Source organism: Streptomyces sp. NRRL F-6676 (genome assembly GCF_000725625.1).
Taxonomy (GTDB): Bacteria; Actinomycetota; Actinomycetes; order Streptomycetales; family Streptomycetaceae; genus Streptomyces.
The window spans coordinates 57,672-115,342 of sequence record NZ_JOHS01000040.1; the positions used below are offsets into that span (position 1 = coordinate 57,672).

A 57,671-nucleotide genomic window follows, 5' to 3' on the forward strand; every position below is an offset into this window, starting at 1 on the left:
TGAGGCCCGCGTCGGTGGGGGTGTACCGGCTCGCGGCCAGGGTCAGTTCGTGGTCGTAGACGGAGCCGCTGCCCTCGCCGGCCAGGTTGTAGTACGTGTGGTTGGTGAGGTTGACGACGGTGGCCCTGTCGGTCGTGGCCGTGTAGTCGATGCGCCAGTCGCCGTGCCGGTTCAGGGTGTAGGTGACCTGGACCTTCAGCGTGCCGGGGAAGCCCTCCTCGCCGTCGGCGCTGGTGTAGTGCAGGCGCAGTCCGACGTCCGCGCCCCGGGTGAACGGCTCGACGTCCCAGACGCGCTTGTCGAAGCCCTTGGCGCCGCCGTGCAGGGTGTTCTCGCCGTCGTTGACGGAGAGCTGGTACGCGGTGCCGTCGAGGGTGAAGCGCCCCTTGGCGATGCGGTTGCCGTAGCGGCCGATGGTGGCGCCGAAGTACGGGCTGCTCGCCACGTAGTCGCCGAGGTTGTCGAAGCCGAGGGAGACGTTGGCGCGGCGGCCGTGGCGGTCGGGGATCTCCAGCGACTGGACGATGCCGCCGTAGCTGAGGACCTTCATCCTCGTCGCGCCGTTCTCCAGCGACCAGCGGTACACCTTGGTGCCGTCGGCCAGCGTGCCGAAGAGCTCCTTCACGGGCTTCCTGCCTCTCGGGGACGACGGCGCGGACGACGAGGCCCGGGACGAGACCCGGGACGAGGCCGGATCCGCCGTCGAGGCACGGGCGGTGCCGGCGGTCGCGGCGGTGAGGCCCGCGGCCGCGGCGGTCGCGAGGACGGTACGTCTGCTCATGTCCATGTGCGGCTCCTGCCAAAGGAAGCGGGCCCCGCCGTGGTGGCGGGGCCCGAGCGGAGACTTAAGAACCGGACTTGCGCTTGTTCCACACGTCGAAGCCGACCGCCGCCAGCAGTACCAGGCCCTTGATGACCTGCTGCCAGTCGGTGCCGATGCCGACGAGGTTCATACCGTTGTTCAGCACGCCCAGGACCAGGCCACCGATGATCGCGCCGAGGACCGTGCCGACGCCGCCGCTCATCGACGCGCCGCCGATGAACGAGGCCGCGATGGCCTCCAGCTCGAAGTTGAGGCCGGCCTTGGGCGAGGCCGCGCTGAAGCGGGCGGCGAAGACCAGCCCCGCCAGGGCCGCGAGCATGCCCATGTTCAGGAAGACCAGGAAGACGACCTTCTTGTCCTTCACACCCGACAGCTTGGCCGCGGGCAGGTTGCCGCCGATCGCGTAGATGTGCCGGCCGATGATCGCGTTGCGCATCAGATAGCCGAAGCCGACCACCAGCACACCGAGGATGATCAGCACCACCGGGGCGCCCTTGTAGCTGGCGAGCAGCAGCGTGACGACGAGGACGGCGGCGACCAGCGCGACCAGCTTCGTCAGGAACATCTTGGTGGGCAGGACGTCGAGCGCGAACTCCTGCTGCCGCTTGCGGTCGCGGACCTCCTGGTAGACGACGAAGGCGATGATCGCGAGGCCGAGGAGGACCGTCAGGTTGTGGTAGTTGGTGTTCGGCCCGACCTCCGGCAGGAAGCCGTTGGCGGTCTTCTGGAGCCCCTCGGGGAAGGGGCCGAGGGTCTGCCCCTTGAGGACGATCTCGGTCCCACCGCGGAAGATCAGCATCCCGGCGAGGGTGACGATGAACGACGGTATGCCGAGATAGGCGATGAAGAATCCCTGGAACGAGCCCGCGGCGGCGCCCAGGAGCAGGCACAGCACCACGGCCAGCGGCCAGGGCACGTCGTGTCTGACCATGAGCACGGCCGCCGCCGCGCCCACGAACGCCGTCAGTGAGCCGACCGACAGATCGATGTGACCGGCGATGATCACCAGCATCATGCCGATCGCGAGGATCAGGATGTAGCTGTTCTGGAGCACCAGGTTGGAGATGTTGCGCGGCAGCAGCAGGTCGCCGCCGGTCCACGCCTCGAAGAGAATGACGATCAGGCCGAGCGCGATCAGCATGCCGTACTGGCGCATGTTGCGCCGCATGCCGTCCACGAGCAGCTTCAGCAGGCCGTCGCCCGCGCCCGAGCCGCCCTTGCCCGGCGGCGCGGCCGCCGGGGTCTTCGCGGTGACATCCGTGCTCATCGGGTTACCTCTTTGTCCTTCTCGTCCTTCGTCATCCGGCGCATCAGCACTTCCTGGGTGGCCTCGGCCCGCGGGACCTCACCGGTCAGCCGGCCGGCGGCCATGGTGTAGATGCGGTCGCACATGCCGAGCAGCTCGGGCAGCTCGGAGGAGATGAAGACGACCGCCTTGCCCTGGGCCGCCAACTGGTCGATGACCGTGTAGATCTCGTACTTCGCGCCGACGTCGATGCCACGCGTCGGCTCGTCCAGGATCAGCACGTCCGGGCCCGCGAAGATCCACTTGCTGAGGACGACCTTCTGCTGGTTGCCGCCCGACAGCTTGCCCACCGGCTCGAAGACGGTCGGCGCCTTGATGTTCATCGACGTGCGGAAGCCCTCGGAGACCTGGCGCTCCCCGTGCTCGTCCACCAGACCCCGCTTGGAGACCTTCCCGAGGGCGCTGAGCGAGATGTTGCGGTTGATGGTGTCGATGAGGTTGAGGCCGTAGTGCTTGCGGTCCTCGGTGACATAGGCGATGCCGTGCGCGACCGCCTCGGGGACGGTCCTGGTACGGATCTCCTTGCCGTCCTTGAACACCTTGCCCGCCGCGTACCGGCCGTAGCTGCGGCCGAACACGTTCATCGCCAGCTCGGTGCGGCCGGCGCCCATCAGCCCCGCGATGCCGACGATCTCCCCGCGGCGCACATGGATCGACACGTCGTCGACCACCTTGCGCTGCTGGTCGATCGGGTGGTGCACGGTCCAGCCGCGGATCTCGAAGGCGGGTGCGGCCCCCTCCTCCGGCTGGTGCGGGGTGCGCTCGGGGAAGCGGTGGTCGAGGTCGCGGCCGACCATGCCGCTGATGATCCGGTCCTCGGTGGTCTCCGCGGCCTTCACGTCGAGGGTCTCGATGGAGCGCCCGTCGCGCAGGATGGTCACCGAGTCGGCGACCTTGCGGATCTCGTTGAGCTTGTGGGAGATGATGATCGAGGTGATGCCCTGCTTCTTCAACTCCAGGATCAGCTCCAGGAGTTTGCCGCTGTCCTCGTCGTTCAGCGCCGCCGTCGGCTCGTCCAGGATGAGCAGCTTCACCTTCTTGGAGAGCGCCTTGGCGATCTCCACGAGCTGCTGCTTGCCCACGCCGATGTCGGCGACCCGGGTGTTCGGGTGGTCCGACAGGCCGACGCGGCGCAGCAGTTCGGTGCCGTGCTTGAGGGTCTCGCCCCAGCTGATGAACCCGCGGGTGGCGTGCTCGTTGCCGAGGAAGATGTTCTCCGCGAGGGAGAGGTAGGGCACCAGCGCCAGCTCCTGGTGGATGATCACGATGCCGCGCTGCTCGCTCGCCCGGATGTCCTTGAAGTGGCAGACCTCTCCCTCGAAGAGGATCTCGCCCTCGTAGCTTCCGTGCGGGTGGACGCCGGAGAGCACCTTCATGAGGGTGGACTTTCCGGCGCCGTTCTCCCCGCAGATGGCGTGGACCTCACCCGGACGCACCGTCAGGGTGACGTCGGAGAGCGCCTTCACACCGGGAAAGGTCTTGACGATCGAGCGCATTTCCAGGACGGGTCCCGCCATGGTCGTGCCTTTCAATCCGTAGGGATCCCTTGAGGACGGGCGGGTTACTTCAGTTCGTCCGCGGTGTAGTAGCCGCCGCCGACCAGGACCTTCTCGTAGTTGCTCTTGTTGACGCTCACCGGCTGGAGCAGGTAGGCGGGCACGACCTTGACGCCGTTGTTGTACGACTTGGTGTCGTTGACCTCGGGCTTCTTGCCGTGCAGCGAGTCGTCCACCATGTTCGCGGTGACCTTGGCGAGCTTGCGCGAGTCCTTGTAGATGGACATGGACTGCTCGCCGGCGATGATCGACTTCACCGAGGCGATCTCGGCGTCCTGCCCGGTGACGACCGGCAGCGGCTTGTCCTTGGAGCCGTAGTTGTCCGACTTCAGCGAGGACAGGATGCCGATGGAGATGCCGTCGTACGGGGAGAGCACCGCGTCGACCTTACGGTGCTTGTACGAGGAGGTCAGGATGTCGTCCATGCGCTTCTGCGCGGTGCCGCCGTCCCAGCGCAGGGTGGTGACCTGGTTCAGCGCGGTCTGCTTGGACTGGACCACCAGCTGCTTCTTGTCGATGTACGGCTGGAGCACGCTCATCGCGCCGTTGAAGAAGTACCGGGTGTTGTTGTCGTCGTTGGAGCCGGCGAACAGCTCGATGTTGAACGGGCCCTTCTTCGAACCGTCCTTCAGGCCCAGCTTCTCCAGGATGTAGTCGCCCTGGAGCCGGCCGACCTTCTCGTTGTCGAAGGAGGCGTAGTAGTCGACGTTCTTGGTGCCGAGGATGAGCCGGTCGTAGGAGATGACCGGGATGTTCGCGTCGGCGGCCTGCTGGAGCACGTTGTTCAGCGACTTGTTGTCGATCGCCGCGATGACCAGGGCCTTGACGCCCTGCGTGATGAGGTTCTCGATCTGCGAGACCTGCTGGTCCGGGTCGTCCTCGCCGTAGACCAGCTTGGTCTTGTAGCCCTTGGCCTCCATCTCCTTGACGACGTACTTGCCGTCGTAGATCCAGCGCTCGGAGGACTTGGTCGGCATGGCGATGCCGACGGTCCCGCCCTTGCTGTCGGCCTTGTCCTCCTTGCTGCCGCCCTCACTGTTCTGGCCGCACGCGGTCAGGGTCAGGGCGAGGGTGGCGACCGAGGCGATCGCGGCTACTGCGGCTCTGCGAGTGGTCATGTTGAACATCCTTGGCGTCAGGCTCAGTTGGGCGTGGACCGGTCCTCCGGTGCGCGGCGCGTGGAGGGCGGTGCGAGGAAGGATCGAAGGCGAGTGTGTGGGATTCTGCGCGACTGTGTCGTCTTGTGTGAAGAGATTTTTCGGGAACGTTATGCGCCGGTGTCGAACCGTCGCAGCGAACCCGGCATCCGGGACCCCAGCGGGGCCATGTCCGTGTCCGCGCCGTGGCGCGCGAGCAGGTCCAGGGCGAGCCGTCCGCGGCGCACCCGCTCCTTGGCCGTGGCCAGCGTGACCTCCCGCAACTGGTGTCCGTAGGGGTAGATCCCGGGCGCCTTGGACAGCCCGAACTTCAGATAGATCGGGGCGCCCCGGCGGATCAGCTCGGCCACCTCGTACATCCGCACATAGCCGCCCAGATCGTCCGGTGCCTCGATGTACATGTCCATCGGGGCACCCGAGAGGCGGCGGATCTCGGTCAGATGGTCCAGGGTCAGATCGCTGGGCACGTTGACCGAGTCCGCGCCGAGCCGTTCGTACACCGCGAACGAGGCCGGGTTGACGGGGCCGATCAGCGCCGAGACCTTCAGCGTGGTGTCGGCCGGGATGATGCCCTGCGCGCGCGCCCGGTGCAGCGTCCACAGCACGCCCTCGTCGGCCACCAGCAGGCACTTCACGCCGAGTTCGGTGGCGCGGACCGCGTCCTCCAGACAGCCGGCCACCGCGTCGTGGCCCCGGGCGCGCAGCCCGCCGCCGTGCGAGTCGGTGCGCACCGAGCCGCCGATGTCCCAGGTGCCGCGCGGCCCGGTGAACAGGCACAGCTCGATGTCGCGCGCGGCGGTCGCCTCGACCATCTCGGTGATCTCGGCGTCGGTCAGCATCCACACACCGCTGCCCTGGCTGATCCGGTGGATCGGCACGTCGAGCCGGGAGGCCTCCTTCAGGACCACGGCGAGCGCCTCCGGGCCCTCGCAGGAGGGCACCTCGGTGCGCCAGCGGCCGCCGCCGGGGAAGGCGTGCGGGGAGGCGTCGGCGGGGGAGAGGGCGGGCGCGTCCAGGCCGAGCGCGGCGAGCGCCTGCTCACCGGGTCGTCGGGCCGCCGTAGGGGAAGCGTCGGTCACGAGGTGTCCTTCATGTGCGTCATGTGCGTCATGTGCGTGCGTCTGGAGCCGTGGGGCCGGGGCCGGTACTGCCGTTGTTCGGTATGTCGGACGTAGTTCGCGGAGGGCGGTAGGGGTGGGCGGTGGAGATGGCGGTGGTGGCCATGGGGCGCGGGGTGGTGGGTCGTGCGCCGGTACGGGGCCGTCAGGTGCTCCGTACCGGCGCACGGTTCGGGTCGCGGCCCTACGGCCGCAACAGCACCTTGCCCACCTTCGGGTCCCCGGACCCCACCAATTCGATGGCGCGGGCGAATTCGTCGAGCGGCAGCTCGTGCGAGACCAGCGGCAGCGGGTCGAGCAGCCCCGCCCCGAAGACCCGCACCGTGTGCGCCCACGCCTCCGGCGGCGCCCCGAACACGGTGTGCACCTCCAGTTGGCGTACGACGAGATCGGTCGGGTCCAGCCCGTCGGCACCCGGCGCCGGGATGCCGGTGAGCACCAGCCGCCCGCCGCGCCGCAGCAGTCCGGCGGCGGTGCGCGCGGCGTCGGCGGACCCGGCGGTCTCGACGACCACGTCGAAGTCGTCCGGGAGCGCCTCGTCCTTCGTACGGAAGTCGGTGGCGCCGAACTCCCGGGAGAGCGACTCGCGGTCGCGGCGGGTGCCCACCACGAGCAGCTCCCCGGGCGAGCTCGCCCGCAGGAACTGCACCGCGAACATGCCGAGCGTGCCGGTGCCGACCACCGCGACCCGCTCGCCCGGCCGTGCCTGCGCCTTGAGCGCGGCGGCGGCGACACAGGCGGCGGGTTCGAGCAACGCGGCGGCCGTCAGCCCGGCGTCGTCCGGCAGGACGTGCAGCAGCCGGGCCGGCAGGGTCAGGGTGGCGGCCATCGCGCCGGGCTGCGTGAACCCGGTCTCCTCGTAGCCGGCGGTGCACAGCGTGGTCTCGCCCGCGTGACAGCGGTCGCACACCTGGCAGTTGCGGAACCCCTCGCCGACGACCTTGCGGCCCACGAGGGACTCCGGCACCCCGGCGCCGACCGCCGCGACGGTGCCGGACCACTCGTGGCCCGGGGTGAGCGGATACCGCACGTACCCCTCGGGCCGGTTGCCCTGGTACACCTCGCGGTCGCTGCCGCAGATCCCGACGGCGTGGACGGCGACCAGGGCCTCGCCGGGCCCGGGGTCCCGCGGGGTGTGCGGGACGAGGCGGTGGGCGCCGGGGGCTTCCACGAGGACGGCGGTACGGCTGCCGCCAGAGTGGTGGCCGGTGGTTCCGGCGGCTTCGGCGGCCCCGGCCCCGGGGCCCGGGCCGGTGGCTTCGGTGCTCATTGGTTCGCCTTGGGGGCGCGCTTCTCCCAGCCCTCGGCCCACAGGTCGAACCGGGCCTGCTGCTGCGGGAATTCGGCCGCCGCGTCGACGTCCAGCTCGACGCCGAGCCCGGGCGCGTCGGAGACGTGGAAGCAGCCGTCCTCCGGGTCCACCTGCGGGGCGCCCTTGACCACCTTCTTGATCTCCGCGTCGGCGAAGTCGTTGAAGTGCTCCAGGATCTTGAAGTTCGGGGAGGTGAAGCCCACTTGGAGGGAGGCGGCGGTGAGCACGGAGCCGCCGACGTTGTGCGGGGCGACGAGCATGTAGTGCGTCTCGGCGGTGGCGGCGAGCTTGCGGGTCTCCCAGATGCCGCCGATGTGGCCGACGTCGGGCTGGAGGATGTCGACGGCCTGGCTGTCGAACAGCTCGCGGAACTCGATCCGGTCGTGGATGCGCTCACCGGTGGCGAGGGGGATGTCGACCTTGGCGGCGACCTTCTCCAGCGCCTTGAGGTTCTCCGGCGGCACCGGCTCCTCCAGCCAGGCCGGCTTGAACGGTGCCATCTCCTTGGCGAGGCGGACGGCGGTGGCGGGGGAGAACCGCCCGTGCATCTCCAGCATCAGCTCGGCGTCGGGCCCGATGGCGTCGCGCACGGCCTCGATGAGCGAGACGGCGTAGTTGGTCTGCTCCTGGTCCAGCTCGAAGTGCCCGGTACCGAACGGGTCGATCTTCAGCGCGCGGTAACCGCGCTCCATGACCCCCTGCGCGGCCTTGTGGTACGCCTCCGGGGTGCGCTCGGTGGTGTACCAGCCGTTGGCGTACGCCTTGACCTTGTCGGTCACCTTTCCGCCGAGCAGCTGCCAGACGGGGACGCCGAGGGCCTTGCCCTTGATGTCCCAGCACGCCATCTCGACGACCGCGATGCCGGACATCACGATCTCGCCCGCGCGGCCGTAGTCGCCGTACTTCATGCGGCGCACGAGGTCCTCGACAGCGAACGGGTCGGAACCGAGAATGTGGTTGGCCTCGGCCTCCTTGAGGTAGCCGAGGAGGGCGTCGGTGTGCCCCAGCATCCGGGTCTCGCCGACTCCGGTGATCCCTTCGTCGGTGTGCACCTGGACGTAGGTCAGGTTGCGCCACGGCGTCCCGACCACGTGTGTGCTGATTCCGGTGATGCGCACGGTGTCGCCTCTCGCTCTGGTTGCCGCTTCGTGCTCTGTTCGATATTTCGTCACTCGTTCGAAATGCTGGCGTGACAGTAAGAGGTGGTGGGAGGAGTGTCAATGGGTCGCGCACGAAGCCGGTGGGCGGAATCTCCTGGTAACTGATCGTTCCCCACACAACTTTCACAGCAGTCACTGGCAAGCAGGGTGGGGGGAACCTAGTCTTCCGGCGACATGGACTACTGCACCCCCTGCCGAAGACACCTCAACGGAGCCCTCGCGTGCCCGGGTTGCGGGACGCCGGTGGGGTGGCTGGAGGGGGAAGCGGGGAACGGGGCGGAGCCCCCGCAGGGGCCCGGGGCGGAGCCCTTCGCGGGCTCGCCCCACGCTTCCGCCGGCGAAGCCTCCCCCGGGGCGGAGCCCCCTTCCGGCGGGGTCGAAGGGGCGGAGCCTCTCGCGGGCTCGCCCCACGCTTCCGTCGGCGAAGCCTTCCCCGGGGCGGAGCGCCCTTCCGGCGGGGTCGAAGGGGCGGAGCCTCCTGGGGGCTCGTCTCGCACTCCTGCCGGCGAAGCCTCGGCCGGGGCGGAGCCCGTGGCTCGGCGGGGGCGCAGCCGCCGTGCCTCTCGGGGGTCCAGGGGGCAGAGCCCCCTCGGGGGCGGGGGCGAGAGCCCCTTGGCCGGGGAGGGGGGCGGAGCCCCTCACACGGGGGCGCAGGGGGCGGAGCCCCCGCAGGGGTCCGGGGCGGAGCCCCGGGAGGACCCACCTCCTGTTCGCGAAGCCCCCGTCGGGGCGGAGCCCCATCCCGACGGGGTCGAAGGGGCGGAGCCCCTTGAGGACGGGAAGGGTAGGGGCGGCGGGGGCGAAGAAACCCCCGAGGAACCCCCCGGCCGCCGCGACCGCCGCGCCGCGTCCCACCGCCGCCGACGTCGCCGCGTCCTCCTCGTCGGCGCCGGCCTCCTCCTCGCCGCCGGCGGCCTGAGCCTCGCCGAACTCGGCACCGAGTCCCCGGGCTCCACGCCGGAGACCGCCGCGACGGGTGATCCGGCGAGCGACGACGCCGGGTCGTCGCCCGAGCGGTCCGGCGCGCCGGGAACGTCCGGTTCCGCGGAGCGCGGCGACGGGACGGCGAGCGCGACCCCGGACGCCTCCGCGTCGGGGTCCGCGTCCGCGTCGGCGTCACGCTCCGCGAAGGACGAGGAGAAGGGGGCGACGGCGAGCGCGTCCGAGACGGCGGGCGGGGCGGCACCGGGGGCGACGAAGGGGTCGTCGGAGACGGCGTCGCCGGGTGGCGGCGGCGGAGGCGGGGGTGGGGACGCGGGGAGCCCCACGTCCGAGGAGCCGGGGTCGACGACTCCGTCGTCGGAGCCGTCGCCGTCGGACACGTGTGATCGTTTCCTGTGGTGGTGCACGTAGGGGGTTCTCGCCCCCGCCGCCCCTCCCCTTCCCGTCCCTTCAAGGGGCTCCGCCCCTTGGACCCCGGCGCGGGAACTCGGGTGGGTGGGGTTCGTCGGCGGGTGCGGGTGCGGGTGCGGGTGCGGGTGCAGGTGCAGGTGCAGGTGCGGGTGCGGGTGCGTCGTGGCTGGTCGCGCGGTTCCTCGCGCCCCTTACGGGGCGCAGCCCCTGCCTTGGTCGCGCCCGCGCGGCGGAGCCGCACATCGGACACAGCCCCGCGCCCCTTACGGGGCCCCTATCGGGGCGCTCAGCCCGCGTCGTCCTCCTCCGGGAGCATCCGGCGGAGCAGGTCCCGCAGGGACACCCGTTCCGCGTCCGTGAGGGCGGCCAGGGGTTCGCGGGCGAAGTGGAGGGAGTCGCGCAGGCCGCGGGCGACCCGGCGGCCCTCCTCCGTCGCCGCCGCCAGCTTCACCCGCCGGTCGTCGGGGTCCGGCCGGCGCTCGACGAGGCCCCGGCTCTCCAGCCGGTCCACGATCCCCGTCACGTTCGACGGCTCGCACTTCAGCTTCCGCGCCAGCCGCCGCATCGGCAACGGCTCCAGCGACAGCAGACTCAGCAGCCGCGCCTGCGCACCCGTGAGCGCGTGCTCCGCGGCCGCCTCCTCGTACTCCTCGTGGTACCGCGCGACCACCGTGCCGATCAGATCGACGACCTCCAGCGTCAGCGCGTCCACACGGGGGCTCTTGTGTGCAGCCATGCCCCCGAGGGTACCCGGTTACTTGACATCCTGAAATATTGAGCCCCATTGTTGTTTCAGATGCTGAATTAAATTCAGCCGTCGCGCAAGCAAACTCAGGAGAGGGCGCCACCCCCATGACCGACCACGCATCGCTTCCCGCCACCGGCCGCGAATGGCAGCTGCTCAGCCGTCCCGTCGGCTGGCCGAAGCCCGAGGACTTCGCCTTCGTCGAGGCGGAGGTCGGCCGGCCGGGCGAGGGCCAGGTCCTGGTGCGCAACCGCTACCTCTCCGTGGACCCGTACATGCGCGGCCGGATGAGCGCCGCCAAGTCCTACGTCGCCCCGTTCGAGCTCGGCAAGGCCATGCAGGGCGGCGCCGTCGGCGAGGTGCTCGCCTCGAACGCCGAGGGCATCGCCGTCGGCGACCACGTCCTGCACTTCTTCGGCTGGCGCGAGTACGCCGTCGCGGACGCGAAGCACGTCGTCAAGGTCGACTCCGACGCCGCCCCGCTCTCCGCCTACCTCGGCGTGCTCGGCATGACCGGCCTCACCGCCTACGCCGGCCTGCTGCGCACCGCCTCCTTCAAGGAGGGCGACGCCGTCTTCGTCTCCGGCGCGGCCGGCGCCGTCGGCAGCCAGGTGGGCCAGATCGCCAAGCTCAAGGGCGCCTCCCGCGTCATCGGCTCCGCCGGCACCGACGAGAAGGTGCGGCTCCTGCTCGACGAGTACGGCTTCGACGCCGCCTTCAACTACAAGGAGGCCCCGGTCGCCGAACAGCTCCGCGCGGCCGCCCCGGACGGCATCGACGTCTACTTCGACAACGTCGGCGGCGACCACCTGGAGGCCGCCCTCGGCCGCCTCAACCGTGACGGCCGCATCGCGGTCTGCGGCATGATCTCGGTCTACAACAACACCGAGCCCGCCCCCGGCCCGCGCAACCTCTCCCGCCTCATCCAGACCCGCGGCCGCATCGAGGGCTTCCTGGTCGGAGACCACTACGACCTCCAGCCCCAGTTCGTCCAGGAGATCGGCCCCTGGGTCCGCGACGGCCGCCTCAAGTACCGCGAGACGGTGGTCGAGGGCATCGAGAACACCCTCGACGCCTTCCTCGGCGTCCTCCAGGGCGCCAACACGGGCAAGATGATCGTCCAGCTCTGACGAGACGAGGCCCGCGCCCCGTAGGGGGGCACAGCCCCAGCGGCCCCGCCCCGCTATCGTGCAGCCCATGCACGATCTGACCGCAGGATTCCGGCACTTGCTGGCCGGCCACCGCTGGGTGGCCCGGCACGGCCGGGCGTACGGCCTCGGCCTGCTGCCCGGCCTGATCACCCTGCTCCTCTACCTGGCCGCGCTCGTCGCCCTCGCCCTGTGGGGCGACGACTTTGTGGCCTGGGCGACGCCCTTCGCCGACGACTGGTCGAGCCCCTGGCTCGGCCTGTTCCGCGGGTTCCTCACCGCCGTGCTGTTCGCCCTCGCGCTGCTGCTGGCGGTCGTCACGTTCACCGCCGTCACGCTCCTGGTCGGCCAGCCCTTCTACGAGAACCTCTCGGAGCGGGTCGACCGTGACGTCTCCCCGGACGGCACCGCCCCCGAGTCCGGGCTGTCGCTGGCCCGGGAGCTGTGGATATCGGCGCGGGACGGGCTGCGCATCGTGGTGCGGGCCGGGGTGTGGGGCGTGCTGCTGTTCGCCTGCGGGTTCCTGCCGTTCGTCGGGCAGACCCTCGTGCCGGTGATCGGCTTCTTCGTCACCGGGTTCTTCCTCACCGAGGAGCTCACCGCCGTCGCACTCCAGCGCCGCGGCGTCCAGCTGCGCGAACGGCTCGCCCTGCTCCGCTCCCGCAAGATGCTGGTGTGGGGGTTCGGGACCCCGCTGGGCCTGGCGTTCCTGGTGCCGCTCGTCGCGGTGTTCCTGATGCCGGGCGCGGTCGCGGGCGCCACGCTGATGGCCCGCGAACTCCTCGGCGAGGAGACCCGGGACCCCGACGGCAACCCTGGCGGCGACCCCGGCGGAACCCCCTACGGCGACCCGGAGTTCACCCCGGTCGACTGAGGCGTCCTCAGCCCGCCCCGGTGCCGTCCTCCGCCTCCGGGGCGCCGCCCGGCCCCGCGTCCAGCAACGCCACGAAGTCCCGGAACGCCGCCGGCATGTCCACCGCATCCGGGTCGAGCAGCCACTGGAACTGCAATCCGTCCATGACCGCCACTAGCAGCGGTGCCACCCGCTCGGGGGGCAGTCCGCCGGGCAGCCGCTCGCCGTACTCCGCGCGCAGGACCGACGCCATGCTCGCGCGGACCTCCTCGTACCGCCCGGTGAAGAAGTCCCGCGCCGGGTGCCCCTCGGTGACGCTCTCGCCGAGCAGCGCGGAGAACGTCTGGACGACCCCCGGCCGCATCGCGTTGTACTCGACCAGCGAACCGAGCAGATCGAGCCGCCACCGCTGACCGGGCACCGCGTCCCACTGGTCGCGCTCCTTGAGGACGGCCACGAGCAGCGCGTTCTTGGTGGGGAAGTAGTGCAGCACCCCCTGCTGGGTCAGCCCCACCCGCTCCGCCACCGCGGCCATGCTCGCCCCCCGGTAACCGCGCTCGGCGATCACTTCGAGGGCCGCCCGGACGATCTCCGCGCGCCGCTCCTCGCTCCTGGCCCTGCTCGTCATGGCGCCACCGTACGGGATCCGTGTCCACTGCATATCGCGAAAAGATAACGAAAGTTACCGCATTACAGGTTCCGGGTGCAGCATGGGGGCGTCGAAGCGGCTTTCTACGAGGAGGTGCGGCCGTGGCCGGAACAGCGGACAAGGCGGGCAGGGCGGGCAGGGCGACGGACAAGGTGACGGACAGGGTGACGGGCGAAACGGGTGACCAGGCCCGCGAACAGGCCGTCGAGGCCGCCCTCGCCCGCCTCACGCTCGACGACAAGGCGCGGCTGCTCGCCGGCCAGGACCGCTGGACGCTGCCCGCGCTGCCGGAGATCGGCCTCGCCTCCCTCGTAATGTCCGACGGCCCGATCGGCGTCCGCGGCGTCCGCTGGACCGCCGACGACCCCTCCGTCGCGCTGCCCTCCCCGACCGCGCTCGCCGCCACCTGGGACCCCGAACTCGCCCACCGCGCCGGTGCGTTGCTCGCCCAGGAGGCCCGCCGCAAGGGCGTCCACGTCCTGCTCGCGCCCACCGTCAATCTGCACCGCTCCCCGCTCGGCGGCCGCCACTTCGAGGCGTACAGCGAGGACCCTTACCTCACCGGCCGCATCGGCACCGGGTACGTCGCCGGGGTGCAGTCCGGCGGCGTCGGCACCACCGTGAAGCACTTCGTGGCCAACGACGCCGAGACCGACCGCTTCACCGTCGACAACCTGGTGGGCGAACGCGCCCTGCGCGAGCTGTACCTGGCGCCCTTCGAGGCGATCGTCGCCGGCGCCCGCCCGTGGGGCGTCATGACCGCCTACAACTCCGTCAACGGCACCACGATGACCGAGCACGGGCCGCTCGTGAACGGTGTCCTGCGCGGCGAGTGGGGCTTCGACGGCATCAACGTCTCCGACTGGTCGGCCGCCCGCGACACCGTCGCTGCCATCGAGGGCGGCCTCGACATCGCCATGCCCGGCCCTGGCACCGTCTACGGCGAGGCCCTCGCCCAGGCGGTACGGGACGGCAGGGTCGAGGAGGCCACGCTCGACGCGGCCGTGCGCAACGTGCTGCGCCTCGCCGCCCGGGTCGGCATCCTGGACGGCGCCGAGCCCGTCGTCGCGGAGCCGCCCGCGGGCCTCGACGGCCAGGCGCTCGCCCACGAGATCGCCCGCCGCTCCTTCGTCCTGGTGCGCAACGAGGGCGCGGCACTCCCGCTGCGCCCCGGCGCGACCGTGGCCCTCATCGGCGCCGCCGCCCGCGACGCCCGCGTCCTCGGCGGCGGCTCCGCGACCGTCTTCCCCGACCGGATCGTCTCCCCGCTCGACGGCCTTACCGCCGCCCTGCCCGAGGGCAGCGTGACGTACGCCCTGGGCGCCGACCCCAACGAGGAACTCTCCATCGCCGACCGCGGGTTCACCCTGCGCGCGGTCTGCCGCGACGCCGCCGGCACGGTCCTCGGCACCGGCTCCGCGCCCAACGGCGACATCAAGTGGACGGACGTCGACCTGCCCGAGGGCGTCACTCACGACAACCTCCACTCCGTCGAACTGGCCGGCACCTTCACCCCGCGCGAGTCCGGCACGCACACGTTCGGCATCAAGGGCCTGGGCGCGTTCACCCTCGCCGTCGCCGGCACGACGTACTTCGACGGCGTCCAGCGGGCCGCGAAGGAGGACCCCTTCGCCGCGTTCTTCGGCGCCCCCGAGCCGCACGCACAGGTGGAGCTGACGGCCGGCGAGAGCATTGAGGTCTCCCTGACGCATGCCGTCGTCGCCCCCGAGGACACGGCCGCCACGTCGATCCTCTTCGCCCTCGCCCACCAGGAACCGCAGCGCGACCCCGACGAACTGATCGCCGAAGCCGCGGCGGCGGCGCGGGGCGCGGACACGGCGGTCGTCGTGGTCGCCACCACCGACCGCGTCGAGTCCGAGGGCTTCGACCGCACCGACCTGCGGCTGCCCGGCCGCCAGGACGACCTGGTCCGCGCGGTCGCCGCCGCCAACCCGAACACCGTGGTCGTCGTCAACTCCGGGTCCCCGGTGGAGCTGCCGTGGCGGGACGAGGTCGCCGCGGTGCTGCTCAGCTGGTTCCCCGGGCAGGAGGGCGGAGCCGCCCTCGCCGACGTGCTCACCGGCGCGGCGGAGCCGGGCGGGCGGCTCCCCACGACGTGGGGCTCGCTGGCCGACGCGCCCGTCACGCGGGTGGTGCCGGAGGACGGGCAACTCCCTTACAGCGAAGGCGTGTTCATCGGCTACCGGGCCTGGGAGAAGGAGGGCCGGACGCCGGTGTACGCGTTCGGACACGGGCTCGGCTACACGGACTGGGCGTACGAATCCGTCGAGGCGGAGGGCACGACGGTGCGGGTCCGGCTGCGCAACACGGGTGAGCGGGCAGGCCACGAGGTCGTCCAGCTCTACGTCGCCCCGGCCGGCCCGGACGCCGCCGCCGGACCCGAGCGACCGGCACGCCGGCTCGCCGGTTTCGCGGGGGTTTCAGCCGAACCGGGGGAGAGGGTGGAAGCCGTAGTGACGCTCCCGACGCGGGCGTTCGAGGTGTGGGACGAGACGGCGGGGGCCTGGGCACGTGTGAAGGGTTCGTACGAAATTGCCGCCGGGCGCTCGATCGCGGACCGCCGCGTGACGACGAGGCTTACGGTCTGAGGCAGGGCGCGCCCCTTCCTGAACAGCCCCGGTCCGGCACCTGACACCCGGACCGGGGCTCAGCCCTCTGCTATGCACCCAACCGGTCACGGCTTGACCAACCCGCCCTACCCCGGAACTCGCCCAAGCCCTGGCGCCCGCTCCGTGAGGCTGCGCAGTGGGCGGACCCGACGGGGGTTCTCACAATGGTCCCAGGTACTCGTGTCGCTCGTCGCCGGGCATAACATGTATGCCCCCACGGCGAATCTGCCACTCAATCAATCCCTCAACCTCGTGCGTGAGCATGAAGAGGCCCTGCACGTCTGAGTCCTCCACATCTGCGGGTGGAAGAGCGGCCATCTCCGTCAATTGGTCACGAAGCCACAGAACGTCTCCTTCTTGAATATCTCCTCCATAGAAAACGTACGACGTCCAGTTGAATGGATGGTTAGGGAACCCCCATCCACCTGAATAGTGATCATCGGCGTGATTCGCGATCACTTCTTTCATCGCGGAGAGCTGAGACCTATCGCACTCCAGCCACCCTCGTACTGACACGTACAGTGTCATACTTCCGCCGCTCCTCGCCTCACTCGCGCCCTACGGGACAACTAGCGGTTCAGTGTCGATCACTGCCGGCATCTGGTAGCGCTGAGTATATCTCCTGATGGCACCAACCACCCCTGCTCCTGGTGGACCATCGAATTGGAAGTAGGGAACCCGCCCTGTAGCCGTGGCCATCTGGAAAGTAGCGGCAGCCTGCTTCCTGAATTTTTTCCCGAGGATGAAATTAGCGGGTTTCGCCTGAGCTACGTATGTGTCACTCACGGCGTCGAATTCTCGACCTTCCGGGTCATTCTCGAATTTTACCCGTGATTCTCCGCCGAGGCGCTCGGCCAGGGCATCCGCCGATGCATCGGGCTTGTTGACTTTTACCAGATCGCCCATTCCGCCGTTCATCGATGATCCGGAAGACGATGAGCCAGACGCATCGGCTGATGCTTCGGAGAACGCCTTTCCCAGCAGACCGGCACCGTTTTGGGCAGCCGTGTAACCGGTGACAGTGAGGCCGGCGCCGCCTGCAATGGAAGGGGCTCCTGCTATGCAAAGGACGCCTGTCCCGCATTCGACGAATCCGGAGGCGCTAAGCAGGAGGCCTCCGGCTCCAGTGCCTGTGCCGACAGTGAACTGGAACAGCCCGTTCCAGAAGTTCGGATCATGGGCCAGGGTGTTTCCGTAGTGCAGGACGGGCGCAACCGTTTCTTTACCCCAGTCGACGAAGTCGTCCCACCAGCTGCTGCCGCCGCTGCTTGTTGAGTTGCTGCTGCTTCCACTGTTGTAGGTGCCGCTGTTGTCGCTGCTACCGCCCGTGCCGCCTCTGCCGGCGGTCTCCTTGTTGGAGTCCGCTGGATCGCCATGGAATGTGCCCGGGTCTTTGTTCAGGGGGTTCTGGCCGAATCCGCCGCAGATGTCCTTCGTGCAGAGTCCCGTGGGGTCGCTGTAAGTGATGGGGTTGTGGGCGCTGTAGGCATAGCCGCCGATGGTTTGGGGCTTGTCCAGCTCGAGGACGGGGTCGACGCTGATGAAGCGGCCTGTGGTGGGGTCGTAGTCGCGGGCGCCGATGTGGGTGAGGTCGGTGGTGGGGTCGATGTCGCCGCCTACGAAGCCTTTCTGGCCGGGCCAGAAGGTGGGGGCGGTGCCGCGGGGGGCTCCGTAGGGGAGGGTTTTGCGGCGGTTGAAGGCGAGGGTGGTGGCGGAGATGGACAGGGTGTTGGTGCCGTGCGGGTCGGCGACGAGGATGCGGACTCTTCCGTCGCTGCTGGTGCGTACGGCTGAGCCGCCGGGCACGGTGTAGTAGCGGGTCCCGGCCAGGGCGCTGGTGGATTTGGTGAGGACGAGTTCTTGTCCGCCGGGCAGGTAGAGAGTGGTGGCGGTGGGTTCCCGCTTGAGGAGGCGGGTGCCGTCGGCGTCGTAGAGGAATCTTGTGGTGGCGCCGGAGACGGTGGAGGCGGCGAGCTTGCCTTCCTCGTTCCAGGTGAGCTCCTGGGCGGGGCCGCTGGCGGGGGTCTTCTTGGTCAGGTTGCCGGTCGTGTCGTACTGATAGGCGTCGGCGCCGGCTGCTCCTCCTGTGGCGGTGACGGTGCGGACGGCGTGGGGCTGCGCGGCGCCGGTGGTGGTGGGGTAGCTGTAGGTGCGGGTGGTGTCGGCGGTGACGGGACCTGCCATGTGCTCGGTTTCCGTGGCGCGGTCGCCGCTGCCGGTGAAGGTCCAGCTGGTCCAGTAGGGGTCGGTGGTGCCGAGAGCGGGGGCACCGGTGCCGTTGACCGATGTGGTGGTGCAGCCGTCGCCCGTGGTCCAGGCATCGCTCAGGCGGCGGGCCCAGTCGTAGGTGAAGCACTGATCGTCGACGACGGTGCCGTCGTTCTGGTCGTCGCGGATCCGGGTGATGTTTCCGACGGTGTCGTAGGAATACTTGATGTTGGAGAGGGTTTTCGGGCCGGCGGCCTGGCGGTCGGTGATCGAGGTGGCCAGGCGTCGGGTGATGGTCTCGTAGCTGAGGGTCTGGGTGACGAGGGTGCCGGCGTTGCCGAGCTGGGCCTGGGCGAGTTCACCGAAGGGGGTGTAGGTGGCGCCGCGCAGGTAGGCCTGGTTCAGGGTGCCCTCGACGATGGAGAGCTGGTCCTGCACGTAGTGATCGGTGACTTCTTCCGCGGGCAGGGCGGTGGTGGCGTTGGTGTTGGTGGTGCTGTAGGCAGTGGTGCTGGGCAGGTTGTTGACGGGGGTGGCGGTGGTGGCGACGGTGTAGGTGCCGGCGAGTTTTTCCTCTCCGGTCACCGAGGGCACTGTCACCTTGGTGCCGGTTGAGTTGCCTGCGGCGTCGTAGCCGGTCACTTCCGTCTTGTAGGCGGCGGCTGGGGTGACGGAGGTGTCGTAGCGGGTGGAGGTGGCGGGCAGCCCCTTGCCTCCGGTGGCGGTGTCGTACGTCCAGTCGGCGAGCTTGGTGCCGGTGGTGGAGCCGATCCGCAGGCTGGTCTTGCGGCCGAGTTCGTCGTAGGTGGTGGCCAGGGTGGTGTTCCGGGCGTCGGTGGTCGTGGCGATGCGGCCGTCCTTGCCGTAGACCGTGGTGTTGGCTCCCTTGTCCGGGTCGCTGGACGCTGTCTGGCGTCCGCGCAGGTCGTAGGTGTAGGTCCAGGTGTTGCGGCCGGATGCGTCCGTGACCTTGGTGAGGTTGCCGACCGGGTCGTAGGCGTAATGGGTCGCTTCGTAGTGGTCGGCCGGGGCACTGATGACCGGGGTGCGGTCCTTGTATTCGCGTCGTTCGATCGTGCGGCCGCGGATGTCGCTGATGGCGAGTTCAGCCGTTCCGCCGTCCGGGGGCAGCGTGGCCGTCCAGATGTCGCCGTAGGTGGTGGTGGTGCGCCACTTCTCCACGTTCAGCGACAGGGTCAGGGCGGCGGTGGGGCGGCCCCGGCCGTCGTACTCGGTGACCGTCGATGCGGGAATCTGGTTCGGCGTGACGGTGAGCAGCGTGGTGGAGACCGGCTGGTCGTTGTAGAACGGTGCGTCGGTCTGGAAGGCGCGGCCGTGCGTGTCGTAGAAGGTGTCGGTGATGGTGCGTCCGGTCACGCCTACGGCGTCGGTCTGGGTTTGACGCTCGCGCAGGAGGGAGTCGTAGAGGGTGACGGAGGTACCCCAGGTGCCGTCTTCGCGGCGCTGCTTGGTCGTGACGGTTGACGGCGCGGTGGCAGAGACGTTGTAGGTGAAGGTGGCGTTGGGGTCGTCGGTGGTGGCCCGGCCGGTGCTCCATGCCTTGGTCAGGCGGCCCAGGCTGTCGTATTCACTCGTCGCCGTGCGTCCGTTGGCATCCGTGGTCGCAAGGGCCAGGCCGCGCAGCCCGTCGAAGCTGGTGGTGGTCGTCTGGCCCTTGGGGTTGGTGACGGTGACAGTGGTCGGCTGTGCCCCGGTGGCCGGCTTGTAGGTGGTGGTGGTCGTCTGTCCGTCCTGGCCCTTGCTGCTGGTCACGCGCCCGTACCGGTCGTACGAGGCCTGGTTGGTGGTGTCCCAGGTCAGAGCTCCGTCGTCGCCGAGTTTCGACGCCTGTTCGGTCTTGGTGACAGTGACCTGGCCAGGCTTGGGCGCGGTGCCCAGCGACTGGCCGTCGTAGAAGGTCCGGGTGGCGCTGGTGACGGATGTGTTTCCGGTCTCGCCCTCGCAGCGCGGAGAGCTGAGTGCGACCACTTCGCTTGGGTAGGCGATCAGCCAGTTGCTCTTGTCGGGGGTGACGTAGGTGGTGCGGCTGCACACGGGCTTGACGCCGTGATCGGTGTCTCCGTTGTCGCCCTCGGAGGTGACCAGGCCGTAGACCGGGTCGTAAGTGCGGGAGGTGGTCAGCGTGCGCCACGTCGCGCCGTCGTCGAGGAGCGTGGAAGCCTTCTCGGTGACCGTCCCGGACAGATGGGCGACGACGTCGGGGAGTTTGGGTCCGGCGGTTCCCGACTTGTCGGGGTCGGTGATCCCGGTGATGTGCTGGGTGGCGGTGGCGTCGGATTCCCAGGGGGTGTAGGTGGTCTTGGCGACAACCTTGCCGCCGGTGCCGTCCTTGTCGTAGGTGCGGGTCTCAGCGGTCCGGCCGGAGAAGTCGTTACGGTCGGTGATGCCGTTGACCTTGGGCACGTCCCTGGAGCTGCCGTCGGACAGAGTGTCGCCGGCCATGCCGAGGAAGTACGTGCTCTCGGTCTTGGTGCGGTTGGTAGTGCCGGTCAGGGTACGCACCGTGCCGTAGCCGCGGAAGTCGTTCCAGCTGCGCTGCTTGTCGAGCGTGAACTCGTTCGTGTCGCGTCGCCAGTTCGGGCCGTCGGCGTACTGGTAGGTCGTGGTCTTCGACGCCGAGCCGGTGCCGGCGGTGGTGTCGTCCTCCACCACCTGGGTCACCACGTACTTGTGGAACCAGTCCTTGACCGGGTCGACTGCGCCGTCCGGCGTCCACCAGGACGGGTAACAGCGCTTGGTGTTCTTGTCCGGTGCGGGCAGGTCGCCGGTGGTGCACTCTGCGGGGCTGTAGGTGACCAGCGTGTCGGCGCCGGTCTCGCTGGTGATCCGGGTGATGCGGTACTTGTTCAGCGGGGGGCGGCCCTCGGCGGAATCGACCCGGTTCGGCATCAGCGTGCCGCCGGTGGTGATCTTCGTCGGCGACTTGATGTCGGGCAGCGCACCGGCTTTGGCGGTGTGCTGGATCGAGGCAAGCCACAGCGCGGGCGTCGAGACGTCTCCAGTGCCGGGGTATTGGTGCGTCAGGGTCCAGGTGTCGACCGGCTGCATCGTGCTGCCCTGCAGGGCGAAGGTGTTGACCGTCGTCAGGCGCTTGCGCGACCAGAACGACGGGGACGCTTCCAGGCATTGCTTGTCGGCTGTGCAGTCCAGGTCCACCGGCACGTCCGGCCAGCTGGTGGCGTGGTCCTCGTCGAAGGTGCAGTTGGACAGGCACCGGTCCGCCACGCCGAACTTCACCTGACCCGCCGGGTTGGTGGTGGTGAGCGCTTCACCGGCACGCAGGCCGTAGTCGATACGGGTCAGGTAGCCGCCGCGGATATAGGAGACGGGGTCGTCGATCTTGTTGTTCTGCGCGTAGTGGCCGGTCTCCTTGGTGTAGTACAGGGCCATGGCGTCGTTGTGCGGGTCCATGACGTAGTCGAGGTTCCAGCGCCAGCCCTGGGTCTGCACCGAGGAGGCGAAGTCCGTGTCGTGGCCGGGTTCACCGCTGTGGTTGCCGTAGACCGGAACGGTGAAGACGGAGTTCGTCTCGTTCTTGCCGCTGCTCCACCCGGGCAGGCGGTTCTTCCCGAACCAGTACTGGGTGCCGTCGACGGTGGTGAGCTTCCAGTACTCGTGGTCCTGGTCGCCGTTCACATCGTCCGGGGCACTGCCCTTGATCAGCTCGACGCGTGAGCCGTCGTCTTCAGCCGGCTTCCACAGACTCTTCCCGGAGTCCCACACCAGAGGAGTGGACCGGCCGTTCAGCGACAGGGTTGCGTTCTGGGACTTCCAACACAGATCGCCAACCTTCTCGGTGTTGTTGCCACCCTGCTTGTCGTTCTCACACGGGGCATAGGTGCGCTCGATGTAGCCGGGCGAGTACTCCCAGCCCTCACCGATCCACGAGGTCTGATTGTTGGTGGAGGACGTCCGCCCGTCCACTGCCGAGGAGTTGTAGGACAGCCCCACTGTGGGCTGCAGACCGCCCGGCACCGACGGCACCGCGAAGGGAACACTCCAGCCGAACCCGCCGGAGTTCCCGCCTGCAGACCACGACCCGGACGGGGCCAGCGACGTCGCCTTGAACGAGCCCTCCTCACCAGACGCACCGGCTTCGGCGGCCAGAACCACCATGCTCTGCGCGGACGTCTTACCGGCTGCCGGCGCAGACGAGCCGGACGCGCCCTGGGCGGGGGGAAGCGCCACAGTCGCGGTCAGGGTGTGAGCCTCTGTGTCGTTGTCCGTCGCCAGCGGCACGCCCTGGCGGCACTTGGCAGTCTCCGGCGTGGTCAGGGCGCAGGCGGGAAGCCGCACCAGATGCAGACGCGAGGCCCATTCGGCGCCGTACGCCGAGTCGATGCCCGCGTAGTCCACCTGAACATCGGCCGCCCCAGCCGTAGAGGTGTCAGTGGACTGAAGCGACAGCAGCAGGCCCTCGATCCCGGCCCGTTGCGTGGCTTCGTGGTCGGCAACCGTCACGTGCACGCGGTTGGGACCGGCGACAGCAGCGGCACGGAATGCACCCTTGCCGCCCAGGGCGGGACGGGAGGGCCTGCCGACGCGCACTGGGAGCGACCCGGCCTGCACCCGGCGGGCACGGCGCTTCGCGTCCGCACCCGCAGCGGCGGCCGGCAGGGAGACGTCTGCTTTTCCTCCGGTCGGCCACGTCGGTTTCCCGGGAGGGTGCCAGATGTTCAGGTCGGACTGCGAACGCACTGCCGCGTGATGGGAGACCAGGTCCTTGCCCGGTACTGATGTGGGTTTTGGCACCGGACGCGGCGAGAACTTGGCAGCGGGTGCGGCCCAGCCAGGCGCTTCGAGCAGGGTCAGACACAAAACCACGGAGAGCAGGCCCACCAGAGTGGTGACCAGGTGACGCACCCGCAATGACCGATGAGCCGAAAACGGCATGCCCGAACTGCGGCGTAACGCCATGGAAATCCCCACCCCTAGGCCTGATCACTAAAAAGATCAGATACAGGAAAGCCGAATGGATGCCCCATGCACAAGAGGGCAGCCGAAGTCTCTGGAATTCCATCGGTCCGCCCTGCCGAGCAAAACGATCTTCATGAGGTCATCATGATGAAACACGCCTCAACCTGCAACAATGAAGATCAAGGCGGAGTAATCTTCACAAAGAGGAGAAATGTGGAGGATCTGTGATTACGTGTGCGGTAGTCGCCGTAAATCAAGCGTTGCGTAGGTTTAAGGCCGTGACTTGGCGATTTAATCTGCAGGTTCCACGTACTCTCCGAGGCGTGCTTCCTGAAAGGACCCCGATGAAATATCCTCAGCGCGCACGTGGCAGAAAAAGACGTGCGGCAGCGGCTCTCCTTGCCCTCGCCTTCCCGGCGGCAGGCGTCAGCGTGCAGACCTTTCCCGCCGCAGCCGCGGCTCCCGCCGTGACAGAAGACGGTTCACCCTTAACGCCTCTGACCAGCTCCGAGAACAAGGCGTCTGCCCTGGCCGCGAAGACCGGGCACCCCGTCGAGGTCCTGGACCGGCGTGAGGAAGACGCCGAGACCTTCGCCAACCCCGACGGCACCACCACACGCCGCCAGTACTCCACTCCCACATGGTCCCGATACGAGGGTGTGTGGAAGAAAGCCGACGCCACCATGGTGCAGCGTCCTGACGGCTCGGTCGGCCCGGCCTCACCGACCTTCGGTATCACCTTCTCCGGCGGCGGCACCACCCCGCTGGCCACCATGACCAAGGACGACAAGCAACTGTCCCTGTCCTGGCCCACCGCCCTGCCGCAGCCCGTCCTGGAGGGCAACACCGCCCTGTACAAGGCGGTCCTGCCGGACGTCGACCTCAAGATCAGCGCCGAGGTCGACGGGTTCGCGGAAGACCTGATCATCAACACCCCGCAAGCCGCAGCTGATCCAGCCGTGCATAGCATCAAACTCGGTGTCGCCACCGTGGGAGTCACTCTCACCGAAGATGCTTCCGACAACCTGACCGCCACCGACGCGGACGGCAACGTCGTCTTCAGCGCCCCGCGCCCCAAGATGTGGGAGCAGCCGGCCGCCACCGCGACAGCGTCCAAGAGGTCCCTCACCGCATCAGGAGACACGGAGGACCAGCCCAGCACAGGGCCCGTGGGCGTCGAGGTCTCCGGCAACACACTCACCCTGACCCCGGATCCCACCCTGCTGGCCACCGCCGACCAGTTCCCGCTCGTGGTGGACCCTCCCTTTTCCGGCGGGAAACGCGAGAAGTGGGCCGTCGTCTACTCCGCCACCCCCAACGCCGACTACCCCAATGGCTCCGGCTGGAACTCCGACAATCCCAAGGACGAACCCCGAGTCGGCTTCAACGGCACCGGCAAAACCCGCTCCTTCTTCGCGATGAACACCGACGGCCTGGCAGGCGCGGACATCCTCAAGTCCACTTTCGCCGCCGTCGAAACCTACTCCTGGGGATGTGACGCCTCAGCTGCCGGGGCAACCGAGCTGTGGTCCACCGGCGGTATCGGCACCACTCCCACCTGGAACAACCAGCCGAGCTGGGCGGACAGGCTCGACTCGGCCTCCTACGCCCACGGCAATCCCACCTACTGCCCGGGCTCTCTCGGTCACGACTACCACTCCACAGCACTCACCAACTACGTACAGAAGGCGGCCGACAACGGCTGGGGCACCCTCGTCTTCGGCCTGCGGGCCGACAGCAGTCACGAAGGCGATCACGATAGCTTCAAGCGGTTCACCAACAACCCGGCCCTGGAAGTCACCTACAACTACAAGCCCACCGTCAACGACCACGACGCCTACGAAGGCTCGTGGAGTCCTGGCGGAGACGGCAACAAACCCGTCTCCTGCAACGGTCTGATCGGTAACAGCGGCATCGCGCTCACCGCCAAACTCGGCGACAAGGACGGCGGAAAGGTCACCGGTGAGTTCTCCGTGACCAACTCCGCCGGCACCACGGTCGCTTCCCCCACAGACAGGGTCTCCACCGGTCAGGTCGCCTCCGTCACCGTGGCAGCGAGCAAGCTCCCCAATGGGTCGTACACCTGGAAGGTCCGTGCCAAGGACGAGGAGAACACCTACAGCGCTTACACCGCGTCGTGTAGTTTCTCCGTCGACCGCGTCGGCCCTGCCGAGACCGTCAAGGTCACCAACACCGACGGCTCAGCAGCCAACCAAGCCACCGACATCTACACTGCCCGCGAACCCGTCCAGCTGCAGTTCTCCAATACCGCCAACGACCTGGCCGGTTTCTGCTGGACCACTGACCAGTACGTGTCCATTTCCAGCGCCCGATGCTCGAACGGCAACTGGGTGAGCGTCAGCGCCGATCAGCACAGCGCACGTGTCACCGTGACCCCCAGTGGCACGCCGAACAGCACCTTGCACGTACTCGCCTTCGACAAGGCCGGCAACCACTCCCCCTACGACACGGACACCGACGCCGTCATTCTCAGCACGGCCCCTTCCGACTTCGTCTACGCCCCCGGCAAGGACCCCGGCGCCGGCCTGGCACGGACAGACCTTGCCGGTGACATCACTGGCGACGGCTACACCGACATGGTCGCCGTTGACAACACCGGCAAGCTGCGCCTCTACGCGGGCGACGGCACCGGCAAAGTCTCCGCCGCCGAAACCGTCGGGACGGGTGGCTGGGGCGGCGCCCTCATCGCACACCGCGGCGACCTCCGCGGCTTCACCAGCCCCGGTGCCGCCATCGACGGGTACGAGGACTTCGTCGTCCGCCTCAGCAACAACAAGCTCTACGTCTACGGAGGCGACGGACAGGGCCGACCCGCCTACGACACCCGGACCGAGCTCGAACACACAAATGTCGACGACGCCACCGACTGGAGCCGCGTCCGGCAGCTCATCGCCCCCGGGGACATCGACAAGAACACAGCTGAGGGCCACGCCGCAGGCAACGACCTCATCACCATCGAATGCACCACAGCCGCCTGCACCAACGCCAAGCTGTACCTGTACACCGGCAACACCGTCGCCGGCGGAGGACAAGACCAAACCGAACCGTTCGACCTGAACAACCGCACAGTCATCGGCAACGGCGGCTGGAAGGACTACACCAACCTCGCCATCGGTGACCAAAACGGCGATGGTGTCCAAGACATCCTCGCCCGCGACCCCAGCACCGGCGAGTTGTTTCTCTACCCTGGCCGCCTCACCAACGGCACCTTCTCCCTCGGCTCACGCACCCTTTACGGAACAGCGGGCTGGGACCAGCGCCCCCACCTCGCTTCTCCCGGCAACGTGCAGGGAACCGTTACCACCGCCACCTACAGTGATCCCGACGCCGGCACCGACACCACCTACCACCAGTTCCAGCCCACCACGGGCGAAACCTACGGCGATTTCTGGGCCACCACACCCGCCGACACCGGCTACACCGTCAACTACACCGATGCCGGCGGCGCAGACCAGACCACCACATGCCCAAGCGGCTGCCTTCTCTTCTATCCTGGCGGCCCCACCACCCACCGCAAACCGCAACTCGTAGGCGCCAGCGGTTGGGACACCACCATCACCAACATCTCCTGACCGCGCTGCGCACAGGGGCGGCGGATGCCGGCCGAAGGGGAGGCGTTCACCGCCACCTGTGGAGCGCGAGCGACCTCCCCCGCCGGCCAACGCCCCCTACCGCGTAGCGAACCCGTACGCCGTCTCCGAGCGGTACGTCTGGCCCGCGTCCAGGCGGGTGCTGGGGAACTCCGGTCGGTTCGGGGAGTCCGGGTAGTGCTGGGTCTCCAGCGCGACGCCGTCGCCGGCCACGAACGGCGCCGGCAGATGGTCGCCGGTGTACACCTGCACCCCCGGCTCCGTCGTCGCCACCGTCAGTACCCGCCCCGACGCCGGGTCGTACAGCTCGGCCACCGGCTCCGCCACCCCCGTCACGCCCTTGTCGAGCACGAGGTTGTGGTCGTACCCGGTGCCCACCTTCCGCGCCGTCCGGAAGTCGAACCGCGTCCCGTCCACCGCCGCCTCCTCCCCCGTGGGGATGAGGTCAGCGTCCACCGGCGTGTACCGCCCCGCGGCGAGCGACAGCTCGTGCCCCGCCGCGCCACCCGTGCCGGGCGCGGCCCCCGCCAGGTTCCAGTAACTGTGATTCGTCAGGTTCACCACGGTCGCCGCGTCCGTCACCGCCTCGTACGCGATCCGCAGCGTCCCGTCCGCGTCCAGCGTGTACGCCGCGGACACCTCCAGACGGCCCGGGAACCCCTCCTCGCCGTCCGCCGAGACCCGGGACAGCCGTACGCCGTGCTCGATCTCCTCGACGGCCCACACGCGCTTGTCGAAGCCGTGCTCGCCGCCGTGCAGGGAGTTCGGCGCGTTGTTGGCGGCGAGCGTGTACGTCCGGCCGTCGAGCGTGAAGCGGGCGCCGCCGATCCGGTTGGCGTACCGCCCGACCAGGGCCCCGAAGTACGGCGCGGGACAGCCGAGGTAACCGTCGAGGGAGTCGAAACCCAGCACCACGTTGGCGGTGCGCCCCTCGCGGTCCGGGACCTCGACGGACTGCACGATCCCCCCGTACGACAGCACCCGCACCCGTACCCCGGCCCGTTCGAGCGTGCAGCGGTGCACCTCGGTGCCGTCCGGAAGCGTGCCGAAAAGTTGATTCATGGGGAAAGGCTAGGGCCTGTCGTTTGGATCAGGCCGCAGGAGGGTGACGGTGTCGACTCAACCGCCGGTGAGCGGGGTCTGGTGCGTGCAGCTGCAAGGCGGAGGAGGGAGTCGATGCGGTGGGGGTCCCCCCTGCTCGAACGAAGTTGAGAGCTTGGGGGAGGCCCTAGGTCACGGGCTTCTTCGCGGTGATGGTGCGGTAGGCGATCTGGGCGAGTCGGGCCTGCCCGTCGCGGCTGGGGTGGAACCAGTCCCAGTGGCTCAGCTGGGCCGGGCCGAAGCGGTAGTCGTGGACCGCGTTGCCGTCGAACCGGCAGCGGGCGTCCTCGGCGCAGACCTCCTTCAGCACCTTGTTGTACGCCTCCACCCGCTTCTGCACGGCGTCGCGGCGCAGCGTCGCCTTCGTGTCCAGCGCGTCGGCGTCGCCGAGCATGGAGGGGCAGATCCCCAGCTTCCAGATCTGTTTGCCGAGCGCGCTGGTGCGGCCCTGCGCCCACAGCCGCTTGAGGTTGGGCACGCTCGCCACGTACACCTGACTCTTCGGCAGCTTCGCGCGCAGGGTGGCGAGCGCGTCCTTGAACTCGGCGCGGAAGTCGGCCACCGGGGTCATCTGCCTCGTGCTGTCCCGGCAGGCGTCGTTGGCGCCGGCCATCACCGTGACCAGCTCGGGCCTGCGGCGTACGGCCTTGGCCATCTGGGCCGGCACGTCGGCCATCCGGGCGCCGGTCACCGCGTAGTTCCAGCTGTGCGTGGCGGCGTCGGCCTTGCCGAGGAGCCGTACCGCGAGGCTGTCGACGGAGGCGTCGCTGCCGGTGGCCCAGGAGACGGCGGGGCAGTCCGAGAGCACGTTGCAGGCGTCGAAGCCGCGGGTGATGGAGTCGCCGACGGCCGCGATCGAGTCGGGGCTCGTGTCCCAGACGGGGGCGGAGCGGCTGGTGGCGGCGGAGTGCGGGGTGCCGCCGCCGGAGTCGCAGCCGGCCGCGCCCAGTACGAGGGCGGCGGCCACCGCGGCCGCGGCCCGCATCCGGCGGTTCTGGCCGCGCGGCGCCTGGTTCCCCATCCCCTGGTTCCCCTCCTGATCGGAAACTGATCGCGAATGTGTGGCCTCTGTGGTGAACGTGACCGTCCGGTGATCCGTATGCAGAAGACGGGCGTGTTGGCGGCCACGGTCGCTCAGTGCCGCGTCCCGATGGGTGAAACCTCGGGGTTCACGCGCACTGGGACCGACGGTACGTCACACTCCCGGCACCGTCGCACGGTAGCCTCGCCACGTGGCCGCCCCCGCCACCGTCGTTCCGTAAAGTTACACAATGCGCCGCTCTGCCCGGAGGTTCAGGTGACGACACGTGGAGTCCTGTACGTGCACTCCGCGCCCCGCGCACTGTGCCCGCACGTCGAGTGGGCGATCGCCGGCGTGCTCGGGACCCGGGTGAGTCTGGACTGGATCCGCCAGCCGGCCTCGCCGGGGACGTGGCGGTCGGAGTTCTCCTGGCGCGGTGAGGCCGGGATCGCCTCCAAGCTCGCGTCGGCGCTGCGGGGGTGGCAGCTGCTGCGGTTCGAGGTGACGGCCGAGCCGTGCGCCGCCGCGGAGGGGGAGCGGTACAGCTGTACGCCGGAGCTCGGGATCTTCCATGCGGTCACCGGGATGCACGGGGACATCCTGATCCCGGAGGACCGGTTGCGGGCGGCGCTGGTGCGGGCCCAGCGGGGGGAGACGGAGCTGGAAGGCGAGCTGGCGAAGCTTCTCGGCAAGCCGTGGGACGACGAGCTGGAACCGTTCCGCTACGCGGGCGAGGGCGCGCCGGTGCGGTGGCTCCACCAGGTCGTCTGAGCTGCGGTCCGGTTGCGCACCGGGGGTGCGCCCGGGATTTTCTCGCCCCCGCCGCCCTTGCCCTTCCCGTCCCTTCAACGGGCTCCGCCCCTTGGACCCCGGGGTGCGATTTCGGCTGACGGCCGGTGGGGGTGCGCCGCGCAGTTCCCCGCGCCCCTGAGAGACCGGGTGCGCCCGGGGCTTTTCAGGGGCGCGGGGAACCGCGCGATCAGCCACGACGCGCCCGCAGTCGCCACACGATCCGCTCGGCCGCTCGGCCGCTCGGTCGCTCGATCCGCTCGGCCCGGGTTCCAGGGCGCCCCGCCCACGGCAAAGGCTCCCACCCCCTCGGGGGTGAGAGCCCTGAGCCGGCGGGGCAGTCGGACCGTCAGATCGACCTGAACGCCAGCACCACGTTGTGGCCGCCGAAGCCGAAGGAGTCGTTGAGGGCGGCGATGCGGCCCTCGACGGGGAGTTTGCGGGCCTCGCCGCGGACCACGTCCGCGTTGGCCTCCGCCTCCGGGTCCAGGTTCTCGACGTTGATCGTCGGCGGCGCCACCCGGTGGTACAGGGCGAGCACCGTCGCGACCGACTCGACGCCGCCCGCGCCGCCGAGCAGATGGCCGGTCATCGACTTCGTACCGGAGACCGCGATGTGGTCGGCGTCGTCGCCGAACACCTTTCGCAGCGCCTTCAGCTCGGCGATGTCACCGGCCGGCGTCGACGTCGCGTGCGCGTTGACGTGCACGATCTCCGCCGGGTCCAGGTCCGTGCGGTCCAGCAGGTTCTGGAGGGCGTACGAGATGCCCCGCCCCTCCGGCTCCGGCTGCACGATGTCGTGGCTGTCGGCGGAGATGCCCTGGCCGACCGCCTCCGCGTAGACGCGGGCGCCGCGCGCGGCGGCGTGCTCGGCGGACTCCAGGACGATCACGCCCGCACCCTCGCCGAGGACGAAGCCGTCCCGGCCGGTGTCGAAGGGGCGCGAGGCGCCCTGCGGGTCGTCGTTGTTCTTGGACATCGCCATCATGTTGCCGAACGCGGCGATCGGCAGCGGGTGGACGGCCGCCTCCGTACCCCCGGCGACGACCACGTCGGCCCGCCCGGTACGGATCATCTCGATGCCGTAGCCGATGGCCTCCGCGCCCGAGGCGCAGGCCGAGACGGGGGTGTGCACGCCCGCGCGGGCGCCCACGGCGAGCCCCACGTTGGCCGAAGGACCGTTCGGCATCAGCATCGGCACGGTGTGCGGGGAGACCCGGCGTACGCCCTTCTCCTTCAGCACGTCGTACTGGTCGAGCAGGGTGGTCACGCCGCCGATGCCGGAGGCGATGACCGTGCCCAGGCGGTCGGGGTCGACGGCGGGGTCCTCGCCGGCCTTGCCGGTGAACCCGGCGTCCGCCCATGCCTCCTTGGCCGCGATCAGCGCGAACTGCGCCGAGCGGTCCAGGCGGCGGGCCTGCGGCCGCGGGATCGACTCGGAGGGCTCCACGGCGATCTGCGCGGCGATGCGGACCGCCTGGTCGGCGGCCCAGTCCTGCTCCAGAGGACCCACGCCGGAGCGTCCGGCGACCAGGCCCTCCCAGGTGGAAGTCGCGTCGCCACCCAGCGGTGTGGTTGCGCCGATACCGGTGACGACCACAGTGCGATTGGTCGAGCTCACGGGGATTCTTTCTCCAACGTTACGAGGATGAAGCGGCGCCACCGCCGGGTGGCGGGGCAGTGGGGCCGTGTGCGGCGGCCGCCGCCGGCGGCGCCGGCAGGGTCCGCCGGACGGCCCCGGCCCAGGTGATCGGCGGATCAGGCCTGGTGCTTGAGGATGTACTCGGTGGCGTCGCCGACCGTCTTGAGGTTCTTGACGTCGTCGTCGGGGATCTTGACGTCGAAGCGCTCCTCGGCGGCGACGACGACCTCGACCATGGAGAGGGAGTCGACGTCCAGGTCGTCGGTGAAGGACTTCTCCAGCTTCACGTCCTCGACCGGGATGCCGGCGATCTCGTTCACGATCTCCGCGAGACCCGCGACGATCTCTTCCTGCGTGGCGGCCATGTTGGCGCTCCTTCGGTGTGTATCCAGAGGGTGTGGCGTGGGCCGGAGAATTCCGGCCGGTGCGCTGGGGGTGCCCGACACATGCCCGCGGCGTCGCGACGCCCGGCACGCACGCTCGCCGCGTCGCCGAACCGCCCACGTGGCTCCGCCACGAGGGCGCTCCGGCGCCTTGCGATCGCACGCGCCGAACGCCGCTCCTTCTCCCGCGCTCATGTGCCCGACATCCCCTAGGGGAGGGTAACGACCGTGGCGGCGTAGACGAGACCCGCCCCGAATCCGATGACGAGCGCGGTGTCGCCGCTCTTCGCCTCGCCGGTCGCCAGGAGCCGCTCCATCGCGAGCGGGATCGAGGCGGCCGAGGTGTTGCCGGTGGTGCGGATGTCCCGGGCGACCGTGACGTGCTCCGGCAGTTTGAGGGTCTTCACCATCGAGTCAATGATCCGCACATTGGCCTGGTGCGGGATGAAGACGTCCAGTTCGTCCGGGCTGATCCCGGCCGCGTCCAGCGCCTGCTGAGCGACCTTCGCCATCTCGAACACGGCCCAGCGGAACACCGCCTGGCCCTCCTGGGTGATCGCCGGGAACTTGATGTTCCCCGCGCTGTCCAGCGGGAGTCGCGAGACGTCGCCGACGTGGAAGTCGTTCCACGGCACGGTCTGCCGGATCGTCTCGGCCTTGTCGCCCTCCGAGCCCCACACGGTCGGGCCGATGCCCGGCTCCTGCGCGGGGCCGACGACGACCGCGCCGGCGCCGTCACCGAACAGGAAGGCCGTCGAGCGGTCCTCCAGGTCGGTCAGGTCGCTCAGCCGCTCCACGCCGATGACCAGCGCGTACTCCGCGGAACCGTCGACGATCATGCCCTTGGCCAGGGTGAGCCCGTAGCCGAAGCCCGCGCAGCCCGCCGAGATGTCGAACGCGGCGGCCTTGTCGGTGCCCAGTTTGTCCGCGATCTCGGTGGCGATCGCCGGGGTCTGGCTGAAGTGCGAGACGGTGGAGACGACGACGGCGCCGATCTGCTCCGCGGCGATCCCCGCGTCCGCGATCGCCTTGCCGGCCGCCTCGATCGACATGGCGGCGACGGTCTCCTCGTCGTTCGCCCAGTGCCGGGTCTCGATGCCGGAGCGGGAGCGGATCCACTCGTCGGAGGAGTCGATCTTCTCCAGGATCACCTCGTTGGGCACCACGCGTACGGGGCGGTAGCCGCCGACGCCGAGAATACGGGCGTGCGGGGCGCCCTTGGCGGGCTTGATCTTCGACATGGGGCTCCTTGTCAGGCGCCCGCCGCGTCGGCGGCAGGGGTCGCCGCCTCGGCGACGAGCTCACGGGCGGCGGCGAGGTCGTCGGGGGTCTTCAGCGCCAGCGTCTTGACGCCGGGCAGCGCGCGCTTGGCCAGACCGGTCAGGGTGCCGCCGGGGCACACCTCGAGCAGCGCGGTCGCGCCCAGCGCCTGGAACGTCTCCATGCACAGGTCCCAGCGCACCGGGTTGGCCACCTGGCCGACCAGCCGCTGAAGCACCTCGGTGCCGGCCGTGACGGTACGGCCGTCCTTGTTGGACACGTACGGGACGGCCGGGTCCGCGGGGGCCAGCTCGCCGGCGGCCTTCGCCAGCGCCTCGACCGCGGGGGCCATGTGGTGCGTGTGGAAGGCGCCCGCGACCTTCAGCGGGACGACCCGGCGCACGCCCTCCGGCTTGTCCCCGGCCAGCGCCTCCAACTGCTCCAGCGTGCCGGCGGCGACGATCTGGCCCGCGCCGTTGACGTTGGCCGGGGTCAGCCCCAGCTTCTCCAGGTGCGGGATCGTGGTCTCCGGGTCACCGCCGAGCAGCGCCGACATCCCGGTCGGGGTGACGGCCGAGGCCTCGGCCATGGCCAGGCCACGGGTGCGCACCAGCTTCAGCGCGGCGGTGTCGTCGAGGACACCGGCGAGCACGGCGGCCGTGATCTCGCCGACGCTGTGGCCCGCGACCGCACCGGGCGCGAGGACGGCGACGTCGCCGAGGGCGGACGCCGACAGCAGGCCCGCGGCCACCAGCAGCGGCTGCGCCACCGCGGTGTCGCGGATCGCGTCCGCGTCGGCCTCGGTGCCGTAGTGGACGAGGTCGAGCCCGATGGCGTCCGACCACGCGGCAACACGGTCGGCGGCACCGGGGAGTTCGAGCCAGGGGGTCAGGAAGCCGGGCGTCTGGGCGCCCTGGCCGGGAGCGACGAGTACGAGCACTCTCACACTCTCTCTTGTGGACGGCCACGACCGCCCGTGGGGACAAGGACGAAGAACAGCAGGGGGATTTGTGGACCCCCCACAAAAAGCCTAGATCTGGGGATCTCCATCGACCAGACGCCCCAGGATCAGCGCGATCCGCAAGGTGAAAGCGGAGCGTACATCAGAGGGTGACCACCCGGTGACGTCTGTCACACGTCGGAGCCGGTAGCGCACGGTGTTGGGGTGAACGAACAGCATCCGGGCGGCGCCTTCGAGACTGGACGCCTGTTCCAGATAGACACTGAGCGTCTCCAGGAGCGCGGAGCCAGCCTCCTCCAGCGGTCTGTAGATCTCCTCCACCAACTGCTCGCGCGCGGAGGGGTCCCCGGCCATCGCGCGCTCCGGCAGGAGATCGTCGGCGAGCACCGGGCGCGGGGCGTCCTGCCAGGCCGAACACGCTTTCAGTCCGGCCGCGGCGGCCTGCGCGGAGCGGGTCGCGGCGAGCAGGTCAGGCACGATCGGACCGGCCACCACGGGGCCCGCGGCGAACGGCCCGATCAGTGACTTGGCGACCTGCAACGGGTCGCTGTTGCCCCCGGCGATCACCACCAGCCGGTCCCCGAGCACCCCGGTGAGCACCTGCACCTTGGCGTGCCGCGCCGCCCGCCGGATCGCCTCGACCGTCAGCTCGCTGTCCCCGTCGGGCGCGGTCCCCAGCACCACGCACACATGGTCCGGCGAGTTCCAGCCGAGGGCGGCGGCCCGGCTGACGGCGCCCTCGTCGGCCTCCCCGCTCAGCACGGCGTTCACGACGAGCGACTCCAGCCGGGCGTCCCAGGCGCCGCGCGCCTCCGCGGCCTGCGCGTACACCTGCGCCGTGGCGAAGGCGATCTCGCGGGCGTAGACGAGCAGCGCCTCGCGCAGCACGGACTCGTCGCCGGGGGCCGCCACCTCGTCGATGGCGGACTCCATCACCTCGATCGTGGTCCGCACCATCTCCACGGTCTGCCGCAGCGTGATCGCCCGGGTCAGCTCCCGGGGCGCGGTGCCGAACACGTCCGTGGAGATCGCCTGCGGGGTCTCCGGGTGCCGGAACCACTCGGTGAACGCGGCGATACCGGCCTGCGCGACCAGCCCGATCCACGACCGGTTCTCGGCGGGCATCGCCCGGTACCAGGGCAGCGTCTCGTCCATCCGCGCGATCGCCTGCGCGGCGAGCCGCCCGGAGGACTTCTCCAGCCGCCGCAGCGTCGCGACATGCGAAGGAGGAGAGGACGCGGAGGGACCGGCGGAGCCGGCTTCGGGTTCGGACACGGAACAAGACTGCCTTATCGGGCCGCCAGGCCGCGGCGCCGGGGTCACCCCCCGGAGGGGGCGCCCCCAAAGGGCGCGGGGAACTGCCCGACCGGCCACGGGGGCGGGAGGGGCAGGGGCGGCGGGGGCGAGCGGAACATGCCAAGCCCCGCAGGGCTACCGTTGGCCCCGTGATGGACGTACGCCGCGCCGACACCCGCTACCCCGGCGGAGCCGAACCCACCGGAATAACGACCCGCCACGCCTTCTCCTTCGGCCCCCACTACGACCCCGACAACCTCCGCTTCGGCCCCCTCATCGCCTGCAACGAGGAACACCTCGCCCCCGGCGCCGGCTTCGACGAACACCCCCACAGCCACACCGAGATCGTCACCTGGGTCGTCGAGGGCGAACTCACCCACCGCGACGACGCCGGCCACGCCACCGTCGTCCGCCCCGGCGACGTCCAGCACCTCAGCGCCGCCTCCGGCGTCCGCCACGTCGAACGCAACGACGGCGACGAGCCCCTCACCTTCCTCCAGATGTGGCTGGCCCCCCGCGACCCCGGCGGCACCCCCTCCTACGCGGTCGTCCCCGGCATCGCGGACTCCACCCCGTACGCCCTCCCCGCCGCCGGCGCCATGCTCCACGTCCGCCGCCTCACCCCCGGCGCCCGCACGGCCGTCCCCGAGGCCCCGTACGTCTACGTCCACGTCGTCCGCGGCGAGATCACCCTGGACGGCGAGCACCTGCACCCGGGCGACGCCGCCCGCCTCACCCACCCCGAGGACATGGCGGCGGTGGCGGAGACCCGGGCGGAGTTCCTGCTCTGGGAGATGGCCTGAAGCGGCCGCGAAGGAGACGGTGCCGCCGGCCCGGTGAGGCGGCCCGGGGTGCCTCACGCCGGCCCGACGACCTTCTTGCGCATGTGCCCGTAGACCACCGAGGTCCGTACGTCGGCCAGTTCCGGACGCTTCGTCAGCTTGTCCAGGACCACCGCGTGCAGATGGTCGGTGTCGCGCACGGCGACGTGCACGAGGAAGTCGTCGTTCCCGGTGAGGACGAAGAGCGAGATCACCTCGGGCATCCGCTCCAGGAACGCCTGGAACGCCTCGATCACCGCACGCGTCGGCGGCCGGACCCGCACGGCGATCACGGCCTGCAACCCGCGGCCGATCGCCGCGAGGTCGGCCTCCGCGTGGAACCCCGTCAGGATGCCGCGCTCGCGCAGCGACCTGATCCGCTCCAGACACGTGGACGGGGCGATGCCGAGGGCCTGGGCCATGTCCCGGTTGGTGCGCCGACCGTCCTCCTGGAGCATGCGCACCAGTGCCGAATCTAGTTCGTCCATGCGTGCCTCACTCTGCCGATTACCGAAGATAATTCGGATGGTAGTCGTTCCTTGCGATGACGTTGTTAGCCTTTTCGAGCATTGTCTGATGTTCGTTCGGAAGCGCCCGCTCAACGGCGGGACCCGTGCGGCGGCAGGGAAGAGGGGGCGACTCCGGATGCGTGAGCGAGGAGCCGGTGTGTGGGCGGTGGTCGCGGTGGTGGCGGCCGCGCTGTTCTGGAGCAGTTCGTACGCGGTGACCAAACGGGTCCTGGACGACGTCGGGCCGCTGAGCATCGGCGCGCTGCGGTTCACCATGGCCGCGTTACTCCTGGGTCTGGTGATACGGCTGAACCGGCACCGCCCGGCCCGGCCGGACGCCCGGCAGCGGCGGCAGCTCTATGTGAGCGGCTTCCTCGGCATCACCGTCTACTTCGTCCTGGAGAACATCGGCGTCGACATGTCGACGGCGTCCGACGCGTCGCTGATCGTCGCCACCTACCCGCTGATGACGATGCTGCTGGAACTGCTCACCCTGCGCGACCGGATGCCATGGACGCGGGTGTCGGGCGTGCTGCTGGCCACGGTCGGCGCGGTCCTCGTGGTCCGCAGCGGCGCGGAGACCGGCGGCAGTTCGCGGTGGGTGGGCGACGTCCTGCTGCTCCTCGGCGGGCTGGCCTGGGCCGGCTACAACATCCTCGGCAAGCGCGCGAGCGCCGGCCAGAACGCCATGAGCGTCACGTACTACCAGACCCTGGCGGGCGCGGCGGGCTTCCTCCTCGCCTCGCTGCTGGAGGCGGGCGACTGGCAGGTCCCGGACGCGACCGCCTCGTCGCTCATCGTCTACCTGGCCGTGGCCTGCTCGGTCGGCGGCTTCCTGCTCTACAACTACGGCCTGCGCAGGATGGCGTCGAGCGTCGCGGTGAACATCCTCAACCTGGTCCCGGTCTTCGGCGTCGCCGGCGCGGTGGTCCTCAACGGCGAGTCCCTCCACCCGGTCCAGGCGCTGGGCGGCGTCGTCATCATCGCGGGGGTGGCGCTGGGCATGGCCGAACGGGGCCGGGGAGCACCGGTGGAGCCGGAACCGGCCTCCGCCACGCCCGTCGCGGCGCCCGCACCGGCACCGGCCGAGCCCCGGCCGCGGTGACCGGCGGAATCAGGTGACCGCCAGGCTCAGGGGTACTGCACGTCACCTTTGGTGATCGCCACGGACCACGGGAGCATGGCCTGCGGGCGGATGAAGTTCCTGAGCAGCATGTCGGCCAGCTCGTCGCCCGACATGCTCTTCAGCCTGTTCACCAGTGCGTCGTGCCCGCCCTGGCGTTCGATACGGCTGATCTCCAGTACGCCGCGGAGCGCGAGCCCCGGAATCACGTGCGGACCGACCAGAACGTTGCTGGTGACGGTCTCCTTGTACTTCCTCACCGCGTCCGCCGCCTCGGCCTCCTCGCGGCTCCGCAGGTCGGCGCCCCGCGTGTAGTGCATCGTCCCGTTCACGTCGAGACCGTCTTCTTCGTGAGAGCCGAAACCGCCGTCCTCGTCCGAGTCGGAGCCGCTCTCTTCGATCGTGACAGGATGGAAGCGCCGCACCTCTCTACTGTGCCTGGCGCCTGTTTCGAGATTGCTCCTGGCGCTCTCGGTGAGCCTCCGATATTCTTCTGCGACACCCTCCTGCGCGAATGTCTGTTTTATTTCTTTGATGAGGCCGGCCAGTTCGAGCACCTTTTCCTTCTTGGCAGGATCGGGAGATTCATGCAGGTTCTTGGCGAGCGTCTGAGCTTTTTCGTTGAGCGCGGGGAATCGTCTCCAGAGTGCCTTGATTCTTTTTCCGGCCTGGTCCGCCTTTCCTTCCGGTGAATGTTTTTTCTTGCGTTCGTCCCTCCTGTACGCAAGCAGGTCACCTTCCGGGGTGGAACGAAGCGTCGGGTACTCAGCGTCATCGAAATCGTTGAGCATCACCCATCCGCCGCTCTCCGCGACGCGGCTCAGCGGCACGACGACCCGGGCCGGCCCGCTGTCGTCGCCTCCGGAAAACCTGGTCTCCCGGAACGGAGCTCCCGCCTTGTCGATGAAGAAGAAGACGAACCTGTCGTTCGCCAAGTCATTCTCGTCGACATCCTGGGCGTTGTGGTGGATGTCCTGGTCGGGATTGTCGTACATCAACTTCAATCGGGAAGCGAGCTCGCCGGAACCCGATGCGCCCACGGCTTTCTCCGCCCGCCGCCGCGAGGTGTAGTGGTGAAGTTCGCGGGTGGCCAGAGCGGCTTCGAGTTTCGCTCTCACCGCATCCCGCCAGCCATGGACGGGCGCCACCTGCTGGTACATGGAGGCGATGTTGTGGCGGGACATCGTTCCGAAGAAAGCGCGCCCCGGAGGGGCGGCGGGGCTCCCGTCCTTCCTCAGCTGCTGCCAGAGCTCACCTTCGTTCGACATGTAGTGGTAGGCCTCGAACTCGTCCTGCATGACCGCCCACTGCGTCAGCTCGGGGAGGTGCCGACGAATGTATTCCTGTGCCTCTTCCTCGGGGGAATGCATGTCGTATTCTGATTCGTCGGAGGTCGAATCGTAGTCCGGATCGTATGCCGCGGCGGCTTGGAACGAGCCGGTCCCCGGCGCACCGGTGGCCGGGGCGCGCTGCACCGACGTGACGTCGTAGGCCTCCCCCCGCGCGCTGTCGTCGTGGCTATGCCCTCCGCCCACGTCGCCCACCCGTGGGTGGCCCGTCCGACGGAGCATCTGCACGACTGCCGCGTTTCCGGCGGTCGCCTGCAAACCGGCCATTCCCTGGGCGCGCCCTTTCGAAGCCCCGGGACGGGCGCCCCCGGCCCCGCTCTTCCGCCCCGCGGAGAACTGACCTTCCTTGCCTTCCTCGCGTACGCCCACTGCTTCCCCTCCCCGTCAGGCGTGGTGTTCCTCGTCTCACCTCAAGCCGCCGGCGCAGCACGGACAAGAGCCTCCGGGACAGGCATCCGGGCAACCCAGGCCTCACGCCCGCGCCTCCGGCCCTGGACGTGTGAGGCCCCCGTCAACGTGAGGGATACTGCACGTCGCCGCGTGTGACCGCCACGGACCATGGGAGCATTGCCTGCGGGCGTATGAAATCCCTGAGAAGTATGTCGGCCAGCTCGTCGCCCGACTTGCTCTTCAGTTTCCTTACCAGGGCGTCGTTTCCGCCTTGGCGTTCGATGCGGGAGATCTCCAGTACGCCACGCAGCGCGAGCCCCGGAATGACATGCGATCCGGCCAGGATGTTGCCGCTGAGGAGTTCGTTGTACCGCTTCACCTCGTCGGCCGCCTCGGCGTGCCGGTGTTCCGCGTGGTGCCCGCCCGTCGTGTACCGCGTGGTCCCCGACTTCAGTGTGGATCTCAGCGAGGTGTTCATATGCGGATCGAAGCGGCGCACCTGATTACTGAATCGCATACTCTTTTCGAACTGGGTCGTGACTTCGCTGGACAGCATACGAACCCGGTCGGTCAGGCCCGCACGCGCGAACTGTTCGTTCGCCTCCTTGCGGAGCTCCGCCATACCGACGATGTTCTGCACGTCGGAGGGACTGAGGGAATCCGTGGAGCCCTGGGCCGTCGCGGAGAGCAACTTGGCGAGTTCCTCGATGCGGTCGTCGAGGTCGGGGAAGTCGTCCCATATGTCCCTGAGCGCGATCCGGGCGAAGAGCAGCTTCTCCTCCGGGGCCTGGGCCACCTGCCCCTTGTAGTCGTCCCTCCGGTAGGAGAGAAGGTTTCCCTCGTCGTCGGAGCGAAGTGTCGGGTACTCCAGTTCCTTGAAGTCGTTGAGCATGATCCACCCGCTCTCCGCGAGATGGCTCAACGGCAGGGCGATGCGTGCCGCCCGGCGCTTGTCCTCGACGAACCTCGTGTCCCGGAACGGAGCGTTCTTCTTGTCGATGAAGAAGAAGACGAACGCATCGTTCGCGAGGTCCTGCTTGTCGAAGTCCATCGCGTGGTCGCCGGTGAAGGAGGGGTCTTCGGCCAGCAGGTGCTTTCTTGACTTGAGTGCGCCGGAGCCGGACTGGCCGAGCATGCCCTGCACTTTCTCTTGCGACGTGTAGTGATGGAGCATGCGGGTGGCCAGGGCGGCTTCGAGTTTCCCCCGTACCGTGCTCTGCCATCCCTCGTCGGATCCCACTTCGTTCCGCATCGAGGTGATGTTCGTGTCGGACATCGACGCGACATACGCCTCGCCCTGCGGATTTCCGGGCTGTGGCCGGTGCTGCCACAGACGCCCGGTGTCCTTCATGTGGTGGAAGACGGCGGAGTGGTCGGCATTCTTCACCCAGTTTCCCAGGCTGGGAACGTTCCGCCGAATGTAGTCCTGCGCGAGGGAGTGCCGCAGGGCCAGGTGGAATTCATGCATCTGAAACGGGTTGGCCCGCGGGACGCCGGTGACCGGGGTGGTGGGCGCGGCAGCAGGGACCCGTTGCACCGGCACGTCACCGTGGCCGCGGAGCAGCTGGACGACCGCCGCGTTTCCGGCGGTGGCTTGCAGCTCGGCCATTTCCCTGCCCTGGTCCGACAAGGGCGCCGGACGCCGGTGCCCGGAGGCGTTCCTTCGGTCTGCGGGGGGCCGGTTGCCCTTGTCGTCCTCCCGATGCGGGCGCATGGTGTCCTCTTCCTGACCAAGGCGGTGTCCTTGTCCATTCAAGGCGCCGTCGCGCGACGGGCAAGAGGCTCGAGGGCAAGAGGGTGGGCCATTGGCGCAGAGGCGGGACCGTCGGTGTCAGGGGTACTGCACGTCGCCGCGCGTGATCGCCACGGACCACGGGATCATGGCCTGGGGGCGGATGAAGTCCTTTAGCAGCACGTTGGCCAGCTCGTCGCCCGACATGTTCTTCAACCTGTTCACCAGTGCGTCGTGCCCGCCCTGGCGTTCGATACGGGAGATCTCCAACACACCGCGGAGCGCCAGTCCTTTGATGGCGTGAGGGCCGGCCAGGGTGTTGTTGTGGAGATACTCCGTGTACTCCTGCACTTCCTTTGCCGCCCTGGCGTCCGCCGCTTTCCGGTGACCGGCTCCTTTCATGTATCGCATCGACCCGTGTTCCGGCACCCTGTCCCCGTCCTGGAGCACGTCGAAGCGTCGCACCTGGCTGTTGAATCGCGCGCCCCGCTCCAGATGACCCCTGGCGTCGGCGACGACCCTCCGATAGCCGTCGGCCACTCCCGCCTTTGTGAAATCCTCCTTTATGTCTTTGAGGAGATCGGCCAGCGCCAGAATCCCTTCCCTGTCGGACGGATCGGGGTTTTCGGACAGCGTCGTGGTGAGGATTTTGGCTCTCCGGTCGAGTTCGCGAAAATGTCGCCAGAACTTTTTGATCTTGTCGCGGCCTTCTTGCGCCTTTCCTTCTGGGGAGTGGAATTTGTCTGACGATTCGTCGTCCCTCCGGTAGGACAGCAGCTCCCCCTCCGCGTTGGAGCGAAGTGTCGGGTGCTCGATCTCGATGAAATCGTTGAGCATGATCCAGCCGCTCTCCGTGATTCGGCTCAGCGGCAGGGCGATCCGTGCGGGCCCGCTGGCGTCACCCTCGGTAAACCTTGTTTTTCGGAATGGAGCATCGGCTTCGCTGATGAAGAAGAAGACGAACGCGTCGTTCGCGAGAAATTCCTCATCTTTGTCTTGCGTATTGTGCTCGATGTTCTTTCCGGGGTTGTCATCCAACAACTTGACCTTGGAATCGATATGGCCGGAACCCGATGTTCCCAGGGCCTTTTCCGCTCGCTGCCGCGTGGTGTAGTGATGAAGTTGGCGCGTACTCAATGCGGCTTCGAGTTTCGCTCTCACCGCGTCCTGCCATCCTTCGTCGGGCGCGATCTCCTGTTCCATGGAGGTGATGTTCTTCTGCGACCTCGACGCAATGAAAGCGCGCCCGGGAGGGGCGCCGGAGTCCAACTCCGGCCCCCAGAGGGCGCCCTTCTCCGTCATGTAATCGTAAGGACTGGATTCATCCATCTCCCGCGCCCAGTTCGCCAGGTCGGGAACATGTTCTTCGATGTACTTCTGGGCCGCGACCGCATCGTCGTCGAGTTCCCAATCGGAATCGGTGTCCGAGGTCGTCGGCGCGGGTGCGGGGCCGCCGGCGCGTTGCACCGAACGAATCATCTGGACGACCGCCGCGTTTCCGGCGGTCGCCTGCAAGCCGGCCATCCCCCGGTCTTGAGCCTTTACACCAGAATTACCGGCCCTGCTCTTCCTGCCCGCGGAGGACTGGAATCTCTTCTCTTCCTCGCGTATGCCCATCGCTTGCCCTCCCGGCCGACGTGGTGTCCCTTGTCTCACCTCAAGATGTCGGTGCATCGAGGGCAAGGGCCGCGAGGGCAGACGTGCGGGCAGTTGCCCCGTGCGGCTACCGAACCCGTCGACGAACGCCCGCCAGGCACGTGCGCCGACGGTGACGAGCGGAACGGAGGCCCTGACCGCCGTTGCGGATACCGGCTCCGTGTGTACGCGGGTCGGGATGACCGAGACACAGGAGGACGGCTGGTACGCGGCTTGCTGCGACTCGGCGAAGCCGCCGGTGTACGGGGGCGTTTCCCCCGGGCTGATCACGTCGGTTACTCCCCGCCCTCGCCCTCCGCGGGCTGTCGCACAGCCCGGGGTTCCCCGCGCGCGGGTGCCCGTCGGCAGCATCGGCGGCGAGGGTGAATGCCCCGCTCGCGCGGCCGGTCGCCCACGACCGTGACGGTGAGCGAGCCGATCGGCGTCTCGGGCCCGGCGCCGAAGCCACGGTGGTGAATCGACCGGGCCGGGCAGCTTTCGGCGGGCATGTTCCCTGTCTCGGGCACGACCACCCCCGCATATCTGCCACAGTGGGAGCAGAGCCCCGACCGGCTCCTGGACGAGACGCGCCGTACCCAGTCAGGACAAGACGACGCCGAGGAGTGTGGTCGTCGTGGCGTGGGTCGTGCTCGTGGTGTCCGGGGTGCTGGAGGCGGTGTGGGCCACCGCGCTGGACAAGTCCGACGGGCTCAGCCGGCTGGTGCCGAGTGTCTTCTTCTTCGCGGGGCTCGGGCTGAGCATGACCGGGCTCGCGTACGCGTTGCGGACCGTGCCCGTGGGGACCGGGTACGCGGTCTGGGTCGGGATCGGGGCGGTGCTCACCGCGACGTACGCCATGGTCTTCGGCGGTGAGTCCGCCACCCCGCTCAAGCTGCTGCTCCTCGCCGGCATCGTGGGCTGCGTGGCCGGGTTGAAGATCGTGCACTGACCGGTCCCGGCGGAGGGCGTCAGCCCCGCAGTTCCTCCAGTACCGCCTCCGTGAACGGCGGCCACGCCTCGGTCGCCCACGGGCCGAACGCGCGGTCCGTCAGGGCCACGCACGCCGCGCCCGCCGCCGGGTCGATCCACAGGAACGTGCCCGACTGGCCGAAGTGGCCGAACGTACGGGGCGAGGAGGACGCGCCCGTCCAGTGCGGGGACTTGCCGTCGCGGATCTCGAAGCCGAGGCCCCAGTCGTTGGGGTTCTGGTGGCCGTACCCCGGCAGGACGCCCTTCGTGCCGGGGTACTGGACCGTCATCGCCTCCGCCACCGTGCGCGGGTCGAGAAGGCGGGGCGACTGCACCTCCGCCGCGAAGCGGACCAGGTCGGCGACGGTCGACACGCCGTCCTTCGCGGGGGAGCCGGCCAGCGTCGTCGACGTCATGCCCAGCGGTTCCAGCACCGCCTGGCGCGCGTACTCCGCGAACGGCATGTCCGCCGCCTTCGCCACGTGGTCGCCCAGCGCCTCGAAGCCCGCGTTGGAGTACAGCCGGCGCTCGCCGGGGGCCGATGTGACGCGTGGCTCGTCGAAGGCCAGGCCCGAGGTGTGGGCGAGGAGATGGCGGACGGTCGCGCCGGGCGGGCCCGCCGGTTCGTCCAGCTCGACCGCGCCCTCCTCGTACGCGACGAGCACCGCGTACGCCGCGAGCGGCTTGGTCACCGACGCCAGCGGGAAGCGGTGGCCGGCCGGGCCGTGCGTGCCGAGCACGGTGCCGTCCGCGCGGACGACGGCCGCCGCCGCGGTCGGCACCGGCCAGTTGTCGATCAGCGTCAGGCTGCGCAGGGAGCTGTGCGAAGACATGCCTACGAGACTATGCGGGCCGCCCGCGCGGCCGTACCGAGGGGCCGGGGCCTCAGAGCTGGAGGCGCATGCTCGGGTCCGGCTTGCGGACGAAGCCGAGGGAGGCGTACAGCGGCTCGGCCGCCGCCGACGCGTTCAGGTCCACCTGCCCGGTGCCCTGTTCCCGGAACCAGTCCAGGAGCGCTTCCATGCACGCCCGCGCGTATCCGCGCCGACGGGCGCCGGGGTCGGTGGCCACGCTGAAGACGTGGCCGACCCGGCCGTGCGGATTGCCCGCCCGGCCTATCCGGTACTCCAGTGTTCCGACGACGAGGGCGGCCAGCATTCCCGGCCGCTCCGGATCCGGGTGGTCGACGACGAACGCGGCGAGGCCGCCGTCGGGGTCGGCCAGACGGGCGCGCAGGGTCGGCAGGGACTCGGTGTGCCAGTCCGTGGGCGGCTTCTCACGGCCGGTGGGGAACACGGAGTCGAGCATGACCTGGCGCAGACGCAGGACTTCCTCCGCGTCCTCGGGTGCGGCACGGCGTACGAGGCTCATGCGGCGCACGGTAGCCGGGCGGGCGGGGACGCGTCTCCGGGTTTTCGGGCGCCCTGCCGGGCCTCGCACGGCGTCGTCCGTCCGCGTCCGCGGTGACTTGCCTGGAGTGCACTCCAACGTTCTAGCGTGGGGGTCATGACGGTGATGGAGACCACCCCTGCCACCAGCCCCAGGACCGACAGCTGCGCCGCCCCGCCGCATCCGCACCGGCGGCCCGACGGGCAGGACCAGTACACGATCAGCGAGGTCGTGGCCGTCACGGGGCTGTCGGCGCACACCCTGCGCTGGTACGAGCGGATCGGGCTGATGCCGCACGTGGACCGGTCGCACACCGGGCAGCGCCGGTACAGCAACCGCGACCTGGACTGGCTGGCGTTCGTCGGCAAGCTCCGGCTCACGGGGATGCCGGTGGCCGACATGGTGCGGTACGCCGAGCTCGTGCGCGAGGGCGACCACACGTTCGGGGAGCGGTACGGGCTGCTGGAGTCGACGCGGAGGGATGTGCTGACGCGGATCGAGGAACTCCGGGACACGCTCGCCGTACTGGACCACAAGCTGGCGTTCTACGCGGAGCGGGGCGGGGACGGGGCCGCCTGAGAGCGCGGCCCCCTACAACTCCGCCAGCAGCTCCGTCTTCTTCGCCGTGAATTCCTCGTCCGTGACGAGGCCCGCCTCGTGGAGTTCGCCGAGGTGGCGGATGCGGTCGGCGATGTCGGCCGGGTCGCGGCGGGGGGCGGTGGCGAGGGCCGGCGCCGGGCCGGTGGCGCGGACCGCCGCCAGGACCGCCGCCGCGAACGGCAGCGACTCGTGCACCGGGCCGTACCCCAGGCCGAAGACGACGGCCGCCGGGTCCTGGTCCGGCTGGGCGGCCGCGGACTGCCCGGCCTCCCCGCGCGGCAGCAGCCGCAGATGCCCCTCCAGCACCTCCGGCGAGCGCCACTCCACCCCGCTCAGCGAGCCCACCGGATAACGCTGGTCGCCCGCCTTCCACTTCGCGGAGGACGCGCCCGTCCAGGACCAGCGGAACGACACCGTCGTCCCGTCGAACGACGCCTTCCCGTCGTACGCCTTGAACTGCCGGGGCCCCTCCGGCGGTGCCACGAGGTACGCCTCGGCCGGTGCCGCGCGCTCCTCGGGGTCGTCCGGGAGCAGGGCCCGTATCTCGTCCGCGTAGTACTCGGCGAGCGTCTCGCGGTCGGCGGGGAGCACCAGCCGGTAGGGGTCGCACCCCTCCTTGAGCTGGCCCGCGGCCGCGTCCATCAGTGGATCCGCCCCGGGCCTGGGCACCACGCGCAGCACCACCGTGCCGCGCCGGCCCGGTGCCAGCGTCACCCCCGCGATCGCTTCCAGGGGGACCTCGCGCGCGCCGAGCGCCTGGAACAGCTTCGGCGTACGAATCCCCCGTTCGAAGCGGATGCGCACGGAGTCGGACTCGAATTCCCACGTGGCGTGAGCTCCGGCCAGTACGTCACCCATGCGGCTCATCGTATGCGGCATGTGTCCCTCCGTCGCCACCCCGGGCAGACCGCAATTCCTGCGTCTCTACGCGCGTCCGGCCGTCGTCGTGCCGGACAGACCCGCCCGGCACCCGTCGTTGTCCTGGGCGCACGCCACCGTGTCGTACGCCCCCACGCCGATGCCGGCGAAGTTCCGCAGGCTGTCGGTGCCCGGGACGAAGTACCCGGTGTGTCCCTCCGCGTCCCGTGCCGAGAGCACCCGGGCGCCGAAGCCCCGGGAGACCGGGTCGGCGCCGTGGCCGAGGCCGCCGACCTCCAGGTACGGCACGTCCTGGATCCAGTCGTCGGCGTCCCGCATCGCCCAGACGCGGGCCGAGGTGTCGAGCCCGGCGGCCGTCTGGGTGCGCATGCCGGGGCTGCCGGCCACCGCGATGTCCGAGACCCGCGCGGGCAGATGGCGGGCGGCGACCCCGCACAGCACCGAGCCGTAGCTGTGGCAGTACAGCGCGACGGGGGCACGGCCGGGCAGCGCCCGCAGCAGGGCGTTGAGCCGGACCGCGCCGTCCTCGGCGCGCATCGCGGTGGCCGCCTCGATGCCGAGCCCGGCGGGCGCGGTGTAGTCGGCCCAGGCGATCACCGCCGTGCGCGTCCCGCCGTCCGCCGCGCGCTCCGCCCGGTACAGCGACTTCGCCATGCCGACGGGGGCGGTGTATCTGCGGTCGCTGCGCTGGAAGGTGAGCAGATCGGTGTCGACGCCGGGGACGACGAGGGAGATCCGGTCGGCGCGGCCCAGGTCGCCGAAGACCTCCGCGATCCGGCCCGAGCCCGCGGGGTCGAACGCGAGGATCTGCCGGCCGGGCCGCAGCAGCGACTCGAACCGGTGCATGAGGCGGCGCGCCTCCTGATGGCCGACGGCCGACAGCCGGACGTCGTGCGTCCGTCTGCGTTCGAGGTCACGCTGACGGGCGAGCGCGATCCGGTTGGCCTCGTACCGCAGTCCGACCGGCGCCCCGTTCATGTTGCCCACCGCGAGCGGATAGCGGTGGACGAGCCGGGAGCGCTGGCGGGTGTCGAGGGAGGCGAAGAACCGGGCCAGCCGCGCGGGCGCCGCGTCGGGGTCCGGCAGCCGGTGCCCGGCCAGGCGGCCGTGCTCCCAGGCGGAGCGCGAGGACTGGAGTGCCGTGGTGCCGCGGTGGCCGCGGACCGCGGTCCAGCCGGTGGTCGCCAGCATCACGAACACCACGGCCAGCGCGAGGCTCGCACGCCAGACGTTGAGTTGGGGGGAGGTGTCGAAGGAAGTCACTGGGAGGACACACTAGGAGAACGGGACGGTCTCACGTCGGCCTAGTGACGCGTCTCACGTTTCCTGTGGGAAAACTGTGGCATACACGCGTTCGGTGACCGGCCGTCAGTCCCCGCGGCGAGGCCGGAGGCGGATGGCTTCGCCCCCGTCACCAACTGCGGGCGAGCGCCGGACCGATCGCGTCGAGGTGGCGCACGGTCAGCTCCCGCATCGCCGCCACGCTGATGTCGCCGCCGGTGGACCACATCCGTTCGGTGACCCTCATCACACCGCCGAAGAGCGCGACCGCGACCCGGGGGCGGGGATCGGCGTCCGGATCGATGCCCTCGCGGGCGGCGATGATCCGGGCGATCTGCTCCTCCCACTCCGCCGACCGCCGCAGATGGATCGCGAGCAGCGCCGGCGTCTCCCCGATCAGCTGGTACGTGCGCAGGTGCAGTCCGACGGGGACGAGTTCCTCGATCGCCTCCCCGATGCGGTCCCAGCCGGTCAGCACCGCCTGCCGCAGTGCCTCCAGCGGCGCCTCCCCGGCCGGGCGCCGGCGGATCTCCGCGACGAAGTGCGACTCGACGACGTCCTGCACGAAGAAGACGACGTCCTCCTTGCCCGCGAAGTAGCGGAAGAAGGTCCGCTGCGAGACGTCGACGGCCTCGGCGATCTCGTCGACGGTCGTGTGCTCGTAGCCCTGGGTGGTGAACAGTTCCAGCCCCCGGCGCAGCAGCGTGTCGCGCGTGCGCTGCTTCTTCCGTTCGCGCAGCCCGGGCCGGGATGCCGTGTCCATGACGGTCGTGGTTCCTTTCTTCGTCCCAGGTCAGGGTAGTCGCGCCCGGGGCGACACCTGCCGGCCACCGGATTGTCAGTCACCGGCATCTGAATCGGTTTGTCGTTTGTCAGTGGCTGTCACTAGCCTCGACGGCATGACTAGTCAGTCCACCGTCGACGCGAAGGGGCCCGGCGACAACGGCCCGGACTCGCCGTCCGACTCCGCTCCCGCCACTACCGGCCTGCGCGGCCGCCCGTGGCTCACCCTGATATCCGTCGCGATCGGCGTGATGATGGTCGCCCTCGACGGCACCATCGTGGCCATCGCCAACCCCGCGATCGCCAGGGACCTCGACGCCAGCCTGGCCGACGTCCAGTGGATCACCAACGCCTACTTCCTCGCCCTCGCCGTCTCGCTGATCACCGCGGGCAAGCTCGGCGACCGGTTCGGACACCGGCAGACGTTCCTGATCGGCGTGGTCGGCTTCGCCGCCGCCTCCGGCGCGATCGGGCTGTCCAGCAGCATCGCCTTCGTGATCGTCTTCCGGGTCTGCCAGGGCCTGTTCGGCGCGCTGCTGATGCCGGCCGCGCTCGGTCTGCTGCGCGCCACCTTCCCGGCCGAGAAGCTGAACATGGCCATCGGCATCTGGGGCATGGTCATCGGCGCCTCCACCGCGGGCGGCCCGATCCTCGGCGGTGTGCTGGTCGAGCACGTCAGCTGGCAGTCGGTCTTCTTCATCAACGTGCCGGTCGGCGCCGTCGCGCTCGTCCTCGGCCTGCTGATCCTCACCGACCACCGCGCGAAGAACGCCCCGCGCTCCTTCGACGTCCTCGGCATCGTGCTGCTGTCCGCCGCGATGTTCTGCCTGGTCTGGGCGCTCATCAAGGCCCCCACCTGGGGCTGGGGCGACGGCCTGACATGGACGTTCATCGCCGCCTCGCTGCTCGGCTTCGCCCTGTTCGCCTTCTGGGAGACCAAGGTCAAGGAGCCGCTGATCCCGCTGGCGATGTTCCGCTCGGTGCCGCTGTCGGCGGGTGTGGTGCTGATGGTGCTGATGGCCATCGCGTTCCTCGGCGGCCTGTTCTTCGTCACCTTCTATCTTCAGAACGTGCACGGCATGAGCCCGGTCGACGCCGGTACGCATCTGCTGCCGCTCACCGGAATGATGATCGTCGGCTCGCCGCTGGCCGGCGCGATGATCACCAAGGTCGGGCCGCGCATCCCGTTGGCCGGCGGCATGGCGTGCACCGCGATCGCCATGTTCGGCATGTCGCGGCTCGACGCGAACAGCGGCAGCGCCGTCATGTCGCTGTGGTTCGCGCTGCTCGGCCTGGGGCTCGCGCCGGTCATGGTCGGCGCCACCGAGGTCATCGTGGGCAACGCCCCGCTGGAGCTGTCCGGGGTGGCCGGCGGGCTCCAGCAGGCCGCGATGCAGATCGGCGGCAGCCTCGGCACCGCCGTGCTGGGCGCCGTGATGGCCTCCAAGGTCGACAACACGTTCGCGGACAACTGGGCCGACGCCAAGCTGCCGCCGCTCACGCCCGAGCAGCTCGACCAGGCGTCGGGGGCCGTGCAGCAGGGCATCGCGCCGGTGCAGCCGGGCACCCCGGCGGGGATCGCCGCGAAGATCACCGACGTCGCGCACGACACGTTCATCTCCGGCATGAGCCTGGCCTGCCTGGTCGCCGCGGGGGTCGCGGCGGTGGCGGTGCTGGTGGCGCTCCTCACGAAGCGGGGGGACAACGCGGAGGCGGGGGCGGGGGGTGCGCACATCTGACGGGCCGGCCGGCCGGGGGGACCGGCCGGTGCCGGTGTGAGCGCGCCAGTGTGTGCGCGCCGGTGTGTGCGTCCCGGTGTGTGCGCCGCCGCGGTTCGCCTATCCGGGTGAGGGGGGTGTCGTTCCCTGGCCGGTGGGGCGGGGCGCGCGTCACAGTGGGTCAAGTCCTCCGTACGGCCTATGCGTGGCCGGTGGATCGGGGGGCGTCGCGGTCCGCGGCCGCGCTGTCGGAGGGGGACGGCGCGGCCGCCCGGCCGGGAACCCGTGGTGTGGCGGGGGATTGTCCACCGAATCGGGGGTACCCGCATGTCAGGCCCGAACTGACGGACTAGTTCTGGGAGTTGATATGGCGGGCTTCGGACACAGTTCGCGTACGCACCCCCGCTCACGGGGCCGGATGGGGTCTCGGAGTGGGCCGGATCGCGCGACGCTCGGCATCGTCGGACTGATCTGTGCGATCGCCGGATTCTTTGTGCTGGGGATCGTTCTCGGCCCGGTGGCCGTGGTCTGCGGCTGGCTCGCCATGGGGCGGAGCTGGGCGGGGTCACGGTCGGTGCCGGCGCTTGTCGCCCTTGTGCTGGGCGCGATTGACACGCTGCTCGCGGTCGTTTGGATCGTAGGGGCGGCGGGGCCGGGGGGCGGGCTGTTCTGACCCCCGGGCGAGAGGAAAGAGGGCCCTCGGCGACGGCGCGCCGGGGGCCCTGCCTTTGCCCTCCGGGCGGTGCGGAGTCCGGGGGTTCCCCGGGGGTTTTTCGCCCCCGCCGCCCCTACCCATTCCCGTCCCTCAACAAGGGGCTCCGCCCCTTGGACCCCGGGGGCGCCCAGGAGCTCGGGAGGGACGGGTTCGTGGGCGGGTGCGGGTGGGTGGGGCCTTCTCGCGCAGTTCCCCGCGCCCCTGAAAGCCGGGGGCGCCCCCTGCTTCCAAGGGGCGCGGGGAACTGCGCGACAAGCCACGACGCACCGTCAGCCGCCGAACAACCCAGGCCACCCGAGCTCTCCCGCGCTCTTCGAGGGGCGCGGGGAACTGCGCGAGCGGCCGCGGTGTGCCGGCAGCGGCTGGCGGACCCTGGCCACCCGCGCTCTCTCGCGCTCTTTGAGGGGCGCGGGGAACTGCGCGAGCGGCCGCGGTGTGCCGGCCGCCGCCGGCGGACCCTGGCCACTCGCGCTCTCTCGCGCTCTTTGAGAGGCGCCGGTAGCCGTCGACCGACCCCGGGGCACCCGGACCGGGGTGAAGGGCGGAGCCCTACGCGTCGCCCCCGGCCGCGCCGGGGTCGGCCGCGGAGGCGTCCAGCAGCTGGTAGCGGTCGATCGCCTGCTTCAGGGCCGAGCGGTCCACCCGCCCCTGCTTCGACAGTTCCGTCAGGACCGCCAGGACGACCGACTGCGCGTCGATGTGGAAGAAGCGGCGCGCCGCCCCCCGCGTGTCCGCGAAGCCGAACCCGTCCGCGCCCAGCGACGCGTACGCCCCCGGCACCCACCGCGCGATCTGGTCCGGAACCGACCGCATCCAGTCGGAGACGGCCACGAACGGCCCCTCCGCCCCGCTCAGCTTCCGCGTCACCCAGGGCACCCGCTGCTCCTCCTCCGGATGCAGCAGGTTGTGCTCCTCGGCCGCCACCGCCTCGCGCCGCAGCTCGTTCCAGGACGTCGCCGACCACACGTCGGCCCGTACGTTCCACTCCTCCGCGAGGATCCGCTGGGCCTCCAGCGCCCACGGCACCGCGACACCCGACGCCATGATCTGCGCCGGGATCTCGCCCGCCGAGCCCGCCGCGATCCGGTGCACGCCCTTGAGGATGCCCTCGACGTCGACGTCCGCCGGCTCGGCCGGGTGCTGGATCGGCTCGTTGTAGACGGTGAGGTAGTAGAAGACGTCCTCGCCGTGCGGGTGCTCCTCGCTCGCGCCGTACATCCGGCGCAGCCCGTCCTGCACGATGTGCGCGATCTCGTACCCGTACGCCGGGTCGTAGGCGACGCACCCCGGGTTGGTCGAGGCGAGCAGCTGCGAGTGGCCGTCCGCGTGCTGGAGCCCCTCGCCGGTCAGGGTCGTACGGCCGGCGGTCGCGCCCAGGACGAAACCGCGCGCGAGCTGGTCGGACATCTGCCAGAACTGGTCGCCGGTGCGCTGGAAACCGAACATCGAGTAGAAGACGTAGACCGGGATCAGCGGCTCGCCGTGCGTGGCGTAGGCCGAGCCCGCCGCGATCGCCGACGCCGTGCAGCCGGCCTCCGAGATGCCGTCGTGCAGCATCTGCCCGGTGGGCGACTCCTTGTACGCGAGGAGCAGCTCGCGGTCGACCGACTCGTACTGCTGACCGAGCGGGTTGTAGATCTTCGCGCTCGGGAAGAACGAGTCCATGCCGAACGTGCGGTACTCGTCCGGCGCGATCAGCACGAACCGCCTGCCGATCTCCTTGTCCCGCATGAGGTCCTTGAGGAGCCGCACAAAGGCCATGGTCGTCGCGATGGACTGCTGACCGGAGCCCTTCTTCACGGTCGCGTACGTCTTGTCCTCGGGCAGCGGCAGCGGTTTCGCGCGCACGACCCGGGTGGGCACGTAGCCGCCGCACTGCTTGCGGCGGTCGTGCATGTACTGGATCTCCTCGGTGTCCCGGCCCGGGTGGTAGTACGGCGGCGGGCCGGACTCCAGCTCCTTGTCGGAGATCGGCAGATGCAGCCGGTCGCGGAAGCGCTTGAGGTCGTCGACCGTCAGCTTCTTCATCTGATGCGTGGCGTTGCGGCCCTCGAAGTTCGGGCCCAGCGTCCAGCCCTTGATCGTCTTGGCCAGGATCACCGTCGGCTGGCCCTTGTGCTCCTTGGCCGCCTTGAACGCCGCGTAGATCTTGCGGTGGTCGTGACCGCCGCGCCCCAGGTGCAGGATCTGGTCGTCGGTCATGTGCTCGACCATCGCCCGCAGCCGGTGGTCGTCGCCGAAGAAGTGCTCGCGGATGTAGGCGCCGGACTCCGTGGCGTACGTCTGGAACTGGCCGTCCGGTGTCGTGTTCATCCGGTTGACCAGCACGCCGTCGCGGTCCTGGGCGAGCAGCGGGTCCCAGGTGCGGTCCCAGACCAGCTTGATGACGTTCCAGCCGGCGCCCCGGAAGACCGACTCCAGCTCCTGGATGATCTTCCCGTTGCCGCGCACCGGACCATCGAGCCGCTGGAGGTTGCAGTTGACGACGAAGGTCAGGTTGTCGAGGTTCTCCCGGGCGGCGATGGAGAGCTGGCCGAGCGACTCCGGCTCGTCCATCTCGCCGTCGCCGAGGAACGCCCACACGTGCGAGTCGGAGGTGTCCGCGATGCCGCGCGCCTCCATGTAGCGGTTCATCCGCGCCTGGAAGATCGCGCCGAGCGGGCCGAGGCCCATGGAGACGGTCGGGAACTCCCAGAAGTCCGGCATGGAGCGCGGGTGCGGGTACGAGGAGAGACCGTTGGGGTACTTCGACTTCTCCTGCCGGAACCCGTCGAGCTGCGCCTCGCTGAGCCGGTCGAGCAGATAGGCGCGGGCGTAGATGCCGGGGGAGGCGTGCCCCTGGAAGAAGACCTGGTCGCCGCCGCGGCCGTCGTCCTTCCCGCGGAAGAAGTGGTTGAAGCCCACGTCGTAGAGGGACGCGGAGGAGGCGAAGGTGGCGATGTGGCCGCCGACCCCGATGCCGGGGCGCTGCGCCCGGGAGACCATGACCGCCGCGTTCCACCGGGTGGCGTTGAGGATCTTGCGCTCGATCTCCTCGTTGCCGGGGAAGAACGGCTCGCTCTTGGTGGGGATCGTGTTGACGTAGTCCGTACTGCGCATCTCGGGCACGGCCACGCGCTTCTCGCGGGCGCGCTCGATCAACCGGAGCATCAGATAGCGCGCGCGCTCACGGCCGCGCTCGTCGACCGCGGCGTCCAGCGAGTCGAGCCACTCCTGGGTCTCTTCGGGGTCGAAGTCGGGAACCTGACTGGGAAGGCCGCCAATGATGATCGGATTGCGATCGGATGCGGAAGCCACGCTGTTCCTTCGCTCTCTGGGGGCTGTTGGGGCTGCACAACTGCGCCTTTGGCACCGTTCCCCATCGTGTACCTCGGACAGGGAAACTTCATCTTTACCGATCGGTAACCGGGATGCGCGGACAGCCTTGTTGGGGCCGGTCCGGGGCGAGCCCACCCCAATCGCAACGATACGCCCGGGGGGTGACGCGTTACGCAAAACCGTTCGAGTCCCGTAGGCTCGAAGGAATCCGAAACGGGTGAACGGGGCATAACGGTGTGGCGTGCGTCACCGGTGGCTGCGATTTCTTGCCCGGCGTCACGGCGGCACCGCCAGGATCGTCACCGTTTCGGCGGTCCGGACGGCCGGGTACTTGCGCGATCCGTCCCGCCCGTGTGGACTACCGCCAACGCTTCGCGCACGCGCGAGGCTCAAGGACATTCGCAACATGATCAGGAGGCAACCCGTGAGCGCGACCGCGGACCACGCGGAGGAGCGGACGAACCCTGCCGCAAGGCTGGGGTTCCAGCCCGAGCAGGTGGTCCAGGAACTGGGCTTCGACGACGACGTCGACCAGGAGCTCCGCGAGGCCATCGAGGAAGCCATCGGCAGTGAACTCGTCGACGAGGACTACGACGACGTCGCCGATGCCGTGGTGCTGTGGTTCCGAGACGACGACGGCGACCTGACGGATGCGCTGGTGGATGCCACCACGTACATCGAGGAGGGCGGCTCGATCCTCCTGCTGACGCCGAAGACGGGGCGCGACGGGTACGTCGAGCCCAGCGACATCTCCGAGGCGGCGACGACGGCGGGGCTGTCGGCGTCCAAGAGCGTGAGCGTGGGCAAGGACTGGAGCGGTAGCCGGCTCGTGACGCCGAAGAGGAAGTAACGGAACCCGCCCAACCCCCGGATGCGATGGCTTCCCGGGGGTTGGGCGCTGTCCGGGCAGGGGCGCGGGGAACCGCGCGGCCGGCCCCCGTCGGCCGTCGGCCGGCAACGCACCCGATGGGGCCCCCGCCCCGCCGGAAGATCGCTGCGTAGGGTGGAAGCCGCCCGAACAGCCCTACGGAGGGACGCAGCGAACATCATGGTCATCCAGGTCGGCGACAAGGCCCCCGACTTCGCGCTCAAGGACAATCACGGCAGCCCCGTCCGCCTCTCCGACTTCCGCGGAGAGAAGAACGTCGTGCTGCTCTTCTTCCCGTTCGCCTTCACCGGCGTCTGCACCGGCGAACTCTGCGCCCTGCGGGACAACCTTCCGAAGTTCGTGAACGACGACACCCAGCTGCTCGCCGTCTCCAACGACTCCATGCACACCCTGCGCGTCTTCGCGGAGCAGGAGGGCCTCGAGTACCCCCTGCTCTCCGATTTCTGGCCGCACGGCGAGACCTCGCGCGCGTACGGCGTCTTCGCGGAGGACAAGGGCTGCGCCGTCCGGGGGACCTTCGTCATCGACAAGGAGGGCGTCGTGCGCTGGAGCGTCGTCAACGCGCTGCCCGACGCCCGTGACCTCAACGAGTACGTGAAGGCGCTCGACACCCTGTGACCGATCGGGTGCAGCCGCTGCGGGCTGCGGGAACCCGTCACTAGGATCGAAGCGTTGATCCGGTACATCCGATACATCCGATGCACGACGGGGCTCCCCGCCCCTGAAGACAATGGGAGGACTCGTGGGAGTCAGCCTCAGCAAGGGCGGCAACGTTTCGCTGACGAAGGAGGCCCCCGGCCTGACCGCGGTCATCGTCGGCCTGGGGTGGGACGTACGTACCACCACCGGTACCGACTTCGACCTGGACGCCAGCGCGCTGCTGCTGAACGCGGAGGGCAAGGTCGCCAGCGACCAGCACTTCATCTTCTTCAACAACCTCAAGAGCCCCGACGGCTCGGTCGAACACACCGGTGACAACATCACCGGTGAGGGTGAGGGGGACGACGAGCAGATCAAGATCAACCTCGCCGGGGTCCCGGCCGACGTGGACAAGATCGTCTTCCCGGTCTCGATCTACGACGCCGAGAACCGCCAGCAGTCCTTCGGCCAGGTCCGCAACGCGTTCATCCGCGTGGTGAACCAGGCCGGCGAGCAGGAGATCGCCCGCTACGACCTGAGCGAGGACGCCTCCACGGAGACCGCGATGGTCTTCGGCGAGCTGTACCGCAACGGCGCCGAGTGGAAGTTCCGCGCCATCGGCCAGGGCTACGCCTCGGGCCTGCGCGGCATCGCCCAGGACTTCGGCGTCAACGTCTGATCCGTGCCCGGCGTCCACCGCCGGGACGCGCCGGGCGCCGGATCAGGAGGCGCCCGGCGTCACCCCCGGCGTCAACGCCAGGGGCACGAAGGTACAACCGTCCGGCGTCGCACCGTTTGCGTGCGGCGCCGGACGCGCAGTACATCCAGGAAGCAGCAGCAGCAGAGAAGCAGCAGCAGAAGCAGCGATACGGCAAGAAAAATCGGGGAGGACAGCATCATGGGCGTCACACTCGCCAAGGGAGGCAATGTCTCCCTCTCCAAGGCCGCACCGAACCTCACCCAGGTGATGATCGGGCTCGGCTGGGACGCGCGCTCCACCACCGGGGCCCCCTTCGACCTGGACGCCAGCGCACTGCTGTGCGGCGCCGACGGCCGGGTCATGGGCGACGAGTGGTTCGTGTTCTACAACCAGCTCAAGAGCCCGGACGGCTCGGTCGAGCACACCGGCGACAACCTCACCGGTGAGGGCGAGGGCGACGACGAGTCGCTGCTGATCGATCTGTCCAAGGTGCCGGCGCACTGCGACAAGATCGTCTTCCCGGTCTCGATCCATCTGGCCGACGAGCGCGGCCAGACGTTCGGCCAGGTCAGCAATGCCTTCATCCGCGTCGTCAACCAGGCCGACGGCCAGGAGCTGGCTCGCTACGACCTCAGCGAGGACGCCTCCACGGAGACCGCCATGATCTTCGGCGAGGTCTACCGCTACGGCGGCGAGTGGAAGTTCCGCGCGGTCGGCCAGGGCTACGCCTCGGGCCTGCGCGGGATCGCCCTGGACTTCGGCGTCAACGTTTCCTAGACCAGGGCCTGCCTGGGGCTCGGCGGTCCTTTTCCGGGGCCGCTGTTCTCCGCCGGGTCCCTGGTCGCGCGCGGAGCCCGCACGGCCGGCTGGAGGATGAGCACTCTAGACTTCGTGGTCAACGTTCAGTAAAGCCGAGTACGGCGCGGGGGAAACCCGTACACATCACGAGTCACGATTGGGTAGCCAGTGCTTCTGAAAACCTTCGGCTGGTCGTTCGCGATCACCGCACTCGGCCTGGTGGCGGCCGTGTTCTACAACGGATGGACCGGGCTCGGGATCGTCGCCATCCTGGCGATCCTGGAGATCTCGCTCTCCTTCGACAACGCGGTCGTCAACGCCGGCGTACTGAAGAAGATGAACGCCTTCTGGCAGAAGATCTTCCTCACCGTCGGCGTGCTGATCGCCGTCTTCGGCATGCGGCTGATCTTCCCC

45 protein-coding genes and 1 riboswitch (2 of these 46 cut by a window edge) are annotated in these 57,671 nt (G+C 69.6%); of the genes, 17 read left to right on the forward strand and 28 right to left on the reverse strand.

The annotated features are described in order from the left end of the window. From IO29_RS22760 to IO29_RS22790, 7 genes are all read right to left on the reverse strand, one after another. Positions 1 to 787, reverse strand: the 5' portion of a protein-coding gene (locus IO29_RS22760; protein ID WP_030382120.1) for an aldose epimerase family protein. 428 nt of this gene lie to the left of the window's left edge; 787 of the gene's 1,215 nt are visible here — the first part of the coding sequence; the start codon lies at positions 785 to 787; the stop codon falls past the left edge of the window. 58 nt (positions 788 to 845) lie between these two features. Further along, the gene (gene mmsB, locus IO29_RS22765; RefSeq protein WP_030382121.1) at positions 846 to 2,090 is read right to left on the reverse strand and encodes a multiple monosaccharide ABC transporter permease; all 1,245 of its coding nucleotides are present in this window, start codon (positions 2,088 to 2,090) and stop codon (positions 846 to 848) included. After that, positions 2,087 to 3,646 carry a multiple monosaccharide ABC transporter ATP-binding protein gene (gene mmsA / locus IO29_RS22770; RefSeq protein ID WP_030382122.1) on the reverse strand — a complete coding sequence of 520 codons (1,560 nt, stop codon included), beginning with the start codon at positions 3,644 to 3,646 and terminating at the stop codon, positions 2,087 to 2,089. The genes mmsB and mmsA overlap by 4 nt, the downstream gene beginning before the upstream one ends. A 44-nt stretch (positions 3,647 to 3,690) precedes the next feature. Next, positions 3,691 to 4,803 carry a multiple monosaccharide ABC transporter substrate-binding protein gene (gene chvE / locus IO29_RS22775; protein ID WP_199806936.1) on the reverse strand — a complete coding sequence of 371 codons (1,113 nt, stop codon included), beginning with the start codon at positions 4,801 to 4,803 and terminating at the stop codon, positions 3,691 to 3,693. Between the two features lie 149 nt (positions 4,804 to 4,952). Then, a complete protein-coding gene (locus IO29_RS22780; RefSeq protein ID WP_030382124.1) occupies positions 4,953 to 5,921 on the reverse strand; it encodes a hypothetical protein in 969 nt (322 codons plus the stop codon). Between the two features lie 223 nt (positions 5,922 to 6,144). Beyond that, a complete protein-coding gene (locus IO29_RS22785; protein WP_234307638.1) occupies positions 6,145 to 7,230 on the reverse strand; it encodes a zinc-dependent alcohol dehydrogenase in 1,086 nt (361 codons plus the stop codon). Beyond that, complete coding sequence (locus tag IO29_RS22790) at positions 7,227 to 8,390, reverse strand: mandelate racemase/muconate lactonizing enzyme family protein (RefSeq protein ID WP_030382126.1); 1,164 nt, start codon at positions 8,388 to 8,390, stop codon at positions 7,227 to 7,229. Before IO29_RS22790 ends, IO29_RS22785 begins: the two co-directional genes overlap by 4 nt. A gap of 216 nt (positions 8,391 to 8,606) precedes the next feature. Between IO29_RS22790 and IO29_RS40395 the strand changes: the two genes are divergently transcribed. Next, a complete protein-coding gene (locus tag IO29_RS40395; RefSeq protein WP_030382127.1) occupies positions 8,607 to 9,785 on the forward strand; it encodes an SCO2400 family protein in 1,179 nt (392 codons plus the stop codon). A gap of 286 nt (positions 9,786 to 10,071) precedes the next feature. Here the strand turns inward: IO29_RS40395 and IO29_RS22800 are convergent, their stop codons facing one another. After that, positions 10,072 to 10,521 (reverse strand): MarR family winged helix-turn-helix transcriptional regulator, encoded by a 450-nt coding sequence (locus tag IO29_RS22800; RefSeq protein WP_030382128.1) that lies wholly within the window; start codon positions 10,519 to 10,521, stop codon positions 10,072 to 10,074. Positions 10,522 to 10,637: 116 nt separating this feature from the next. Between IO29_RS22800 and IO29_RS22805 the strand changes: the two genes are divergently transcribed. Together IO29_RS22805 and IO29_RS22810 are read left to right on the forward strand one after the other, a co-directional pair. Next, complete coding sequence (locus IO29_RS22805) at positions 10,638 to 11,660, forward strand: NADP-dependent oxidoreductase (protein WP_030382129.1); 1,023 nt, start codon at positions 10,638 to 10,640, stop codon at positions 11,658 to 11,660. Positions 11,661 to 11,727: 67 nt separating this feature from the next. Beyond that, positions 11,728 to 12,552: an EI24 domain-containing protein gene (locus IO29_RS22810; RefSeq protein WP_030382130.1), complete on the forward strand. Its 825-nt coding sequence runs from the start codon at positions 11,728 to 11,730 to the stop codon at positions 12,550 to 12,552. 7 nt (positions 12,553 to 12,559) lie between these two features. Here the strand turns inward: IO29_RS22810 and IO29_RS22815 are convergent, their stop codons facing one another. Then, positions 12,560 to 13,177 carry a TetR/AcrR family transcriptional regulator gene (locus IO29_RS22815; protein ID WP_051707673.1) on the reverse strand — a complete coding sequence of 206 codons (618 nt, stop codon included), beginning with the start codon at positions 13,175 to 13,177 and terminating at the stop codon, positions 12,560 to 12,562. A 155-nt stretch (positions 13,178 to 13,332) separates the two neighbouring features. Between IO29_RS22815 and IO29_RS22820 the strand changes: the two genes are divergently transcribed. Next, the gene (locus tag IO29_RS22820) at positions 13,333 to 15,789 is read left to right on the forward strand and encodes a beta-glucosidase family protein (RefSeq protein ID WP_051707674.1); all 2,457 of its coding nucleotides are present in this window, start codon (positions 13,333 to 13,335) and stop codon (positions 15,787 to 15,789) included. Between the two features lie 180 nt (positions 15,790 to 15,969). On the opposite strand, the gene IO29_RS22825 is transcribed toward IO29_RS22820, so the two are convergent. Both IO29_RS22825 and IO29_RS40090 read right to left on the reverse strand, forming a co-directional pair. Further along, entirely contained in the window at positions 15,970 to 16,278 is a 309-nt protein-coding gene (locus IO29_RS22825; protein WP_234316391.1) for a hypothetical protein, read from the reverse strand. A gap of 90 nt (positions 16,279 to 16,368) precedes the next feature. Then, positions 16,369 to 22,956, reverse strand: a complete 6,588-nt coding sequence (locus tag IO29_RS40090; RefSeq protein WP_158709338.1) for a restriction endonuclease fold toxin — start codon at positions 22,954 to 22,956, stop codon at positions 16,369 to 16,371. A gap of 431 nt (positions 22,957 to 23,387) precedes the next feature. Between IO29_RS40090 and IO29_RS22835 the strand changes: the two genes are divergently transcribed. Beyond that, complete coding sequence (locus tag IO29_RS22835) at positions 23,388 to 26,549, forward strand: hypothetical protein (RefSeq protein WP_158709339.1); 3,162 nt, start codon at positions 23,388 to 23,390, stop codon at positions 26,547 to 26,549. 96 nt (positions 26,550 to 26,645) lie between these two features. Here the strand turns inward: IO29_RS22835 and IO29_RS22840 are convergent, their stop codons facing one another. Continuing rightward, the gene (locus tag IO29_RS22840; protein WP_030382136.1) at positions 26,646 to 27,629 is read right to left on the reverse strand and encodes an aldose epimerase family protein; all 984 of its coding nucleotides are present in this window, start codon (positions 27,627 to 27,629) and stop codon (positions 26,646 to 26,648) included. A 166-nt stretch (positions 27,630 to 27,795) separates the two neighbouring features. Next, positions 27,796 to 28,689 carry an SGNH/GDSL hydrolase family protein gene (locus IO29_RS22845; RefSeq protein ID WP_030382894.1) on the reverse strand — a complete coding sequence of 298 codons (894 nt, stop codon included), beginning with the start codon at positions 28,687 to 28,689 and terminating at the stop codon, positions 27,796 to 27,798. Positions 28,690 to 28,965: 276 nt separating this feature from the next. Here IO29_RS22845 and IO29_RS22850 point away from each other — a divergent pair, with 276 nt between their 5' ends. Continuing rightward, a complete protein-coding gene (locus tag IO29_RS22850) occupies positions 28,966 to 29,460 on the forward strand; it encodes a DUF3145 domain-containing protein (RefSeq protein ID WP_030382895.1) in 495 nt (164 codons plus the stop codon). Between the two features lie 367 nt (positions 29,461 to 29,827). Here IO29_RS22850 and IO29_RS22855 read toward each other — a convergent pair whose 3' ends face one another. The 5 genes from IO29_RS22855 to IO29_RS22875 all read right to left on the reverse strand — a co-directional run bounded on the left by IO29_RS22855 (position 29,828) and on the right by IO29_RS22875 (position 34,999). Next, positions 29,828 to 31,099, reverse strand: a complete 1,272-nt coding sequence (locus tag IO29_RS22855) for a beta-ketoacyl-[acyl-carrier-protein] synthase family protein (RefSeq protein WP_030382896.1) — start codon at positions 31,097 to 31,099, stop codon at positions 29,828 to 29,830. 137 nt (positions 31,100 to 31,236) lie between these two features. After that, entirely contained in the window at positions 31,237 to 31,485 is a 249-nt protein-coding gene (locus IO29_RS22860; RefSeq protein ID WP_030382897.1) for an acyl carrier protein, read from the reverse strand. Between the two features lie 227 nt (positions 31,486 to 31,712). Next, on the reverse strand, positions 31,713 to 32,744 hold the full coding sequence (locus IO29_RS22865) for a ketoacyl-ACP synthase III (RefSeq protein WP_030382898.1): 1,032 nt from the start codon (positions 32,742 to 32,744) through the stop codon (positions 31,713 to 31,715). Positions 32,745 to 32,755: 11 nt separating this feature from the next. Then, the gene (locus IO29_RS22870) at positions 32,756 to 33,703 is read right to left on the reverse strand and encodes an ACP S-malonyltransferase (protein WP_030382899.1); all 948 of its coding nucleotides are present in this window, start codon (positions 33,701 to 33,703) and stop codon (positions 32,756 to 32,758) included. A gap of 90 nt (positions 33,704 to 33,793) precedes the next feature. Beyond that, complete coding sequence (locus tag IO29_RS22875; RefSeq protein ID WP_030382900.1) at positions 33,794 to 34,999, reverse strand: PucR family transcriptional regulator; 1,206 nt, start codon at positions 34,997 to 34,999, stop codon at positions 33,794 to 33,796. A gap of 173 nt (positions 35,000 to 35,172) precedes the next feature. Here IO29_RS22875 and IO29_RS22880 point away from each other — a divergent pair, with 173 nt between their 5' ends. Beyond that, positions 35,173 to 35,823: a pirin family protein gene (locus tag IO29_RS22880; RefSeq protein WP_030382901.1), complete on the forward strand. Its 651-nt coding sequence runs from the start codon at positions 35,173 to 35,175 to the stop codon at positions 35,821 to 35,823. A 53-nt stretch (positions 35,824 to 35,876) separates the two neighbouring features. On the opposite strand, the gene IO29_RS22885 is transcribed toward IO29_RS22880, so the two are convergent. Further along, on the reverse strand, positions 35,877 to 36,329 hold the full coding sequence (locus IO29_RS22885; RefSeq protein WP_030382902.1) for an Lrp/AsnC family transcriptional regulator: 453 nt from the start codon (positions 36,327 to 36,329) through the stop codon (positions 35,877 to 35,879). Positions 36,330 to 36,486: 157 nt separating this feature from the next. On the opposite strand from IO29_RS22885, the gene IO29_RS22890 reads away from it, so the two are divergent. Next, a complete protein-coding gene (locus IO29_RS22890) occupies positions 36,487 to 37,455 on the forward strand; it encodes a DMT family transporter (protein WP_030382903.1) in 969 nt (322 codons plus the stop codon). A gap of 26 nt (positions 37,456 to 37,481) precedes the next feature. On the opposite strand, the gene IO29_RS22895 is transcribed toward IO29_RS22890, so the two are convergent. From IO29_RS22895 to IO29_RS22905, 3 genes are all read right to left on the reverse strand, one after another. Beyond that, positions 37,482 to 39,191 carry a hypothetical protein gene (locus tag IO29_RS22895; RefSeq protein ID WP_106969824.1) on the reverse strand — a complete coding sequence of 570 codons (1,710 nt, stop codon included), beginning with the start codon at positions 39,189 to 39,191 and terminating at the stop codon, positions 37,482 to 37,484. Positions 39,192 to 39,333: 142 nt separating this feature from the next. Further along, positions 39,334 to 40,821 carry a hypothetical protein gene (locus IO29_RS22900; protein ID WP_030382905.1) on the reverse strand — a complete coding sequence of 496 codons (1,488 nt, stop codon included), beginning with the start codon at positions 40,819 to 40,821 and terminating at the stop codon, positions 39,334 to 39,336. Between the two features lie 222 nt (positions 40,822 to 41,043). Then, complete coding sequence (locus tag IO29_RS22905) at positions 41,044 to 42,468, reverse strand: hypothetical protein (protein WP_030994001.1); 1,425 nt, start codon at positions 42,466 to 42,468, stop codon at positions 41,044 to 41,046. 668 nt (positions 42,469 to 43,136) lie between these two features. Further along, a riboswitch (guanidine-III (ykkC-III) riboswitch) is annotated at positions 43,137 to 43,199 on the forward strand. A 14-nt stretch (positions 43,200 to 43,213) separates the two neighbouring features. Between IO29_RS22905 and IO29_RS22910 the strand changes: the two genes are divergently transcribed. Next, a complete protein-coding gene (locus IO29_RS22910; RefSeq protein ID WP_030382907.1) occupies positions 43,214 to 43,528 on the forward strand; it encodes a DMT family transporter in 315 nt (104 codons plus the stop codon). Positions 43,529 to 43,547: 19 nt separating this feature from the next. Here IO29_RS22910 and IO29_RS22915 read toward each other — a convergent pair whose 3' ends face one another. Together IO29_RS22915 and IO29_RS22920 are read right to left on the reverse strand one after the other, a co-directional pair. After that, a complete protein-coding gene (locus IO29_RS22915) occupies positions 43,548 to 44,381 on the reverse strand; it encodes a serine hydrolase domain-containing protein (protein ID WP_030382908.1) in 834 nt (277 codons plus the stop codon). Positions 44,382 to 44,433: 52 nt separating this feature from the next. Continuing rightward, positions 44,434 to 44,919: a GNAT family N-acetyltransferase gene (locus IO29_RS22920; protein ID WP_030382909.1), complete on the reverse strand. Its 486-nt coding sequence runs from the start codon at positions 44,917 to 44,919 to the stop codon at positions 44,434 to 44,436. 135 nt (positions 44,920 to 45,054) lie between these two features. Between IO29_RS22920 and IO29_RS22925 the strand changes: the two genes are divergently transcribed. Then, entirely contained in the window at positions 45,055 to 45,516 is a 462-nt protein-coding gene (locus IO29_RS22925; RefSeq protein WP_030382910.1) for a MerR family transcriptional regulator, read from the forward strand. Positions 45,517 to 45,528: 12 nt separating this feature from the next. Here the strand turns inward: IO29_RS22925 and IO29_RS22930 are convergent, their stop codons facing one another. The 3 genes from IO29_RS22930 to IO29_RS22940 form a co-directional block, all read right to left on the reverse strand. Then, positions 45,529 to 46,395: a DUF4429 domain-containing protein gene (locus tag IO29_RS22930; RefSeq protein WP_030382911.1), complete on the reverse strand. Its 867-nt coding sequence runs from the start codon at positions 46,393 to 46,395 to the stop codon at positions 45,529 to 45,531. Positions 46,396 to 46,461: 66 nt separating this feature from the next. Then, positions 46,462 to 47,679, reverse strand: coding sequence for an alpha/beta hydrolase (locus tag IO29_RS22935; RefSeq protein ID WP_030382912.1), 1,218 nt, complete (start codon positions 47,677 to 47,679; stop codon positions 46,462 to 46,464). A gap of 148 nt (positions 47,680 to 47,827) precedes the next feature. Further along, positions 47,828 to 48,460, reverse strand: coding sequence for a TetR family transcriptional regulator (locus tag IO29_RS22940; RefSeq protein ID WP_030382913.1), 633 nt, complete (start codon positions 48,458 to 48,460; stop codon positions 47,828 to 47,830). A 136-nt stretch (positions 48,461 to 48,596) separates the two neighbouring features. On the opposite strand from IO29_RS22940, the gene IO29_RS22945 reads away from it, so the two are divergent. Together IO29_RS22945 and IO29_RS39640 are read left to right on the forward strand one after the other, a co-directional pair. After that, the gene (locus tag IO29_RS22945; protein ID WP_030382914.1) at positions 48,597 to 50,219 is read left to right on the forward strand and encodes an MFS transporter; all 1,623 of its coding nucleotides are present in this window, start codon (positions 48,597 to 48,599) and stop codon (positions 50,217 to 50,219) included. Positions 50,220 to 50,565: 346 nt separating this feature from the next. After that, positions 50,566 to 50,871: a hypothetical protein gene (locus tag IO29_RS39640; protein WP_030382915.1), complete on the forward strand. Its 306-nt coding sequence runs from the start codon at positions 50,566 to 50,568 to the stop codon at positions 50,869 to 50,871. A 591-nt stretch (positions 50,872 to 51,462) separates the two neighbouring features. Here IO29_RS39640 and aceE read toward each other — a convergent pair. After that, a complete protein-coding gene (aceE, locus tag IO29_RS22955) occupies positions 51,463 to 54,210 on the reverse strand; it encodes a pyruvate dehydrogenase (acetyl-transferring), homodimeric type (protein ID WP_030379578.1) in 2,748 nt (915 codons plus the stop codon). 445 nt (positions 54,211 to 54,655) lie between these two features. Between aceE and IO29_RS22960 the strand changes: the two genes are divergently transcribed. The 5 genes from IO29_RS22960 to IO29_RS22980 form a co-directional block, all read left to right on the forward strand. After that, the gene (locus IO29_RS22960) at positions 54,656 to 55,081 is read left to right on the forward strand and encodes a DUF3052 domain-containing protein (RefSeq protein WP_030379579.1); all 426 of its coding nucleotides are present in this window, start codon (positions 54,656 to 54,658) and stop codon (positions 55,079 to 55,081) included. 198 nt (positions 55,082 to 55,279) lie between these two features. Further along, a complete protein-coding gene (locus IO29_RS22965) occupies positions 55,280 to 55,738 on the forward strand; it encodes a peroxiredoxin (protein WP_030379580.1) in 459 nt (152 codons plus the stop codon). Positions 55,739 to 55,862: 124 nt separating this feature from the next. Beyond that, the gene (locus IO29_RS22970) at positions 55,863 to 56,438 is read left to right on the forward strand and encodes a calcium homeostasis/redox stress adaptation protein (RefSeq protein ID WP_030379581.1); all 576 of its coding nucleotides are present in this window, start codon (positions 55,863 to 55,865) and stop codon (positions 56,436 to 56,438) included. Between the two features lie 219 nt (positions 56,439 to 56,657). Then, complete coding sequence (locus tag IO29_RS22975; protein ID WP_030379582.1) at positions 56,658 to 57,236, forward strand: TerD family protein; 579 nt, start codon at positions 56,658 to 56,660, stop codon at positions 57,234 to 57,236. 189 nt (positions 57,237 to 57,425) lie between these two features. Next, positions 57,426 to 57,671 carry the beginning of a DUF475 domain-containing protein gene (locus IO29_RS22980; RefSeq protein ID WP_030379583.1) on the forward strand. Its footprint extends 894 nt past the window's final position, so 246 of the gene's 1,140 nt are visible here — the first part of the coding sequence; its start codon is at positions 57,426 to 57,428; its stop codon lies beyond the right edge, outside the window.

Excerpts from the sequence above, each read along its gene's own strand:
- mmsB (WP_030382121.1), bottom strand. The coding sequence starts at position 2,090 with ATGAGCACGGATGTCACCGCGAAGACCCCGGCGGCCGCGCCGCCGGGC.
- mmsA (WP_030382122.1), bottom strand. The coding sequence starts at position 3,646 with ATGGCGGGACCCGTCCTGGAAATGCGCTCGATCGTCAAGACCTTTCCC.
- chvE (WP_199806936.1), bottom strand. The coding sequence starts at position 4,803 with ATGACCACTCGCAGAGCCGCAGTAGCCGCGATCGCCTCGGTCGCCACC.
- IO29_RS22785 (WP_234307638.1), bottom strand. The coding sequence starts at position 7,230 with ATGAGCACCGAAGCCACCGGCCCGGGCCCCGGGGCCGGGGCCGCCGAA.
- IO29_RS40395 (WP_030382127.1), top strand. The coding sequence starts at position 8,607 with ATGGACTACTGCACCCCCTGCCGAAGACACCTCAACGGAGCCCTCGCG.
- IO29_RS22800 (WP_030382128.1), bottom strand. The coding sequence starts at position 10,521 with ATGGCTGCACACAAGAGCCCCCGTGTGGACGCGCTGACGCTGGAGGTC.
- IO29_RS22805 (WP_030382129.1), top strand. The coding sequence starts at position 10,638 with ATGACCGACCACGCATCGCTTCCCGCCACCGGCCGCGAATGGCAGCTG.
- IO29_RS22810 (WP_030382130.1), top strand. The coding sequence starts at position 11,728 with ATGCACGATCTGACCGCAGGATTCCGGCACTTGCTGGCCGGCCACCGC.
- IO29_RS22825 (WP_234316391.1), bottom strand. The coding sequence starts at position 16,278 with ATGAAAGAAGTGATCGCGAATCACGCCGATGATCACTATTCAGGTGGA.
- IO29_RS40090 (WP_158709338.1), bottom strand. The coding sequence starts at position 22,956 with ATGGCGTTACGCCGCAGTTCGGGCATGCCGTTTTCGGCTCATCGGTCA.
- IO29_RS22840 (WP_030382136.1), bottom strand. The coding sequence starts at position 27,629 with ATGAATCAACTTTTCGGCACGCTTCCGGACGGCACCGAGGTGCACCGC.
- IO29_RS22845 (WP_030382894.1), bottom strand. The coding sequence starts at position 28,689 with ATGGGGAACCAGGCGCCGCGCGGCCAGAACCGCCGGATGCGGGCCGCG.
- IO29_RS22860 (WP_030382897.1), bottom strand. The coding sequence starts at position 31,485 with ATGGCCGCCACGCAGGAAGAGATCGTCGCGGGTCTCGCGGAGATCGTG.
- IO29_RS22865 (WP_030382898.1), bottom strand. The coding sequence starts at position 32,744 with ATGTCGAAGATCAAGCCCGCCAAGGGCGCCCCGCACGCCCGTATTCTC.
- IO29_RS22880 (WP_030382901.1), top strand. The coding sequence starts at position 35,173 with ATGGACGTACGCCGCGCCGACACCCGCTACCCCGGCGGAGCCGAACCC.
- IO29_RS22885 (WP_030382902.1), bottom strand. The coding sequence starts at position 36,329 with ATGGACGAACTAGATTCGGCACTGGTGCGCATGCTCCAGGAGGACGGT.
- IO29_RS22890 (WP_030382903.1), top strand. The coding sequence starts at position 36,487 with ATGCGTGAGCGAGGAGCCGGTGTGTGGGCGGTGGTCGCGGTGGTGGCG.
- IO29_RS22900 (WP_030382905.1), bottom strand. The coding sequence starts at position 40,821 with ATGGCCGAGCTGCAAGCCACCGCCGGAAACGCGGCGGTCGTCCAGCTG.
- IO29_RS22905 (WP_030994001.1), bottom strand. The coding sequence starts at position 42,468 with ATGGCCGGCTTGCAGGCGACCGCCGGAAACGCGGCGGTCGTCCAGATG.
- IO29_RS22915 (WP_030382908.1), bottom strand. The coding sequence starts at position 44,381 with ATGTCTTCGCACAGCTCCCTGCGCAGCCTGACGCTGATCGACAACTGG.
- IO29_RS22920 (WP_030382909.1), bottom strand. The coding sequence starts at position 44,919 with ATGAGCCTCGTACGCCGTGCCGCACCCGAGGACGCGGAGGAAGTCCTG.
- IO29_RS22925 (WP_030382910.1), top strand. The coding sequence starts at position 45,055 with ATGACGGTGATGGAGACCACCCCTGCCACCAGCCCCAGGACCGACAGC.
- IO29_RS22930 (WP_030382911.1), bottom strand. The coding sequence starts at position 46,395 with ATGGGTGACGTACTGGCCGGAGCTCACGCCACGTGGGAATTCGAGTCC.
- IO29_RS22940 (WP_030382913.1), bottom strand. The coding sequence starts at position 48,460 with ATGGACACGGCATCCCGGCCCGGGCTGCGCGAACGGAAGAAGCAGCGC.
- IO29_RS22945 (WP_030382914.1), top strand. The coding sequence starts at position 48,597 with ATGACTAGTCAGTCCACCGTCGACGCGAAGGGGCCCGGCGACAACGGC.
- IO29_RS39640 (WP_030382915.1), top strand. The coding sequence starts at position 50,566 with ATGGCGGGCTTCGGACACAGTTCGCGTACGCACCCCCGCTCACGGGGC.
- IO29_RS22965 (WP_030379580.1), top strand. The coding sequence starts at position 55,280 with ATGGTCATCCAGGTCGGCGACAAGGCCCCCGACTTCGCGCTCAAGGAC.
- IO29_RS22975 (WP_030379582.1), top strand. The coding sequence starts at position 56,658 with ATGGGCGTCACACTCGCCAAGGGAGGCAATGTCTCCCTCTCCAAGGCC.